Source organism: Nocardia noduli (assembly GCF_019038455.1).
In the GTDB taxonomy this organism is placed as follows: Bacteria; Actinomycetota; Actinomycetes; order Mycobacteriales; family Mycobacteriaceae; genus Nocardia; species Nocardia noduli.
In genome coordinates, this window is record NZ_JAFMPL010000055.1 from 1 (window position 1) to 49,089 (window position 49,089).

The window sequence follows — 49,089 nt, forward strand, 5'->3', positions numbered from 1 at the left end:
GCACAAGCCAGGAACCCCCGGAACCCGCCGCCGCCCGAACCCGGTCCGCGTCCCGCCGATCCGGCCCCGCGCAGCCCCGGCGTGGAGGTAACACCCGTCCGTCGACCGGTTCGGTGGTCGTCGACGACATCGCGGGCAAGAATCCCCCGCCGCGCCCGGCCACCGGAAAGCGCGCGCCGAAGCCGGAATTGGCCGAGGCCGTCACCGATGTGCTCGACCCGGTCACCGACGCACCGGAACCCGCGCGGGCGAGAAAGGTCGCACCGCCGCCCGCCAAACGCGCCACCGACCCGAAACCGGTGGGGAAACCGCCGCTGTCCCGGCTGGCCGCGGGTAAACAGCGGCGCAACAAGCGACTCAAGACGACCGGCCGGATCGCCGCCACCCTGTTCGCGGTACTCGTGCTGTTGATCACCGGCGGTGGCTGGAGCTACCTGCGCGCCACCAACAACTCATTCACCCAGGTGTCCGCACTCGACGACAACTCCGAGAACATCGTCGATTCGGACGCCCAGCTCGGTGACGAGAACTTCCTGATCGTCGGCACCGACACCAGGGCGGGCGCGAACGGCAGTATCGGCGCGGGCACCATCGACGACGCCGAGGGCGCGCGCGCGGACACCGCGATGCTCGTGCACATCCCCAAGAACCGCAAGCGCGTCGTCGTGGTGTCGTTCCCGCGCGACCTCGACGTCACCAGGCCCCAGTGCTCGCGCTGGGACAACGACAAACCCGGCTACACCGACGAGACCTTCCCCTCCGCGATCGGCGACAAACTCAATGCCGTCTACGCGCTCGGCGGGCCCAAATGCCTGGTGAGCACGATCCAGCGACTGACCGGCAGCACCATCAACCATTTCATCGGCATCGACTTCGCCGGATTCGAGGCGATGGTCAACCAGGTCGGCGGCGTCGAGGTCTGTTCGCCCAAACCCGTCGTGGACGAGATCCTGGGCACCGTGCTGGAGAAACCGGGCAAACAGCTCATCAGCGGTGAGACCGCGCTGAGTTATGTGCGCGCCCGGCACGTCTACGGCGAGGAACGCAGCGACTACGACCGGATCAACCGCCAGCAGCGCTTCCTCGCGTCGCTGCTGCGCGGCGCACTGTCGAGCCGGGTGCTGTTCGATCCGGGCAAGCTGAACGGTTTCATCCGGGCGTTCACCGACGCCACGTTCGTGGACAAGGTCGCGCCGAACGATCTGCTGACACTCGGCCGCTCGTTGCAGAAGATGGACGCGGGCACCGTGACCTTCCTGACCATCCCCACCGCGGGCACCACGTCCTACGGCAACGAGATCCCCCGCGAATCCGATATCAAGGCCATCTTCAAGGCCATCAGGGACGATCAGCCGCTGCCCGGTGAGAAGCCGGTCGCGACCGACGCGGGCGCCACGACGACCCAGCCCCCCGCCGAGACGCCGAAGACGATCGCCGTCGACCCGAACAATCTCTCACTGCTGGTGTCGAACGGTTCGGGCGTGGTCGGAGCGGCGAATACCGCGGCCAACAAACTCGGCAACTACGGGTTCAACATCTACAGCACCGGCAACTATTCGCTGGGCAGTTCGGCCACGACCAAAGTCAGGTACGCGCCGGGGCACGAGGCCGACGCCGCGACCGTCGCCAGTTCGATCACGGGCGCGACCCTGGAATCCGACAGCGAACTCGGCAGCATCGTCGAGGTCGTGCTCGGCAAGGACTACACCGGCGCCATCAAGACACCGACCCCGGTGGGCGACGTCATCCCCGATGTGGCCACGGCGCCGTCGACTCCGGCGGTGCTGCCCGCGGACCTCGAGCATATGAACGCGGCCGACGACACCTGCGTGTAACGCCCGTCGACGCCTGGTACCTGCGGGTTCCGGACCGGACGCGCACGCGGGTATCGGTACCGACCATTCACCGGCTGTTGGTGCCTTGGTCAGTGCGGGCAACTAGTCTCTGCTGTCATGCGTGTCATCTACAACGAGCAAATGGCCGATCTCGCCCACCTGTTGGGCGAGATGGCTGGTCTCGCGGGTACGGCCATGGATCGGGCCACTCAATCATTGCTACAAGCCGACCTGGCGCTGGCCGAGTCGGTCATCTCCGAGGACGACCGGATCGCCGAACTGATCGCCCAGGCCGAGGAGAGGGCCTTCGCCCTGCTGGCGTTGCAGGCACCGGTCGCGGGTGATCTGCGCCAGGTGGTCTCCGCGATCCAGATCGTCCAGGACGTGAACCGGATGGGCGCGCTGGCCCTGCACGTGGCCAAGGTGACGCGTCGCCGTCACCCGAATCACGCGCTGCCCGAATCGGTCAACGGCTACTTCGCCGAGATGGGCCGCATCGCGGTGAACATGGGCAAAGGCGCCCAGGAAGTGCTCGATACCCGCGATCCCGAGCGCGCCGCTCAGCTCAATGTCGACGACGAGGCGATGGACGACCTGCATCGCCACCTGTTCACCCTGCTGATGGATCGGGACTGGAAGTACGGTGTGGCCGCGGCCGTCGACGTGACGCTGCTCGGCCGCTACTACGAGCGTTTCGCCGACCACGCGGTCGAGATCGGCCGCCGTGTCATCTTCCTGGTCACCGGCGAACTGCCGCCCGACCCCGACGCCGAGGTCTGACAACCGGCAGATCACCCGCCGCCTCCCAGCACAGGCACGCGTCGCAGCCGCCCCGGATCATCCGGGGCGGCTTTATCGTTCGACGGACACCATGCTCGGAAACAGCAGAACGGCCCGCGCGTTCGCGCGGGCCGTTCTGTGCTGTCGACTCCTAGCCGAAGCGGCCGGAGATGTAATCCTCGGTGGCCTTCTGGCCCGGGTTGGAGAAGATCTTCTCGGTGTCGTCGATCTCGATCAACTTGCCCGGCTTGCCCTGGGCCTCGAGGTTGAAGAAGCCGGTCTTGTCACTCACGCGCGCCGCCTGCTGCATGTTGTGGGTGACGATGACGATGGTGAATTCCTTCTTCAGCTCGGTGATCAGATCCTCGATCGCCAGGGTGGAGATCGGATCCAGCGCCGAACACGGCTCGTCCATCAGCAGGACGTCGGGCGAGACCGCGATGGCCCGCGCGATGCACAGACGCTGCTGCTGACCGCCGGACAGGCCGCCGCCCGGCTTGTCCAGACGGTCCTTGACCTCGTTCCAGAGGTTGGCCCCGCGCAGCGAGCGCTCGGCGGTCTCGTCGAGGTCCTTCTTGTTGCGCATGCCCTGCAATTTGAGCCCGGCCACCACGTTGTCGCGAATCGACATGGTGGGGAACGGGTTCGGACGCTGGAACACCATGCCGATGGTGCGACGCACACCCACCGGGTCGACGGTCGCGCCGTAGATGTCCTCGCCGTCGAGCAGCACCGCGCCCTCGACACGGGCGTTGGGGGTCACCTCGTGCATCCGGTTGAGCGAACGCAACACGGTGGACTTACCGCAACCCGAAGGACCGATGAAGGCGGTGACGCTACGCGGCAGAACCGACAACTTGACATCGGCGACCGCGTGGAATTTGCCGTAGAAGATATTCAGATCTTTGACGTCGATACGCTTGGCCATCGGAATTTCCGTTCGGTTATCGGTTGCGGGTGAGGAATTTGTTTACGACCGCCGCCGCCGCGTAGAGCAGCGCGATCAGCAGGATCAGGGTCAGGGCCGCGCCCCACACGCGTTCACGACCCGCGGCCTCGGGGTTGCCCAGCTCTTGGTAGATCAGCAGCGGCAGCGAGGCCATATTGCCGTCGAAGAGATTCGTGTTGATCGACTTCGAGTAACCGACGAGCACCAGCACCGGCGCGGTCTCACCCATGACGCGGGCCAGCGAGAGCAGGATGCCGCTGATCATGCCGGGCGCGGCGGTCGGGACGACGATCCGCACGATGGTCTTCCATTTCGGCACGCCGAGGGCGTAGGAGGCCTCGCGCAACTCGTCGGGAACGAGTTTGAGCATTTCCTCCGTGCTGCGCACCACGACCGGAAGCATCAGCAGCACCAGGGCCAGCGACACGGCGAACGCGCTCTGCGGTGCGCCGAGGGTGGCGATCCACAGGGCGAAGATGAACAACGCCGCGACGATCGACGGCACACCAGCGAGGATGTCGACCATGAACGTCGTCACCTTGGCGAGCCTGCCCCGGCCGTATTCGACCAGGTAGATGGCGGCCATCACACCGAGCGGCACCGCGATGACCGCGGCGATCGCCGACTGCACGATCGTGCCGTAGATGGCGTGGTACACACCGCCGCCGGTCTCGTCCGGCAGGATGCCCTTCTGCGAGTTCTGCCACCAGTCCAGCGAGAGGATCGCGGACAACCCCTTGCTGATTACCAGCCACAGCACCCAGACCAGCGGCACCATCGCGATGGCGAAACACAGGGCAACGACGCCGGTGGCGGCATGGTTCTTGATGCGGCGGCTGGTGCTCACATCGCGGAAGGTTGGCGCCTTGACCGGCTTGTCGAGCGTCGACGTGGTGGTCATCACTGATTAACCTTTCCGCCTGCCGCGAGCCGAGCCAGCGCGTTGACCACGAAGGTCAGCGCGAACAGCACGAAGCCCGCCGCGATGTAGGCGCCGGTCGGCAACGGCGTACTGAATTCCGATGCCGCCGAGGCGATTTTCGACGCGAAGGTGTAGCCGCCGTCGAACAGCGACCAGCCACCCGGCTGTGTCGAGGTGCGCAGCACGAGCAGGACCGCGATGGTCTCACCGAGCGCGCGGCCGAGGCCGAGCATCGACCCCGCGATCACACCGGAGCGGCCGTAGGGCAGCACCGTCATGCGTACGACTTCCCATTTTGTCGCGCCGAGCGCCTGGGCCGCCTCGATATGGTTCACCGGGGTCAGGTTGAAGACCTCGCGTGATACCGACGTGATGATCGGCAGGATCATCACGGCCAGCACGATGCCCGCCGTGAAGATGGTGCCGCCACCGGACAGCGACACGTTGCCGTTGTCGAAGAGGAAGAACCAGCCGAGGTTCCGATTGAGGAATTCCTGAACCGGCCCCAGCTTGGGAGCAAGGACCAGGAAGCCCCACAGACCGAAGACGATCGACGGCACGGCCGCCAGCAGATCGACCAGCGAGGCGAACGGGCGCGCCATCGCCTTCGGTGCGTAGTGCGTCAGGAACAGTGCGATGCCGACGCCGATCGGCACCGCGATGATGAGCGCGAAGATCGAACTCATCACCGTGACCATGAACAGGTCCTTGATGCCGAAGCGAAGGTTGTTCGCGTCGGAGGTGTTGAATTCGGTACTCGTGAAGAAGTTGACTGTGTCGGCCCGGAGCGAAGGTACCGCGCGAATCAGCAGGAACAGCGCGATGAGCGCGATGGACGCGACGATGATCGCGCCCGCCGCGACGGCGAGAGACCGGAATATGGTCTCCGCTCGCTGACTGTGTGGCTGACGCGCCGCCGAGGTCCCCTTGGTAGGAGGCTCCTTCGTGAGACTCACGTCATCTTTCGGTTCGCTCGACATATGCGCAGTATCTCCAGCCGCCTGCGGACTCGTCGAGTTCGACGAGCCCGCTGCGGTCACCTCAGGGTGCACGGTCATGACTTCGCGATCAGGAGATGGCGTTGATCGCGGTGGTCAGGCGGGTCTTGAACTGCTCGGGGATCGGGATGTACCCGTTGTCCTCGAGACCCTTCTGGCCATTGGTGACGGCGGTGTTCAGGAACGCCTTGACAGCCTTGCCGACCTCGGGATCGCTGTACTTCGAGCACACGATCTCGTAGGTGGCCAGCATGATCGGGTAGGAACCCTCGGCGGTCGGCTTGTAGAACGAGGAGGTGTCGAGGATGAGGTCGTTGCCCTCGCCCTTGATCTTCACGCCGTCGATGGCCTTGCCCGCGGACTCGACGGTCAGCTTCACCGGGGTCTTGCTCGCCGAGGTGACGATCTGCGCGACCGACAGGTTCTGCGACTTGGCGAAGGACCACTCGTTGTAGGTGATCGAGTTCTTGGTGCTCTTGACGGCGGCCGAGGTGCCCTCGTTGCCCTTGGCACCCTCGCCGACGCCACCGTTGAAGGTCTTGCCGCCGCCCTTGCCCCACGCGCCGTCGGAGGCGGCGTCGAGGTAGAGCTGGAAGTTGTCGGTGGTGCCCGACTCGTCGGAGCGGAACAGCACGGCGATCTTGTCCGAGGGCAGCTTGGCGCTCGGGTTGAGCGCCTTGATCTCGGGGGCATCCCAGGTGGCGATGGTGCCGTTGAAGATCTTGGCGGCGGTCGGGCCGTCGAGAACCAGGTCGGTCACACCGTCGATGTTGTAGGTGACCGCGATCGGGCCGAAGACGGCGGGCAGGTTCCACGCGGGGGCGCCGCAGCGTTCCTGGGCCTTGGCGGGCTCTTCCTTCTTCGAGCTGAGCGGCGAGTCGGAGCCACCGAAATCGGTCTGGCCGCCGATGAACTCGTTGACGCCCGCGCCGGAACCGCTCGAGGTGTAGTTCAGGGTGGCGCCGTCGCAATTGGACTCGTAGGCCGCGATGAAACGCTCCATGGCGTTCTTCTGCGAGGACGCGCCGCTGGCCTTGAGGGCCTCTTTGCCGCCGCACGCGACGCTGCTGTTGGCGGCGTTGCTGGTGTCGGCCGAGGTGTTGTCGTCACTGCCACACGCGGCCAGCGGCATGGCGACCGCGGCCAGCACACCGACGAGGGCGCTGCTGCGCTTGAGCTTCACTATTCCTCCGGGAATCACGTCATACGCGCCCGGTCCCTCACCGGCCCGGGCGGCTGTTGTGGTGCCGTTCGCGAGGAACCAGCGCACCGGGCAGCGGCTGTGCTGCCTCCAAGTAACGTAAAGTCGCCCGGTTGACAGTTGGACCAGTCCCGGTGAACGGAAAGTGAACAGGCTGGCGCGAATACTTCCGGCGTATGTGACGTTTGCCCCAGCATTACTCGCGGGGCATCCGATGGCCTTTTTCTATTCGGATTCCGCGTCGGCCGCGGCAGCGTAGGCGACGTCGACGTGAGCGGTCTCGAAGCCGAGCCGGGTGTAGGTGCGCACCGCCGCGGTGTTGTCGGCCTCGGTGTAGAGCAGCACCTCGCCGAGCCCCGCGTCGCGCAGATGACGCAGACCGGCCAGCGTCAGCAGCCGCCCGAGTCCCCTGCCCTGGGCGGCGGGATCGATTCCGACCACGTACACCTCACCGACCGGCGGGTTCTCGTCGTAATGCACCTTGGTCCAATGGAAACCGAGCAGGCGCTCGGGGGCCTGCGCCGCCGTCACGAGGAACAGCCCCTTCGGGTCGAACCACGCCTCACCGCGTCGCACCTCGATATCGACTTCGGACCAACCGCCCTGTTCCGGATGCCAGGAGAAAGCGGCGTTGTTCACGCGCAGCAGTTCCGCGTCGTCGGCGGGCCCCGCGTAGGTGCGCAGCACGAGATCGTCCGGCACCACGAGTTCGGGTAGCTCGGGCTTTGCCAGCGGACGGCGCATCTGCCAGAGTTCGCGCGCGGTCACCAGGGCCAGCCGCGCGGCGACCGCGCCGGCAGCCGGCCGGTTACCGTGCGCCCAGACCCGCGTCCCCGCGCCGCCCGCGGCCAGTGCCGCCGCGACCAACTCCGTGCCGATGCCGTGGCCACGCGCCGCCGGATCGACGGCGACCTCGGCCATCGCCGGATGGTCGGCGTGCGCGTCGACCAGGTTGGCGTAACCGACCACGGAACCGTCGCGTTCGGCCAGCAGATGCCGGGCCGAATCCGGCGAGCCGAGCGAGAGCACCGCCTGCTCGGAAACCGGGGCGACACCGTCGGCCGCGGTGGCACGCGCCAGCATGCCGCGCACCGCTTCCGCGTCCTCGGCGCGCACGCCGGTACCCCATCGCCGTGCCGAATCCGTCATCGAGTCGCCTCTCCCGTCACGGCACGCCGAGCCGCCGCGCACCTCTTACTGCTGCACGACCCCGTTGACCGGGGCCAGCGGAACATCGTCGCCCTCGGCGGCGCCTTCCTCCTGGTAGGCGACGGGTTCGCTCTTGGCCGCCGCCGCGTTACGCGACGGACGGACCGCCTTGTACCCGACATTGCGAACCGTGCCGATCAGCGATTCGTATTCGCTGCCGAGTTTGGCGCGCAACCGCCGCACGTGCACGTCGACCGTTCTCGTGCCACCGAAGAAGTCGTAGCCCCAGACCTCCTGCAACAACTGCGCCCGGGTGAAGACCCGGCCCGCGTGCTGCGCGAGGTACTTGAGGAGTTCGAACTCCTTGTAGGTGAGGTCGAGCGGGCGACCGCGCAGGCGGGCGGTATAGGTGCCTTCGTCGATCACCAGCTCACCGAGGGTGATCTTGCCGGTGTTCTCCGGACTCGCCACACCGCCGTTACGGCCGACGAGCAGACGCAGACGCGCGTCGAGCTCGGCGGGTCCGGTCCCCGGCAGCAGGATGTCGTCCAGTCCCCAATCGGCGTTGACGGCCACCAGACCGCCTTCGGTCAATACCGCCACGACCGGGACCGACGACCCGGTGCTGCCGAGTAACCGGCACAGACCCCTGGCCGCTGCCAGGTCTGTGCGGGCGTCGACAAGTGCCACATCCGCCGTACCCGCTTCGAGCAGCGATGCCACCTCCGTCGGCGCTGGTCGCACATTGTGTGCGAGCAGCGCCAGGGAAGGCAGTACCGACTCGGGATTGGGGTCGGAGGTCAGCAGGAGCAGCTCCACAGCACTCCTCCTATCTAGTAGCTCCGCAGGACACAGCAACACTGCTAAGCCACGTCGCTGATCACAGGTGATTCCGGATGCAAGATTAGCGCGTCGACCGCGATGACCTCGCCGTCCGGGTGACAGAACTATCCATATACGGACCGTCGATACACGAAATGCACCGCCAAGTACTGTTTCTTTCATGCGCAAGCTGATCATCGGGCTGCTGATACTCGCGGGCTTGGCCGTGGTCATCGATTTCGGAGCCGCCGCCTATTCGGAATACCGCGTGTCGCGCGCCCTGCGTGTCGGCGCGGATCTGAGCGCGGACCCCGAGGTGACGATTCACGGATTCCCGTTCTTCGGTCAGGCGCTCGATGGTCGCTACCAGAGCGTCGGGATCCGCGCCCAAGCCGTCCGGCCCGATATTCCGGGCCAGATCTACGTGGAGGCGAATCTCACCGGAGTGCGATTGCCGTTCCGTGATCTGTCCGACGGCAAGGTCCGCCGGGTGCCGGTCGAGAAACTCGACGCGCGCATGGTCATCGAACCCGTCGAACTCGGCCGCTTGTTCAATATCCCGGATCTGCAAGTGCATTCGCGTCCCGCGGACAAATCCGACGGCACCGGCGGATCGGGCGGATCGGGTATGACGACCAACGCCGACGGCCTGATCCTCACCGGAACCCTGCCCGGCACCGGCTCCAGGGAGGGCGGCAACGGCGCGCAACTGGCGGGCGACAAGGTGAGCGTGCAGGCCGAGTTGAAACTGGTCGGCGATCAGGTGGAGATCACCGCGACCGGCTTCTACCGTGGCACCGGTCCCGACCTTCCGACCAGCGTGGAGATCCCCGAGGCCGAGCGCCCCGCGGTGCTCGCCAGATTCTCGCGCACAATCGATACCAAGGAACTTCCCTTCGGGATCACTCCGACCAAGGTGTTCGCACTCGGCGGACAGATCCAGGTGGAGGGCAAAGGGGAGAACGTGACGATCGATCTGGACAGATTGCAGCGACCATGACACAAATCACAATTCTGGTGGTGATACTCCTCGCCGCCACCCTCGTCGGCGTGGCCTTGCGCAGACGCGGCGGCGCGGTCAGGGCGACCGGCAAGACGGTGCCCGAACAATCGACGCGCGGGCAACTGCTGGCGGGAGCCGGGGTGACCGGCGGCGGCCCCGCCGTCCTGCACTTCTCCGCCGACTGGTGCGGTCCGTGCGACGCGGTGCGACGCGTAGTCGCCGGTGTCACCGAGGAATTGGCGGAATCCGCGCTGCCTCCGCTCGACATCGAGATCGATATCGACGCCGATCCCGCCCTGGCCCGCGAACTCAACGTGCTGTCGCTGCCGACCACCTTCGTCTTCGACACCCTCGGTCGCGAACGGTTCCGGATCTCGGGTGTCCCCAAGTCGGGAGATCTGCTGACCGCGCTGGCCCCCTTGACAGTGCCCGACCCGGCCTGACGCCGCCGCATACAGCCCGTTTCGCACCCGCGGTCCAATTCTCCCGCCCAATTGGGTAAACTCGTGCTCGTGCAATCCGACCACGAGCTGATGCTCACCCGACGCCGCACAGTTGATCTGTGTCGCCTCGGCGGTTGTTGCTGCCTGTGCCGCTGACCGGTCGGTCGTTCCGCTTTTCCTGACGCCGACCCACGTTCACCGTGCGAGTGATCCACACGATCCCCCGGCGAACTGGCAAATTTCCGCCAACAGAGTCCCTCAGCGCAGGAGTACCCATGCCCTCCGATACCAACGACAACGTCACGAAGCAACCGGGCGGACCCGATCGTGTCGACGTCAGAGGACCCCGCTTCGCCGCGTGGGTGACCTCGGCCGTCCTGGTCGTGGTCCTGATCGCCTCGACGTTCTCGGCAGCCCTGGCGGCCGTGCTCATCGCCGCGCAGGGCGTCGTCTTCGCGATCGGCGCGGCGCTCGGCCCGCGACGGCACCCCTACGGCCGGATCTTCGCCGCGTTCGTCGCGCCGCGCGTCGGTCCCGTCACCGAAACCGAACCGACGGCTCCGCTACGGTTCGCCCAATTACTCGGCCTGATCTTCAGCGCCGTCAGCCTGCTGGGTTTCCTGGTCGGCTCCACAGTGGTCGGCGGTGTGTTCGCCGGCTTCGCCCTGTTCGCCGCGTTCCTGAACGCGGCGTTCGCGATCTGCCTGGGTTGCCAGCTCTATCCGCTGGTCACCCGCTTCCGCCGGACCACTCCGAGCGGCGTCGTCGGCGAATCCTCCGGGATCACGCGTGACGCCACTTCCGGCCCCGCCGGAACCCCGGCACAGAACTGAACCCTGCAAGTCGAAAATCCCGAAAGGAACAACATGGCTCGCTCCGATGTCCTGGTCTCCGTTGACTGGGCCGAAGAGAACCTCAACGCCCCCGGCGTGGTCTTCGTCGAGGTCGATGAGGACACCTCTGCCTACGACGGTGGACATATCGAGGGTGCCGTCCGGCTCGACTGGAAGAAGGACCTGCAGGATCAGGTTCGTCGCGACTTCGTGAACCAGGAGCAGTTCTCCGATCTGCTCTCGGCCCGCGGCATTTCCAACGACGACGAGGTCGTGCTGTACGGCGGCAACAACAACTGGTTCGCGGCCTACGCGTACTGGTACTTCAAGCTGTACGGCCACAACAACGTCAAGCTGCTCGACGGTGGACGCAAGAAGTGGGAGCTCGACGGCCGTCCGCTCTCGGCCGACGCCGTCACCCGTCCGGGCACCCAGTACAAGGCCGCCGCGCCCGACCTGACCATTCGCGCCTTCCGCGACGAGGTCATCGCCGCCATCGGCACCAAGAACCTGGTCGACGTGCGTTCGCCCGACGAGTTCTCCGGCAAGATCCTGGCTCCCGCGCACCTGCCGCAGGAGCAGAGCCAGCGTCCCGGCCACATCCCGACCGCGATCAGCGTGCCGTGGAGCAAGGCCGCGAACGAGGACGGCACGTTCAAGTCCGACGACGAGCTGACCGAGATCTACAAGGCCGCGGGCCTGGACGGCGAGAAGGACACCATCGCCTACTGCCGGATCGGTGAGCGTTCCTCGCACACCTGGTTCGTGCTGCAGGAACTGCTCGGCCACCAGAATGTCAAGAACTACGACGGCAGCTGGACCGAATACGGTTCGCTCGTCGGCGCTCCGATCGAGTTGGGAGAGTAATTCATATGTGCGCAGCACCTACCCAGGGTCAGGCAATCCCCGCGGGCGTCGATGTGGAGAAGGAGACGGTCATCACCGGCCGCGTCCTGAGCACCGACGGTCAGCCGGTCGGCGGCGCGTTCGTGCGCCTGCTGGACGGCAACGGCGATTTCACCGCCGAGGTCGTCGCCTCCGGCACCGGTGACTTCCGCTTCTTCGCCGCTCCCGGCGCGTGGACCTTGCGCGCGCTGTCCTCGTCGGGCAACGGCTCGGCCGAGGTCCGCCCCGAGGGCGCGGGCATCCACAGCGTGGACGTCGCGGTCGCCAAATAAGGCACCTTCCGACGGCCCCGGCGCTTCCCTGTGAGGGGAAGCACCGGGGCCGTTTGTGTCGGAGCGGGCACTAGTAGTTAGACTCCGAATGTGGTCCTCTTCTTCGAGATTCTGCTGGTGGCCGTAGCCGTCCTCATCGGCTGGTTCGGTCTTTACGTCTTCTACCGGCTGTTCACCGAGTCATGAGCGATCTCGCGAGCGAAGGTTCCAATCCGGCCGAGCGAGCGAGTGATCAGATGAACGGCAACGGGCATTCCGTCCGTCGCAGTGGCGACGAGGCGGTAGCCGAGGCAGCCGAACGCGCGAAGTCGACCGGTGCCCGCAACATCCCGGTCCTGCCCGATCTCCCGCTCCCCGAGGACACCGCCAACCTGCGGCTCGGGCCGGATCTGAGCCCGGCGCTGCTCGCTCTGCTGCCGATGGTCGGCGTGTGGCGCGGCGAAGGCGAAGGCAACTCCCCCGAACGCGGCGACTACCGCTTCGGCCAGCAGATCATCGTCTCCCACGACGGCGGCGACTACCTGGCGTGGAGCTCCCGCTCCTGGATCATCGAGACCGACGGCTCCTACGGCGGCCCCGACCTCCGCGAAAGCGGTTTCTGGCGGGTCGGCACCGACGACAACGACGAAGTCATCGAACTGCTGCTCACGCACAGCACCGGCATCGTCGAACTCTTCTACGGCACCGCCCTGACCCAGTCCTCCTGGGAACTGGCGACCGACGTCGTCATCCGCTCCCAATCCGGCATCGTCGTCGGCGGAGCCAAACGCCTCTACGGCATCATCGAAGGCGGAGACCTCGCCTACGTCGAGGAACGCGTGGTCGCCGACGGCCCCCTCGAACCCCGCCTCTCCGCCCGCCTCCAGCGCTACATCGGCTGACGAGCTTCTCTTCGGCTCACTTCGGTCGATCGCGCGGCGTCGTTCAGCCGCGTCGACCGACCGCCGTCAGATCGATATCGATCTCGAACGGCACGCTGATCTTCAGACGATCATGGAAGATGCCCACCGGCACATACCGATTCGTCGCGGGATCGAGTTCGTAGACGTACACCACGACCCGATCCACGTCGCCACGCTCGACCCGCCAGTAGTGCGGAATTCCCGCGTTGGCGTACTTCAGCGGCTTGGTTTCACGGTCACGTTCCTCGGAACCGGGCGATACCGCCTCCACCGCCAGCACCAGATCCTCGGCGAAGTAGTACGTCGACGGATCCCTCCGGTCGAGCGCATCCGCGGTCACCACCATGACATCGGGCTCGGGCATCTGCCGTTTGCCCAGCTTCACCGCCATCTCACGATCCGCACGCAGATGCGCGGGCGCCTGTAGGTCGAGTTCGCGACGGAGAAGTGAAAGGACCTGCCGGTGCCACTTCTCCTGCGGGCTCACAAAAACCAGACCCCCGTCGATCAGCTCGGTGTGTTTCGGAAGACCACGCAGCTCCAAGAAGTCATCGACTGTGAAGCCACCCGGCGGCGGAATCACCCAGTCGGGCAACGGCTGAATGGTCATTGCCCAAGCCTAGCGTCCGCGGTGCGGGTGTCAGGGGGAATGAGCTGCTCTTAAAACGTCATGGCGCGGACGGGTGGTCTGCGACCGGGACGGGGCGAGGTCCCGTGCGATGAGTCGGTTCCGCTGGCGACGGCACCTTTACGGTGCGAGCGAACAACTCTTGCCGGTCAACTCCGGGGCGCGTCGAAAATGTAATGGCTCCAGATCGAAATCCTCGCCGGGCAAATCGTGGTTGCCGACACATCTCCGGTCGGATCGACCGGCCCGTCCATGCTCGATCGGAAATGCACTCGGTGTCGGAAGCGGCGGGTGATCATCGGATCGGACATGATCGAGTTCTGTCGTTTCTCGATCTCTTCGTCGTTCCATCGACACCGAACGATCACGTCGCGCGGATTCGGCAGGATGTGCGCGTCGCGCGCAATGCCGATATTCGGATTCGGGTCGCCGCGGTAATTCTTTTGCGGCACTTCATGATTCACCCGAAAACGACGATGAAATTCCGGATTCGGCAGCGATGTCGGCGCGTTCACCACCTCGCGTCACATCTTCGGGAATTCGGGCCGGGAAATGGAGCGGCCCCCGAGTCGTATCCGTTCAGGGCGAACCTGTGCGGCCCGGTCGGACAGACCGGGGACTCGGGGGCCGGGTGGCTGCTTTGGATTCGCTGGCGCTGACGCGGCGGATCCACCTGCAGCGGTGGCGCTAGCGGACAGCCACCTCACGCGTCCGTTTGATAACCATTTCTTCGAACCACCTCCTTCCTTGTGTAAGGACGAAGTTAGCGAAGGGTCGGGTGGGCGTGCAACGGATTATTCGAGGAGCGGAATTCGGGGGTGTGGATCGGGGTGACCTCGCCGGAGCCGTCGATGTGAAGAACCAGGTCGGCGTGGTGGTCGGGGGGCAGTTGGTGGGTGACGACCACGACGGTGCGGTCGGGTTCGACCATTCCGCTCGAGATGTCGAGCAGGTCGCGCAGCAGGGCGGCGCCCGCTTCGGCTTCGAGGTGTTCGGTCGGCTCGTCGAGTAGCAGTGTCCGGGCCGGGGAGAGCAGGGCGCGGGCCAGCAGGAGGCGGCGGCGCTGACCGCCGGAAACCGCGGCCGCTCCCCCGACGAGGTCGGTGTGGATGCCGTCGGGCAGGGAGTCGAGCCAGTCGCCGAGGCCGACCCCGTTCAGGGCTTTCTCGGCTTCGGCGGCGGTGACGTCGCCCCTGGCCACGCGCAGATTCTCGAGCACGGAGGTACCGAAGAGGTGGGCGTCCTCGGCGAAGAAGGTGGCGTCGGGGCGCGGGGTGGCGAACAGTCCGGCCCAGAACATGAGCAGAGTGGTTTTGCCCGCGCCGCTCGGGCCGACCACGGCGACGCGGCGGACTTCGGGGAGGTCCGGGAAGCGGAGGAGCAGCGAATCGAGGTCGCGGGGGGCGGAAGTATCCGTGTCGTCGGAAGGTGGACGGTGGTCCCGGCCTGCGGGGGCCTGGTCTCGGGGCAGTGGCCGATCGCTGGCGGGATGATGTCGTCGTAGACCGTCAGCAGGTCCGCCGTCGAAGGCCGAGGCGTCCGGGCGACGTGGTCGCCTCGCCTCGCCGTCGAGTTGCGTCAGGCGATGCAGTGCCGCACGCGAGGTGGTCAATGCCTGGGCGGCGGCGGGTAGCGGGCCTACCGCTTCGAAGGCGGACAGGGGCAGCAGAACGAGGATGGTGAGGGCCATCGGGGTCATCGCGCCGGGCGCGCCGCCGTCGGGGCCGTAGAGGGTGATGCCGATGAGGAGCGCGGCGAGCACGCTGACACCGATCGACAACGGTGTCGCCGCGGCCGCCCACGCGGTGCGGGAGGCCGCCGCGTTCTCCGCGGCCACCGCGCGCTTGCCCGCCGCCTGTGCCGCGTCGAAGGTTTCACCCAGGCGGCCCGCGACACGCAGTTCGGCCGCGTGGTCGAGCACGGTGACGGCGTCGGCGGTGAATTCGGCGCGGTCGGCGCGCACCGCGAGTTCGGCGTCGCGAGCGGCGCGAGCGGAGAGCCACGGTGCGAGGATGCCGGTGATCGCGAGCGCACCGGCCAGGATCGCCGCCGCCGGGACGGAAATGGTGGCGAGCAGGGCCACGGCGGCCAGCGACAGGATCGCGGCGACGGCCACCGGTACGAAGACACGGACCACGACCGCGCCGAGGTCATCGATATCGCTGCCGATGCGGACGAGAAGATCGCCTCTACGCGGCGGCACGTGCGGGCCCGCGATCGGCGGCGTGTTCGAAGATCCGTTGTCCGATAGTGCGTCGGCGGTCGGAACCTGCTGTGGGTCGGAGGTTTCCCTTGCCGAGGTACGCCGCAACCAGATATCCGAGCCCGCGACGGTGCGGTAGACCGTGGTCCGCGCGATCGTCATCGAACGCAACGCGACATCGTGCGTGGCGAGCCGTTCCAGATATCTCGCGAGCCCCCGTGAGATCCCGAGCGCCCGCACCGAAACCACCGCGACGCTCAATGCCAGCACCGGCGGCATCTCCCACGCCCGCGCGATCAACCACGCGGACAGTGCCGCGAGCGCCAGCGCACTCCCCAGCGCCGCGACGCCCCAGGCAACCGCGACCAGAATCCGCCACGGAGACAAGGCGAGCAGGGTCCACATCCGGACCAGATCGCCGCGCAGCGAATCCCCTGTCGGACGGTCTCCTCCCGAAGGGATCGGATCACCACCACCGCCCACCGAACCCCCAGCTGCACCGAGCCGGACCGAAGGCGCCACGAAGTCATCACCGCGACGCAGCGAATCCCGCGTCGCGCTGTGCCGGTCGGAATCGGTCACGGGGTCACCCCCGCGGCGAAATCGAGTGCCGTCGCCTCGACCCGGACGATATGGTCCGCGGCGGCGAGGACGGAAGGACGGTGACCGACCACGATGACCGTCGCGCCCGCGCGTGCCCGGTCGCGCAGTGCGGCGAGAACGGTCGCTTCCGTGTCGGAGTCCAGGTGGGCGGTGGGTTCGTCGAGCAGGAGTACGGCGCGATCGGCGGCGAGTACCCGGGTCAGGGCCAGGCGTTGACGTTGACCGAGGGACAGCCCGACACCCCCGGCTCCGACGACGGTGTCCCATCGGTGCGGCAGTTCATCGAGTACGGCGTCGAATCCGGTGGCGACGCAGGTGGCTTCGAGATCATCGAGAATTCGCGCGGCACCGTGGGCCGAGGAGTCGGTGACACGAGCGCCGAAGAGTTCCAGATTCTCGCGCAGGGTGCCGGGGACGAGCACCGGGCGTTGGGGTAACCACGCGACCCGCGCCCACCAGGTGTCCGGGTCGAGGTCGCGCACATCCACGCCGTCGACGGTGATGTGCCCGCGATCCGGCGCGATCAGTCCCAGAACGGCTTGGAGCGCTGTCGATTTCCCGCTGCCGTTCGGCCCGGCCAGGACCGTGACCGCGCCGGGGCGCAGTAGCGCGGACAGATCGGCGGGTGCGCAACCGTGCCGGGCGCGCACCGACAGGTCGTTGATTTCGATATGCGCGGCTGCGCTCGATCCGATACCGGGGGCGCATTCGGGCATTCGATCCGCACTCGCCGCGATCGGTCGCCCGCCTTCGGTTGGCGGCACCGACAATTCGGCGTCGGACGGTCGCGCGCGTGACTCCCCACCGATGGCGATCGCGCCTTCGGCAGCCGACGCCTCCCGCGCGGGTTCCAGCACCGCGAACGCCCGATCGGCCGCCACCATGCCGTCCTGCGCCGCGTGGAACCGCTCGCCGACCGTGCGCAACGGCAGGTAGACCTCCGGCGCGAGGATCAGCGCGACGAGTCCGGCGTAGAGGCTCATCCCCCCGTAGACCAGCCGCAGACCGATGGAGACGGCGATCAGGGCGACGCTGAGCGTGGCGAGCAACTCCAGCACCATCGATGACAGGAACGCGATGCGCAGCGCGCGCATGGTGCGTAGGCGCAGGGAGTCGCCGAGGGCGTGCACGCGGGGCTCCATGGTCCGGCCGGAGTGGACATTCTCGCCGTCCGATGTCGGCTTTCCGGCGTCGGAACGCGGAGAATGTCCGGTGGAGCCGGGGGCGGTCTCGCGCCCGAGCGCCCGCAGGGTCGGCATCCCGGCGAACAGGTCGAGCAGCTGCTCCGACAGCCGGGTGGTCGCGGTCAGCGTGGCCGCGGCGCGGCCCTGGGTGAGGTAGCCGATGAGGATCATGAAGACCGGGATCAGGGGCAGGGTCACCACGGCTATCGCGCCGGAGATCGGGTCGTGGACGGCGATGACGATCAGCACGATCGGCGGAACCAGGCAGGCGAGCAGCAGGGCGGGCAGGTACCCGGTGAGGTAGGCGCGCAGGCCGCTCAGGCCGGTGCTGACGACCACGGCGAGTTCGCCGCGGCGGGTATCGAGTTCGCGCGGCGGGAGTTCGGCTCCCGCCGCGAGGACGGCGGTCTCGAGTTCGGTCACCACGGTCGCGCCCGCCCGGTGCGCCGAGCGCGACTGCCACCAGGTGGCGAGCACCCGCACGGCGATCGCGGCGGCGATGACGACGAATTCGACGCTCCACTCGCCGAGCGAACGCCGCCCCGGATCGGTGATCACTCCGGCGAGTACCCGCGCGAGGGTGACGGCGGTGACGACGATGCAGCCCGTGATCACCACCGACAACCCGACGCTCAGCGCCAGATACGGGCGCGCCGAGCGGGCGTACTTCCACAGGCGGGGATCGACGGGTGGGCGCGCCATGGCCTAACCGTCCGCGCCCCGCCCCAGCGGCAGGCCGATGGGAGCCGGGATCTGTTCGACGGTGATGCGTTTGCGGAACACCCAGTACGTCCAGCCCTGATAGCCCAGCACCACCGGGGTGACGATGACCGCCGCCCAGCTCATCACCTTCAGGGTGTAGGGCGTCGACGAGGCGTTGTCGACGGTGAGGCTGAAGGCGTCGCTGATGGTGGAGGGCAGCACGTTCGGGAACAGCGAGCCGAACAGCAGGACGGTGGCGGCGGCGATCGTGCCGGTGGTGCCGGTGAAGGCCCAGCCGTCGCGTCCGGCGAGCACCGAGGCCGCGGCGATGACGAGCCCGATGACGGCCGCCGCCAACGGAATCCAGGTCCAGCCGGTGCCGTGCGCGAGTTGGGTCCAGATGCCGAAGGCGGCGACGACCACCGCGGTCGGCACCAGCAGCAGACGCGCGATCCGCAGCGAATCGGCGCGCACCTCGCCGCCGGTCTTGAGGTTGATGAAGATCGCCCCGTGCAGCGCGAACAGCAGTCCGGTGGTCAGGCCGCCGAGCAGCGCGTAGGGACCGAACAGGTCACCGACCGATCCCCCGATGTTCTTGTCCGCTTCCAGCGGCACCCCGTGCACCACATTGCCGAAGACCCAGCCCCACGCCAATGCCGGTACCCAGGAACCGATTCCGATGCCGGCGTCGCACCAGCCGCGCCAGCGCGGGTCGTCGATCTTGCTGCGGTATTCGATGGCGCAGACCCGCACGATCAGGGCGACGAGCACGAGTAGCAGTGCGAGGTAGAAGCCGGAGAACAGGCTCGCGTACCACTCGGGGAAGGCCGCGAACATCGCTCCGCCCGCGGTGAGCAACCACACTTCGTTGCCGTCCCACACCGGTCCGATGGTGTTGAGGACCACGCGCCGCCTGGCGTCGCTGCCCTTCCCGAGGACGGGCATGAGCATGCCGACGCCGAAGTCGAAACCCTCCAGCACGAAGTAGCCGGTGAACAGCACGCCGATCAGCAGAAACCAGAACTCTTGCAGATTCATCATCGACTCCTAGGACGATGGCCGGGGGTCGGCATCAGTAGGCGAACGAAAGCTGTTCGACGGCAGGTTCTTCCGCGCGATGTCTGCCGGGGGTGTCGTCGGGGTCATCGGGGCCGCCGGGTGGGGCGGCACTCGGCGCTTCTTCCGGACCCGCGATCACATAGCGGCGCATGAGGTAGAACCACACCACCGCGAGCGCGCCGTAGAGCAGCGTCAAAACCACCAGCGAGGTGATGACGGTGCCCGACGCGTGATCGGAGACGCCGTCCTGCACCATCAGCCGCAGATTCTGGTCGCCGGTCGGATTCGGGACGACCACCCAGGGCTGACGGCCCATCTCGGTGAAGACCCAGCCCGCGCTGTTGGCCAGGAACGGCGTCGGGATGGCGATCAGGCACAGCCACGAGTACCAGCGTTTATCGGTGATCCGCCCGCCTCTCGTCAGCCACATGCCGACCAGCCACAGCAGGATCGCGCCCGCGGACAGCCCGATCATGGCGCGGAACGACCAGTAGGTGACGAACAGATTCGGCCGATAGTCGCCGGGCCCGAATTTCTCGACGTAGGCCTGTTGGAGATCCTGGACACCCTCGAGGGTGACGCCGCTGAATTTCCCTTCGGCGAGATAGGGCAGCACGTACGGGACTTCGATGACGTGGGTGACGCTGTCGCAGTTGTTGTGCGTGCCCACCGTCAGTACAGAGAAATCCGGATCGGTCGCGGTGTGGCACAACGATTCCGCCGACGCCATCTTCATCGGCTGCTGTTCGAACATCAGCTTGCCCTGGATATCGCCGGTGAAGAACAGCGCGACACCCGACACCACGATCACCCACATACCGACGCGCCCGCCCGAACGCCACATCGTGCGCGCCTCGGCGATACGCGTCTCGTCGCCGCTGCGCGCGTTGCGCACCATCCACCACCCGGCGATGCCCGCGACGAAGGTGCCCGCGGTGAGGAACGCGCCCGCGACGACGTGGGGGAACGCCGCGAGGGTGGTGTTGTTGGTGAGAACTTCCCAGATGCTGGTGAGTTCGGCGCGTCCGCGTTCCGGGTTGTACCGCGCGCCGACCGGATGCTGCATGAACGAGTTGGCGGCGACGATGAAATAGGCCGAGGCGTTCACGCCGATCGCGACCATCCAGATGGCTGCCAGGTGCAGCAGTTTCGGCAGTCGGGTCCACCCGAATATCCACAGGCCGAGGAAGGTCGATTCGAGGAAGAAGGCGACGAGGGCCTCCAGCGCCAGCGGTGCGCCGAAGACGTCGCCGACGAAGCGGGAGTATTCGCTCCAGTTCATCCCGAACTGGAATTCCTGCACGATGCCCGTCGCGACGCCGAGGGCGAAATTGATCAGGAAGAGTTTGCCGAAGAATTTGGTCAGCCGGTACCAGTGGTCCTTGCCGGTGACGACCCACGCGGTCTGCATGGCCGCGACCAACGGCGCGAGCCCGATGGTGAGGGGAACCAGGATGAAGTGATAGACGGTGGTGATGCCGAATTGCCACCGCGAGAGGTCGAGGACGCTCATGCGCCTGCCTCGCCGTCACTCGGATCGAGCACAGGCGTCGGACGTGGGCACATTCGCTGATTGCGTTCGCTCATACGACCCTCCTGGCGATCTACGACATGACGTAGTAATCATAGGCCGGAGGGATGACGCCGCAACGTGGTTCAACTCACGACACGCCACCGATCGACCGTGTCGCCGCCCACACCGTGCGTAAGCCCCGTTCCAGGTGCCGAACCGGGGCTCGCCCGCACCCCGGGTTCACCAGTCGCCGATGGCGCCCGCGCGCTCGACCGACCTGTCGACCAGTTCGATGATCTCCTGCGCGTTGTCCGGCGCCATCATTCGCAGCCCGTCGAGCGAATTGACCCGCGCCGCCAGGGTGATACTCGACAGCATCCAGATGCTGTCGCAGGTGAGCAGATCGGCGGTGAACAACTGGCTGTATTTGCATTCCCACCCCGCCCGCTCCGCTTCGATGTACAGCGCGCGCTGGGTGACGCCCGGCAGCACACCGTTCTTGGCGGGCGGGGTGATCAGGGTCTTGTCCCGCGCGATCACCACCGTCGAGCGCGGACCTTCGAGCACCCGGTTCTCGGTGCTGGTGAAGATCACGTCGTCGGCGCCCATGCGGTGCGCGAAACGCAGCGCGGCCATATTCGTCGCGTAGGACAGGGTTTTCGCGCCGAGCAACTGCCACGGCGCGGCCTGGGCGAGATCGATCGAGATGCCGCGCGACAGGCTGACGACCTTGATCCCATCGGTCCTGGCCTGCTCCACCCGTTCCGGTACCGGAAGGACGAGCACGTAGGAGGTGGGGACGGGCACCGCGGCGGCGAGATCCCCGGAGGTGACGCTGGAGCGCCCGCCGGAGAATTCGGTGTCACGACCGCGGGTGAGCACCAGCCGCATCATGCCCTCGCGATCGGAGCCCCACTCCTTGGCCGCGATCTCCACCGCCTCGCGCCAACGGCCGAGTTCGGGTTCGGGTAGGTCCAGTGCCTGGACCGAACGGCGCAGTCTTCCGAGGTGGAATTCGATCGCGCAGGCGGACCCGCCGCGCACCAGCACCGTCTCGAAAACGCCATCGCCGCGCAGCACCCCGATGTCGTCGGCAAACAGTAACGGCGCGTCCGCATCTCGGACCACGCCGTCGAGTGTTACAAGAACCCGATCTACCATGCGATGAGCGTAGGCCAGTGAGGCTCCCCACGTCTTCAAGCGGGACGCAGTCATCCGGTTATTCGCCCGGTGCGCGGCGTTTCGATCCCCAGATGTCCCTGGCGTCACCTTGATCACACGAAATCCACGGGCGGCGTGGCTGATACGCGCCGAGCGTCACGGAGACCACGCGACACGCGCGATATCCCGAATACCCCGGTGAGCCGCCGCCGTGCCATTTGCTGACCGGATGCGGGAGGGTCTTCTCAGCGGACCGACCCGCGGACGCCTACAGTGGTTGATGTGTCGGTGGATGTCGTGCCCAGCCCCATCCTTTCCGTCTCGGGCGCTGTCCCGGGTACGCCCGGTTCGCCCGATGCCGCGGTCGCGTGGCATTACGGTGATCCGTTCGGGGAGCAGAAGGCCGCCGCCGAGCGGGTCGCGATCGTGGATCGGTCGCACCGCTTCGTCCTGAACATCACCGGCGCCGAACGGCTCAGCTGGTTGCACACCATCACCAGCCAGCACGTCGCGAATCTCGGCGACCGGCACTCCGCGGAGAATCTCGATCTCGATCTCAACGGCCGGGTACTGCACCATTTCGTCCTCACCGATCTCGACGCGACGGTGTGGATCGACACGGAGGCCGACCGCGGCCCCGAACTGCTGTCCTTCCTGAGCAAGATGGTCTTCTGGGCCGACGCGAAACCGGCCGAGGCGAGCGATCACGCGGTGCTGAGCCTGCTCGGCCCCCGGGTGACGGCGCTGACCGAAACGCTCGGCCTGGACGAACTGCCCGGCGTCTACGAGGCCGTGCCGCTCGAGGGCGGCGGTTTCCTGCGCCGGATGCCGTGGCCGAGCGCCGACTCCTTCGATCTGATCGTCCCGCGCGAACGGCTCGCTGCCTGGTGGTCGCGGCTGACCGACGCGGGCGCCGAACCGGCGGGCATGTGGGCCTTCGAAGCGCTGCGCGTCGCGGCCGTTCGGCCCAGGATCGGCCTCGACACCGACGAACGCACCATTCCCCACGAAGCGCGCTGGATCGGCGGCGTCACCGAATTCGGCGCGGTCCACTTGGACAAGGGCTGTTATCGAGGCCAGGAGACGGTGGCCCGGGTGCACAACCTCGGCAAACCACCGCGCAACCTCGTACTCCTGCACCTGGACGGCTCGGCGGACGAGCGCCCGGCTGTCGGCGACGACGTCACCGCTGGCGGCAGGACCATCGGCCGGGTCGGCACCGTCATCGACCACTACGAATTCGGTCCGATCGCCTTGGCCCTGGTCAAGCGGAGCATTCCCGCCGACACCCCGCTCACGGCGGGTTCGGCGGCCGCGGCCATCGATCCGGATTCGGTACCCGACGACGACGCCCCGCAGGCGGGCAGACTCGCCATCGACCGGCTACGTGGGCGATGAACCCCCCGGTGCGCCGCGACAGTGGCGCTGAGGGGGCCCGGCGTCCCCTTCAGCGATCGTGTGACGAGAGGGTCCGGGCCGATGTCCGATGAAATCCCCCGCGTGCTGGCGGTGTGCACCGTGCACGCCGAACTCGAGATGCCGACCAGGATCGGCCGGACCGCGATCGACAAACGCCCGCGACCGGGCCGGGTCGAGGTGCGCGCGCTCGGGCTCGAAGGCGATCACGTCTGCGATACCGAACATCACGGCGGCCTGAACCAGGCGGTGTACGCCTACGCCGAACAGGACGCGCGACGCTGGGGCGAGGAACTCGGACGTGAACTGCCCGCGGGCTGGTTCGGCGAGAACCTGCGCATCGACGGGCTCGCGGTCAGCGACGCGGTACTCGGCGCGCGCTGGGCGATCGGCGAAACCCTGCTCGAGGTCAGCGCGCCGCGCGTTCCGTGCGCCACCTTCGGGCACTGGTCCGGCGAGGAGCACTGGGTCAAACGGTTCACCCTGCGCAGCGACACCGGGGCCTACCTCCGGGTTTTGCGCAAGGGGACGATCGCCGCCGACGATCCGGTGGTCGTCGTCCACACCCCGCGACACGGCATCACCGTCCGCGACCTGTTCAACGGCACGGATATGGACCTGCTCGCCACCCTGTCCGCCGAGGAGCCGACGATCTCCGACGACGTGCGGATGCAGATCGAACGCCACGCCCGCCGGCACGCGAACGCCGAACGCGCGCGTGCCCAGCGCGCCGAGCAGGAGCACGCCGGGCACGCCACGACGGGAGCGAGCTGATGGGCGTCGAACTCGTCGAGGTGGTCCGCTCCGGATTCCGGGAATGCGTGCACAGCGGTTCGGTGATCGTCCTCGACGCCGAGGGCGAGCCGACGCACGCGCTCGGCGAGGTGCACGTGCCGATCTTCCCCCGCTCGACCAATAAACCGATGCAGGCGGTCGCGCTGTTGCGCAACGGTTTCGACCCGGTCGACGACGCGGAGCTGGCGATCGCGACGGCCTCGCATTTCGGCGAGACCGACCATATCGCCCTGGTGCGGCGACTGCTCGACCGGTTCGGATTCGACGAGTCGGCCCTGGAATGCCCGCCCGACTATCCGTTCGAGGAGCGGGCCCGCGCCGAGGCCATGGCCGGACCACCGCGACCGATTTTCATGAACTGCTCGGGCAAACACGCCGCCATGCTCGCCACCTGCGCCATCAACGGCTGGCCCACCACCGGCTACCTCGAAGAGAAACATCCGCTCCAGCAGGCGGTGATCGCCACCGTCATCGACCTGACCGGCGAACCCGAGACCGATCTCGGCATCGACGGGTGCGGGCTTCCGATCATCCCGGTATCCCTGGTGAACCTGGCCCGCGCCTTCGCCGCGATGGCCACCGCCGACCCCGGATCGCCGCAACACCGCGTCGCCGAGGCGATCCGGGCGAATCCCCGAGTGATTTCGGGCACCAACGGACCGGATTTGCTGGCCATGCGCGCGACCCCGGAACTGTTCTGCAAGATCGGCGCGGACGGCGTGCACGCGGGCGCGCTCCCGGACGGAAGGGCCTTCGCGTACAAGATCGATGACGGTCACGATCGGGCCCGAATGCCCCTGACGCTGGCGATTCTGCATCGGATGGGAATCGAGTGGACCGATGAGCACGCCGTTCTGGCGGCCACCGCGGTACTCGGCGGCGGGGCGAGAGTCGGTGTGATCCGGGCCATTCCCGGCGTCATCGAGTAGCGCGCGCAACGGCGACAACCTGGCAAACGACAGCCGTTCCGGAGCTCTTCGCCCACTCCTGGAAGCGCGACCGCCTGACACACGCTAAAGTGTCTGTCAGGAAGAGTATTAATTCGAACGGGGCCGCCAACAAACCCCAGGCCGCCCCGCAGTGACGCGAGGGGGTCAGCCATGGGCCGTGGCCGGGCTAAGGCAAAGCAGACCAAGGTCGCACGCGAGCTGAAGTACAGCTCTGCGCCGACCGACTTCCAGAGCCTTCAGCGCGAGCTTTCGGGTAGCCCCACCTCCCCGTTGAGTGGTGGTCGGGTCCTGTCCGATGAGCACGATGCTGACGCGTCCTCCTCCCGTTGGGAAGAGGACGACGATCACGACGACTGGCGCCGCTGACTCGGATTCACGTCTGAAGGGGGAGGCCGACGGGCCTCCCCCTTCAGACGTTGACACCGTTCAGGCGGACGATCGTCGATAGGCTTGCTGTAACGACATCGGTGTCCCGCGCAGTGCGGGACGCGGATGCCGATATTGCCGTCTCCATATGGGGGACAACGGATTCTGGCCGGTCCGAGCAACGTAGAGAACCCCGTGGGTAGCACCCACGGGGTTCTTTCGCGCTCTGTGTGCCCCGCCGCGCGGACGGGGACTCCGCTCAGAAGCGGGGGTGCTCACCCACCAGGACGGCGCGCGCGGCGTCGGCTTCCTTGGCCTTCTTGACCGAGCCGAGGGTCCAGCATTCGATATGTCGCGCGGTCAGTACCGCGAGGGCGCGGTCCACGTCCTCGGGTGCGACGACGGCGACCATGCCGACGCCCATGTTGAAGGTCTTCTCCATCTCGCTGCGGTCCACCCGGCCGCGCTGGGCGATCATCTTGAAGACCGGAGCCGGATTCCAGGTGCCGCGATCCAGTTCGGCGAACAGACCCACGGGCAGGACCCGGCTCAGGTTCGCCGCCAGGCCGCCACCGGTGACGTGGGAGAAGGTGCGCACATCGGTCTCGGCGATCAGCGCAAGGCAGTCCTTGGCGTAGATTCGCGTCGGCTCGAGCAGTTCCTCACCGAGGGTGCGGCCGAATTCCTCGACGTGCCCGGTCAGCGACATCCGGTCGATGTCGAGCAGTACCTTGCGCGCCAGGCTGTAGCCGTTGGAGTGCAGACCCGATGACCCCATGGCGATGACGACGTCGCCGGGGCGCACGCGGTCCGGGCCGAGGACCGAATCGGCCTCGACCACGCCGACGCCGGTCGCGGACAGGTCGTAGTCGTCGGGGTCCATCAGGCCGGGATGTTCGGCGGTCTCGCCGCCGAGCAGGGCGCAACCGGCCTTGACACAACCCTCGGCGATGCCCGACACCAGTTCGGCGACCTTCTCCGGAACGACCTTGCCGATGGCGATGTAGTCCTGGAGGAACAGCGGTTCGGCGCCGCAGACGACCAGATCGTCGACGACCATGGCGACCAGATCGAGCCCGACCGTGTCGTGCTTGTCCATCGCCTGCGCGACGGCGATCTTGGTGCCGACACCGTCGGTGGAGGCGGCGAGCAGCGGCTCGCGGTAACCGCCCTTGAGGGCGAACAATCCGGCGAATCCGCCAAGCCCGCCCTGCACCTCGGGACGGGTGGCCTTCTTCGCCAATGGTCCGAACAACTCGACTGCGCGGTCACCGGCCTCGATGTCCACGCCTGCCGCGGCGTAGGAGGCGCCGCTTGGTGTCTGTTCAGTCATTTTCGGGGAAAGCTCCAAACCGAATCGGCGGATAGATGCCTGCTCACGCTACCGGAGCCGGATAACGGCTCCCCCGCCTCCCCGCGAGCGAGGATCCTGCGTGAGAGCCGCGCCACGGTGTGCGCGACCAGGAAATCATTGTGCCAGCCCGGCACCGAACCATGGGCCGGTCCGGCCACGCGGGCCGGTTCCGAGTTACCCCCGTTCAGGGGCGGTTCGGTGCGGGGACGGCTCGACTCAGGGGCGGCTCAGCGCACTCGCGTTCGCGTTCTCGCTCAGCAGCATGGCTTCGGACTGCCCGGTGAGCACACCTTCGAGCACATTCTTTCCGATGGCGGCCTCGGCGGGCAACGCGATCGGGTAGTCACCGTCGAAACACGCGCAGCACAGACGCGAGCGCGGCTGTTCGGTCGCGGCGATCATGCCCTCGGTGGAGATGTAGCCGAGGGTGTCGGCGCCGATGGAGCGACGGACACCTTCGATCATGTCGTCGTAGCTGTCGTGCGTACCCGCGCCGTTGGCGATCAGTTCCGCCCGCGAGGCGAAGTCGATGCCGTAGAAACACGGCCACTTGACCGGCGGTGAGGCGATGCGCACGTGGATCTCCAGCGCCCCCGATTCCCGCAGCATCCTGATGAGCGCGCGCTGAGTGTTGCCGCGAACGATGGAATCGTCGACGACGATGAGGCGCTTGCCTCGGATCACCTCGCGCAGCGGATTGAGCTTGAGCCGGATACCGAGCTGACGGATGGTCTGACTCGGCTGGATGAAGGTGCGCCCGACGTAGGCGTTCTTCATCAGCCCCTGCCCGTACGGCACGCCGGAACCCTGCGCGTAACCGACCGCGGCCGGGGTGCCGGATTCCGGAACCGGGATCACCAGGTCGGCTTCCACCGGATGTTCCTTGGCGAGGCGACGGCCGATCTCCACGCGGGTGGAATGCACCGAACGGCCCGCGATCGTGGTGTCGGGCCTGGCCAGGTAGACGTATTCGAAGACGCAGCCCTTGGGTTCGGGATTGGCGAAACGCATGGACCGCACACCCTCGGCGTCGATCGCCAGGAGTTCGCCCGGTTCGATCTCACGGACGAAGGCGGCGCCGACGATATCGAGGGCCGCGGTCTCGCTGGCAACGACCCAGCCACGGTCCAGGCGGCCCAGACACAGCGGTCGCACACCGTGCGGATCGCGCGCGGCGTAGAGGGTGTGCTCGTCCATGAAGGTCAGGCAGAAGGCGCCCTTCAGCGTCGGCAGCAGTTCCATGGCGGCCTGCTCGATGCTGGAATCGGCCGCGGCGTGCGCGAGCAGCGCCGTCACCACATCGGAGTCGGAGGTGGCGGCGGCGGGCTGCGCACGGCCGCCCTTGACGGCCTGACCGAGTCCGAGTTCCCGTGCGCGACCTGCCAATTCGGCGGTGTTCACGAGATTTCCGTTGTGGCCCAGCGCCAGTCCGGAACCGACGGCGGTGGTGCGGAAGATCGGCTGCGCGTTCTCCCAGGTCACCCCACCGGTGGTGGAGTAGCGGCAGTGGCCGACGGCGATATGACCCGGCATCGCGGCCAGCGTCTGCTCATCGAAAACCTGGCTGACCAGGCCCAAATCCTTGAAGACGAGAATCTGCGAACCGTCGGAGACAGCGATCCCCGCCGCCTCCTGTCCGCGGTGTTGCAGCGCATAGAGGCCGTAGTAGGTGAGCTTGGCCACATCCTCGCTGGGCGCCCACACTCCGAAGACGCCACACTCCTCGCGTGGCTCGTTCTCATCGATATCCACCGGCGAGGAATTCACTGGCGTAGCGGAAATCGGAGGGGTTGAGGTTGGACACTCGCTGTCGACCGGCATGTCGGCGTTGGTCACCGTTTGCTCCCTGTTCGGGCGGGCTGGGGGCAATTGTCATTCTACGGGTGAAAGTGAATCGGCGATGACCGCCGTCTACTTCGGGTAGCAATCGACCGGCGACGCTGCCCCGATCCCACCCCCTCGACTGTTACCGTCCGAGACCGTGACTACTACCGGGAGTGGCAGCACTACGGGGGGCGCGGCGACGAGATCGGGGCCGCGGTTCTGGCTCCGGATGACCCTTGCTCCGGTGATAGTTCTCACCCTGCTGACGACGCTGCTCGGCACCATGTACCTGGCCTACGTCGTCGACCCCGAAGAGAATCTGCACGATTTCCCCATCGCGCTGGTGAACCAGGACGTCGGCGACACCCTCGGTGCCCCGGGCCAGGAACAGCGCGTCGATTTCGGCAAACAGGTGGCCGACGGGATCGAGCGGTCCGTCCCGAAGGACGAGATCGACCTGCGTGTGCTCGGCATCAGCGAAGCCGAACGGCAGATGCAGTCCGGCAAGGTGTACGGCGCGATCATCATCCCGAGCGATTTCTCCAAGCGGCTCGGCATCCTCGGCGTCGCCAGCGTGGTGCCAGGCGATATCGAACGCCCGATCATCACGTTGCAGACCAATCCGAGGACCGGCGCCTTCGCCACCTCGATCGTCGGCCGGGTCGGGGCGCAGGTGTTCCCGCAGGTGAACGACGAGGTCGGCAAACAGTTGACCGATCAGGTCAGGGCCCAACTGCGCGCCCAGCCCGGTGGCTCGACCACGGAACCGACCGGTGCGACCGTGCTGACGTTGCGGAGCCCGATACAACTCGTCGTCGAGGAGTACCGGCCGCTGCCGAGCGGCACCGGCGAGGGCTTGACGGCCTTCTTCTACGCGCTGTTGCTGCTCCTGGTCGGCGTGATCGGTTCGATGACCATCCACACCATGGTCGACGCCGCGCTCGGCTTCGTGCCGACCGAATACGGCCCGTGGTTCGTGCACTATCCGCCGACGCCGATCTCCCGGTTCACCACCCTGCTCGTCAAGTGGGGTGTGCTCGTCGTGGTGGCGAATATCGTCTCGGGGATCTTCATGCTCATCGCGCATCTGCTCGGCATGCCGATCGAGAATCCGCTCGCGCTGTTCCTCTACGGGGCGTTCGCCATCATCGCGGTCGGGATCACCGGATTGTCGATCCTCGCCGCGATCGGGTCGGCGGGCCTGCTGGTGAACCTGATCCTGTTCGTCATCCTCGGCCTGCCCTCTTCCGGCGGCACCGTCCCGATCGAGGCGACCCCGAAGTATTTCGGCTGGCTGGCCAATTTCGAACCGATGCACCAGGTGTTCCTCGGCATCCGCGCCATTTTCTATTTCGACGCCGATTTCGAGGCCGGGCTCGGCCGCGCGGTGACGATGACCGGACTCGGCCTCGCCGTCGGTCTGGTACTCGGCGCGACGATCTCGCGTTACTACGATGCCAAAGGCCTACAGCGCGGCTCCACCGTGCACGCCTGACCCGCGTATCAGGATCGGCCCGGCCGGTCCGGAACCCAGGAGTGAGTTGTGAATTCGTGGATCGAACGCGCGCGGCAACTATCGGACGAGGTGCTGGCGCCGCAGGCCGACACCGTCGACGCCACCGGTGCGATCCCGCCGAGTCATTTCGATCTGCTCGCCGCCAACGGCTTCTACGGCGTCACGCTCTCCGACGATCTGGACCTCGCCACGTTCACCGAGGTCGGTGAGACCCTGGTCGCCGCCTGCCTGGCGACGACTTTCGTGTGGGCGCAGCATCTCGGCGCCGCGCGGCGCATCGCCACCTCCCCGAATCACGGTCTGCGGGACCGGCTCACCGAGGATCTGCGGCGCGGTCGGGTGCGCTGCGGTGTCAGTTACGCGGGCGCCGACGACCGGGCCGACCTCTCGGCGCGCAGGGTGGACGGCGGTTTCGTGCTCGACGGTGTCGCGCCGTTCGTCACCGGCTGGGGACTCGTGGATGTGCTCGCCGTCATGGCGAGGGACGAGGCGGACCCGCACGCGCTGATCAGCGTGCTGGTCCCCGCGCAGGAGAGTTCGGCGCTGGCCGCGACACCGATGATCCTGTCCGCGGTCGACGCGAGCCGGACCGCGACCCTGCGTTTCGACGGCCTGTTCGTGCCGGATTCCGATGTGGACAACCGCCTCTCGCTGCGCGGTTTCCACGCCTCGTCCATTCTGGCGATCTGGCGCAACGGGTCGATGGCGCTCGGTCTGGTACGACGCTGCCGCGCCGAACTCGACGCTCGCGGCATCGACGCGAGCGCGCTCGTCCACGAATCCGGCCTCATCCGTACCGAACTCGACGACGCGCTCAGCGGCCAGTCCGATATCGCGCACGCCCGTGCCCGCGCTTCCGAACTCGCGGTGCTCGCCGCCTCCGGTCTGGTCACCGCGGTCGGCAGCGCGGCAGCACAGCGCGGCGGCATCGCCGATCGCACGGTCCGCGAGGCGGCCTTCACCCTGGTCTTCGGGTCACGTCCGCCGATCCGCGCCGCCCTGCTCGATCGGCTCGTCGGTCCGGGCGAAACGCGGTGAACCTCCCCTCGGTCTGCACGATGCGGTGCGTCGTGACCGCGATGGCGCTACCGGTCTCGGCGGACAGGCCGAAGGCATAGTCTTCCGGGCCTTCCGGCAATCCCGCCGTGCGCGCCCGACCATCCTTGAGATCACGCTGCGCTGAAGGGTTCGCACGCTTCGCTTCGCTCCGTACCGTGGCGTGGCGGCGGCGGTGAAGAGGTGACGGCGATGGTCGACAGCAGCGCGGGGGCGATACTTCGGACGGTGCTCGAATCGGGGCCGGTGCCGCGCAGTGTGATCGCGACGCGTGCGGGACTCTCCCCCGCGACGGTCACCTGGCAGACGCGCGCGCTGGTGGAGGCGGGTCTGCTCACCGAACTGCCCGAGACGACCCGCAGCCAGGGAATCGGCAGGCCGTATTCACCGCTCGCGCTCGACGCGGGCAATGTGGTGCTCGCGGTGCATATCGCCGCGGCAAGAACCACCGTCGCGGTGGTCGACATCACGGGCGAACTGCGGTCCACCGTCAAGGTGCCGCACCGGACCAGCGCGCCCTACGACATCCTCGACGACGCCGCCGCCGAGATCGCCCGCGTGCGCACCGAGACCGACGGGCGGGTGCTCGGCCTCGGTGTGGCGATCGGCGGCCGGGTCGATCGGAGCGGCGGCGCGGTGATCGACCATTCGTCGCTGCGCTGGCAGAACGTGCCGGTACGCCGCTACCTGGCCGCCCGCACCGGTCTGCCGACCGAATTGGACAGCCACACCAGGGCATTGATGCACGCCGAGCAGTTGTACGGGCGATTGCGCGGCACCGAGAGTTCGGTGGTGCTGTTCGTCGGCAATGTCGTGGACACGGCGTTCGCGGTCGGCGGTCAGGTGCACTACGGACCGAATTCGGCGGCCGGATCCATCACCCGCATGCTCGGCATCGACGGCACGCGCCCCCGCGAGAACGGCGAGACCGCGACGGTCGAGCGCTATTCCGATCACGGTCTGCTCCGGCGCGCGCTCGCGTGTCTGCCCGCCGCCGAAACCACCGCCGCCGAGACCATTCCGGGCCTCATCGAGGCCGCGCGCCGCCCCGGCGTCGCACGCGATCTCTTCCTGGAGCGGGCCGCCGCGATGGGCCGGGTCGCCGCGACACTGATCGACCTGCTCGACCCCGAGGCGGTCGTGATCGTGGACCGCGGTTACGGCCGGGTCGACGGCGTCGAGGCGACCTATCTGCGCACGGTCGGCGAGTATTCGGCGCTGTGTCCTGATCCGGCAGGCGTGGTCGGCTGCTCGTCGTTCATGGGCCGGGTGCTGGAGATGGCGGGAGCCGCCGTCGCGTTGCACGGCGTCTTCCGGACGCCGCTGTCGGTCCACGAGCGGAAGGCCGTTTGATTCAGGGTTATTTTAATACGAACGAATATTGACCGGCATCGTGCGCTCCGGCACAGTTCTTCTATGGCGGAAATGCACGTATCGGGCGGCCGTATCGAATTCTCGGGTCATTGTTGTCGGGAAGCCGGACCACACCGACACCATTATTTCGAGACCGGAAGAAAACGTGCGAAACATTCATCGGCAATTAGGTCTGCTCGCCGCGGCGACGACATTACTGGCAACGACATTATTGAGCGCGGGCTGTGCGAGCGATTCGGGCGGCGATGCCGAACTGTCGGCCCCGCTCCCGGCCACGGTGCCGCCGGGCACCTCCCTCGACATTTCGGTCAATACCGCCCGGGTCGCGCTGGAAGCCTCCGGTGAACTGAGCAAACTGCCGTTCACCGTGTCCTCCTGGCCCGCCGTGCAGGCGGGCCCCGACGTCATCCAGGCGTTCCGCGGCGGTTCGGTCGACGTGGCGTCCAACGCGGGAATCCCTCCGATCCACGCCCATGCCACCGGACTCGACGCGAAGATCGTCGGGGTCAAGGTGCGCAGAACCCCGAACTACCAGCTCGCGACCGCACCCGGCAGTTCGATAAAGACGGTCCAAGACCTGCGCGGCAAGAAGATCGGCTTCTCCCCCGGCCAGGCCCAGGGAGTGGTGGTGCTGCGCACGCTGCGCGCGGCGGGTATCGATCTCGACGACGTGCAACTGGTCGAACTCAACAGCCCCCAGTTCCTGACCGCGCTCCAGGCCAGGCAGATCGATGTGGCCCCCCTCGGCGAGCCGACACTGACCAAATACCTGGAGAAGTATTCCGCCCAGGGCGCGGGCGCGGTGCGCACCGAGGCCGTGGACGCGCTGAGCGTGCTGTGGGCCCCGACCGCCGTGCTGCGCGATTCGGCGAAACTCGCCGCGGTCACCGAATTCGTCCGTTTCTGGGCCCGCGGCGAAGTATGGGCGTGGGAACATCCGGAGGAATGGATTCAGGCCTATTACGTGCGCGATCAGCAGGTGAGTGCCGACGACGGCCGTCGTATTCGCGAGACAACGGACCGCCCCTATTTCCCGGACGACTGGAACGCCGCCATCACCTGGGAACAGGAAACGGTCGACCTGGTGACCGAATCCGGATATTTCGGAAATTCCTTCGACGCCGATGAATTGTTCGACCGACGCTTCGAGAAAGTCGCCGCGGAATCGGTGACCGCTCCGTATCGGACCCAGGAGGCGCAATGACCATCACCCTGACCCGCCCCGCCGTCACCGTGCCCGCCGTCGCCGACGGCTTCGTCGAACGCCGACCGCTGCGCAGACTCGGACTGCGTAAACCGGTGCCGTTCGCCCGCTTGCTCGGCGTCGCGGTGATCCTCGGCGCCTGGGTGGCCGGCACGCATTTCGGCCTGATCGATGAACGCAAACTGTCCGCACCGTGGGATGTCGTCGCCACCGGCTGGGATCTGCTTGTCAACGGCGCGCTGCTGGAGAATATCGCCGCCTCGCTGCAACGGGCGGGCATCGGCCTCGGCATCGGTATCGCCGTCGGCACCGGACTCGCGCTCGTCGCCGGACTCTCACGGACGGGCGAGGCCCTCGTCGACGGACCGGTACAGGTCAAACGCGCCATTCCGACCCTCGGCCTGATTCCGCTGATGATCCTGTGGCTCGGCATCGGCGAATCGTTCAAGATCGTGCTCATCACCCTGGGCGTCATCGTGACGATGTACATCCAGACCCACGCCTCGCTCACCACCATCGACCAGCGTTTCGTGGAACTGTCCGAGGTGCAGGGAGTGTCGCGCGGCACCTTCGTACGACGTGTCGTCATCCCCGGATCACTGCCCGGATTCTTTCTCGGACTTCGCCTTTCGGTGACCGGGGCGTGGCTGGCGCTGATCGTGGTCGAATCGGTGAACGCCATCGACGGCCTCGGCAAGATGATGAGCAACGCCCAGAACTACGGGCAGGCCGATGTCATCCTGGTCGGCCTGGCCGTCTACGGCACCTTCGGATTGCTGTCGGACGCGGGGATCCGCCTGCTCGAGCGGAAGGTGCTGTCGTGGCGACGGACCATCGCGGGGTGAGCGCGGAGCCCGGGTTCGGCGTGCGGGTGCGGAGCCTGAACCGTGGCTTCGGCGACCGCACCGTACTCGAGGACCTGACCTTGCAGATCCCGGCCGGACAGTTCGTCGCCCTGCTCGGACGCAGCGGTTCCGGTAAGAGCACACTGCTGCGCGCGCTGGCCGGACTCGACTACGACGTGCAGGGTTCCGGACAGCTGAGCGTTCCGGCGAAAACCGCCGTGGTGTTCCAGGATTCGCGTCTGCTGCCCTGGCAGCGCGTGCTGGCGAACGTGCTCTACGGTCAGCCGCGCTCCCAGCGCGCAGCCGCGGTGCGCACGCTCACCGAAGTGGGGCTCGCCGGACGAGAACGGGCGTGGCCCAACGAACTCTCCGGCGGTGAGCAGCAACGGGTCTCGCTGGCCCGCGCACTGGTCGGCGAACCGGATCTGCTGCTCGCCGACGAACCCTTCGGCGCGCTGGACGCCCTCACCCGCATCAAGATGCACGAACTGCTGCGCGAACTCGTCCGGCGGCACACGCCGACGGTGTTGCTGGTCACCCACGACGTCGACGAGGCGATCACGCTGGCCGAACGGGTGCTCGTCCTGGACGAGGGCCGCATCTCGGTCGACCTCCCGGTCGACCTGTCCGGCAGACGCGATCCGAGCCTGCCGGAATTCCAGCGCATTCGCCGCACTCTGCTCACTTCGCTGGGCGTCGCCCCGGCAGCCGTGTGAAAGGAACCGAAATATGTCCCGCCAGAACGGCAGACAACTCCACCTCAACGCCTTCCTGATGTCGGTGGGCCATCACGAGGCGGCCTGGCGGTTGCCGGAGAGCGACCCGCACGCCCACGTCGATATCGACTACTTCGTCGAATTGGCGCGCACCGCCGAACGCGGCAAACTCGATTCGATCTTCTTCGCCGACTCCCCGGTGCTGATGGGCGATCCGGGTCGCAGGCCGGGCGGCAAATTGGAGCCGACGGTCATCCTGACCGCGGTCGCCGTGCAGACCAGCCGCATCGGGCTGATCGCCACCGCCTCAACCAGCTACAACGATCCCTACAATCTCGCGCGCCGATTCGCGTCGGTGGACTGGGTGAGCAAGGGCCGCGCGGGCTGGAATATCGTCACCACCGCCGGGGCGGACGCGGCACGCAATTTCGGACTCGACGACACCCCCGATCATCGGCTGCGCTACGAGAAGGCCGCCGAATTCGTCGACGTCTCCACGAAATTGTGGGACAGCTGGTCCGACGACGCGGTCATCGGCGACAAAGCACTGGGGATTCACGCCGACGCGGAGAAGGTCCGCAAGATCGATCACCACGGCGAATTCTTCAAGATCGACGGTCCGCTGAACGTGCCGCGCTCACCGCAGGGCTATCCGCTGCTGGTCCAGGCGGGTTCCTCGGAGGACGGCAAGGATTTCGCCGCCCGCTACGCCGAGGCGGTGTTCACCGCTCAGCAGACGCTGGAGGACGCCCTGGCCTTCTACACCGACCTCAAGGAGCGCACCCGCGCGGTCGGCAGGGATCCAGACAGCGTCAAGATCCTGCCGGGTATCGTGCCTGTCATAGGTGATACCGAGCAGGAGGCCCGCGCATTGGATGCTGAACTGGCGCGGCTGATCTCACCGGAATACGCGCACCGCCAGCTGGCCGAACGCTTCGACCTCCCGCTGGAGGCACTCGACCTGGACAGCGAACTGCCCGCCGACCTGCCCTCCGAGGACGAGATCGAAGGCGCCAAGAGCCGCTTCACCCTGATCGTGAACCTGGCCAGGCGCGAACGGCTGACCGTGCGTCAGCTGATCGCGCGGCTGGGCGGCGGACGCGGGCACCGCACCTTCGCGGGCACCCCCGTCCAGGTCGCCGACACCATCGAGGACTGGTTCGCGCGCGGCGCGGCCGACGGATTCAACATCATGCCCGCGGTCCTGCCCTCGGGCCTGGAGCGCTTCGTCGACCAGGTGGTGCCGATCCTGCAGGAGCGCGGCCTGTTCCGCACCGAATACACCGAGACCACCCTGCGCGGCCACTACGGCCTGGCACGGCCGGTCAACCAGTTCGACGCGGCGGGCACGCTCGTGACCGCCCGATGAGCACCGCAACCGACACGTCGACCGACACCGGTTGGCTGCGCTACCTCGCCCGCCGCTGCCTGGCGCATCCGCGCCTGGTGGCGGCGGCGGTGGCCGGTGCGCTCGGCGCGGCGCTGCTCACCGCGTCGCTGCCGCTCATCGTCCGCCACGTGGTCGACACCCTGACCACCACCGCGGCCTCGGTTCTGCCGTGGTCGCTGCTGCTGCTCTGTATCGGGCTGGTGCGCTTCGGCGCATCGTTCCTCCGCCGCGTGAGCTCCTCGCAGCTCTCGCTCGGGGTCCAGCACGACCTGCGCCGCGACGTGTTCGCGGCGTTGCTGCGTCTGGACGGACGCGCGCAGGCCGAACTGCGGACCGGACAGGTGGTCAGTCGCGCCATCACCGACGTGACGCTGATCCAGATGTTCCTGCAACTGATTCCGATCGTCTTCGGCAATGTCGCGCTGCTCATCGCGGCGCTCGTGCTGATGGCGGTGATGTCACCGCCGCTCACCGTGATCGCGCTACTCGTCGTCCCGGCGCTGTGGATCATCACCAGACGCAGTCAGCGCGAACTGTTCCCGGCCAACTGGGACACCCAGGCCGAGGCCGCCGAAGTCGCCATGCGCGTCGAAGCGGCCGTCGCGGGCGTGCGCGTGGTGAAGGGATTCGGCCAGGAACAGCACGAACTCGCCGGACTCACCGCCGCGGCGCGCGACCTGTACCGATCCAGGATGCGCGTCACCCGGATCACCAGCCGATTCACCCCGGCCATGCAGACCGTGCCCGCGATCGGGCAGGCGCTGATCCTGGTCGCGGGCGGACTGCTCGCGCTGAACCAGTCGGTCTCGCTCGGCACCTTCCTCGCCTTCATGACCTACCTCGGCACCTTCGTCAGCCCGATTCGGCAGTTCTCCATGCTGCTCAGCGTGAGCCAGCAGGGCCGGGCCTCGCTGGATCGGGTGCGCGAGGTGATCGAGGCCCCGTTGCCGCCACTGGAGCCGCAGGCCGCGACCGCGCCGAACACCACGCCGCCCGCGATCGAATTCCGTGGCGTGCGCTTCGCTTTCGGCACCACGACCGTCCTGGACGGGCTCGACCTGTCGATCGAATCCGGCAGCACCGTCGCGCTCGCGGGCGGGGCCGGCAGCGGAAAATCCACCCTGGTGCACCTGGTGCCGCGACTGTTCACACCGGACGAGGGCACCGTCCTGTTCGACGGCGCCGACATCGAGCAACTGCCGGATGTGCGCTCCCGGGTCGCCATGGTGTTCGAGGACACCCATCTGATGGCCGACAGCGTGCGCGCCAATGTCGCCTACGGTGATCCCGACGCCGACGACGAGCGCGTCTGGCACGCCCTGTATCTCGCCGCCGCCGACGAATTCGTCCGCAATCTGCCCGAGGGTCTCGACACCAGGATCGGCGAACGCGGCCAGCGGCTGTCCGGCGGACAACGTCAGCGCATCGCCCTGGCGCGCGCGCTGCTCACCGACGCGCCCGTACTCGTCCTCGACGACGCCACCTCGGCCATCGACGCCAGGGTCGAGGAACAAATCTTCGCCAGGATCGCCGCCGAGGTACGCCGCCGGACCACGATCGTCGTCGCGCACCGCATCTCGACGCTGGCCCTGGCCGACCGGGTCGCGGTACTCGACGGCGGACGCATCGCCGAATCCGGCACCCTCGAACAGCTGCGCGGCTCCGGCGAACTCTTCCACGCGCTGTTCACCCCGCCCGAGGTGACCGGAATCGGCGTCGACCACGGCACCGACACCCGGCAGCCGACCGCGGTGCTGTGGGTGGAACCCACCCAGTCCGACGACGATTCGGCCACCCGCGCGCTCGAACAGGCGGCCACGGCCTTCGCCCAGCGCGCCGCGGGCGCACCGGCCGGAATCGGCAGGGCGGGCGCGGGCAGCGGCATGATGGCCGCCGCGCCGCCGAGCGGCGACGTGCAGGCGCAGATCGACCGACTGCCACCGCTGCGCGGCGAACCCGACGTCCCCGAATCCTTCTCCCACACACCCGATCCCCAGTTCTCACTGGCCAGACTGCTTCGCCCGTTCCGCTGGCCGCTGCTGGCCGGGCTAGGACTCGTCGCGCTGGACGCGGTGGCGCAGATCCTGATCCCGTTCCTGGTCCGCTACGGCATCGACCACGGTGTCCTGGTCGGGGCCAGGAACGTGTTGATCACGGCCGCCGCGCTGGCCCTGCTCGTCACGGCGGTGGACTGGCTGCTCACCATCGCCCAGGTGCGCGTCGCGGGCCGCGCGGGTGAACGGCTGCTGTTCGGACTGCGCGTCAAAACCTTCGCCCACCTGCAACGACTCGGCCTGCGCTATTACGAGCGCGAACTCGGCGGCCGGATCATGACCAGGATGACGACCGACGTCGACGGACTGTCCGCCTTCCTGCAAACCGGTCTGGCGACGGCGCTCACCAGCAGTCTCACCATCGGCGGTGTCGTCGTCGCGCTGCTTGTCGTCGACGCGGGCCTCGCTCCCGTGGTGCTCGCGCTGCTGCCGCTGCTCGCGGTGGCGACGGTGCTGTTCCGTCGCGCCTCCATCCCCGCCTACAACCTGGCGCGCGAACGGGTCAGCGCGGTCAACGCCTACCTCCAGGAGAACGTCGACAACATCGAGGTCACCCAGGCCTACCGGCGCGAGGCGCGCAACCAGACCGAATTCGAGGACCGTTCCTGGGCCTACCGCACCGCCCGGCTGCGCAGTCAGGTGTTGATGGCGGTGTTCTTCCCGCTCATCGAAATGATGTCGGTCTGCGCCACCGCCGCGGTGCTCGCCGTCGGCGTGCACCAGGTCCGCGACGAGGTGATCACCGTGGGCACCCTGATCGCCTTCCTGCTCTACATCGACCTGCTGTTCGCGCCGATCCAGCAGCTGTCGCAGGTCTTCGACAGCTACCAGCAGGCCGTGGTCGGCGTCGACCGGCTCGGCGAACTGTTCCGCACCGTGGAGACGACGCCCGACGAAGAGGCGGCGCTCACCGTCACCGAACTCGAGGGCGAGATCGAATTGCGCGGCGTCGGTTTCGCCTACGAGCCGGGTTCGGCCGAGGTGCTCACCGGCGTCGACCTGCACATCCCGGCCGGGCACACGGTCGCGCTCGTCGGCGAGACCGGCGCGGGCAAATCGACCCTCGTCAAACTGATCGCGCGTTTCTACGATCCCACTGCGGGCTCGGTGCTGGTGGACGGAATCGACCTGCGGCGCTACCGATTACGCGATTTCCGCAAGCGACTCGGCGTCGTCCCGCAGGAACCGTTCCTGTTCGGCGACACCGTGCGCACCGCCATCGCCTACGGCAAACCCGACGCCACACCGGCCGATATCGAATGGGCCGCACGGGCAGTCGGCGCGCACGAGATGATCGCGGCCCTCGAACACGGGTACTACCAGCCGATCGGCGAACACGGACGCAGCCTGTCGGCCGGTCAACGCCAACTGCTCGCACTCGCCCGCGCCCAACTCGTCGAACCCGACATCCTGATCCTGGACGAGGCGACCGCCTCCCTCGATCTGGCAACCGAGGCGAAGGTCCGCGCCGCCGTCGACGTGCTCACGGCGGGCCGCACCACCATCGTCGTCGCCCACCGACTGGCCACCGCAGCCAACGCCGACCTCGTCGCCGTGGTCGGCGCGGGCGGACTGCTCCAGGTCGGCACCCACACCGCCCTCCTCGCCGAGGAAGGCCCCTACCGGGATCTGTGGGCCGCCTACGTCGGAGACGAACCCGAACCCGCCCCGGCCGAACGTGAGGCACAGAACGCGAGGTGAACGATTCGGGGCCGGTCGGCGGTGGTCGGCCCGAGTAACGGTACGGCGGTCGCGGGCGGGGTGTGGACGCACGCCACCGCCTCCGGCGGCTTACCGCATCGTGGACCGTGCGATCCACGATCGGGCACACGAGCTACGGTGCTCCCCCGGTCGTAGGAGCGACCACGGGCAGCCACCGCGCGACCTCACCCGCCCGACTACCCGACGACGACACCACACCGTCACGCAAAGCGTCATCGAATTCCAGCAACCCCGTGGCCAGCAACAACCAGGTCCTGGCATCGGTCTCCACCACATTCGGCGGCGTCCCCCTGGTGTGCCGAGGCCCTTCGATGCACTGCACCGCCACGAACGGCGGCACCCGCACCTCCACCGTGTGCCCCGGCGCGGTCGTCGCCAACGTCCGCGCCGTGGCCCGCACCGCGGCCCGCAACTCGACCGGATCCACTCGTCGCACCACGAATTCGACAGTAACGGAGCCACCCGAGCTGCGACGATCACCCCGTGCGGGTCCTGGACGCGGTGCGGAAAGGCGTGGCGCAACGCCTGCGTCCACAGAACGCGACGTGCCCGATAGTTGGTGTCCTTCAAGTTCCGCGAAGGCAGAAGCTTGGTCCACACCCCGAACGTGATCTGCGCGAGCAGGTCATCGTGGGTGATCTCAGCACCCTTCCGCGGGTGGCCTGCTTCACGACTACCGTCGGCCTCACCAGCGTGCTTTCTCGCCGTGCTCCGAGAGTCCTTGGTCATCGCGTTCAGTCGTGGCGCGTTTTGGCATACATCGACTCCCCCGCTAGAATGGCTGTCAGATACGAGGACAAGGTCCCTCGTGAATACATGGAGTTCCCCCCACGGCAGCTAGGTCGTGGGGGTTCTTCGTTTCCGAGGACAGTAGACACCACTGCCTCATTCTCACGAAATTCCGTATCCAGCAGTCTGTTTCACCTCACGGTGGCGGCACTCCCGCCGACAAGACCGGCCAGACCGCCCCGAAGGCGGAGGCGCGCGATCTTCGCCACGGCCCGGACCTGTTCAGGTGCCTGCTATTCGCGCCGTTCCGCGACCAGGGGCGCGATGACGCCGCCCGCGTTGAGGGCGAAATGCAGGAGTGCGGGGGCGGTGACGCTGTTCGCGTGGCGGGACAGCAGGCCGAAGAGCAGGCCGCCGAGGGTGGTGAGTGCGATGGTCGCGGGGACGTTGTCGCCCGCGACGCGCGCGGGGTGGATGTGCCAGAGGCCGAAGACGGCGGCGGAGGCCAGTGGACCGATGCGGGCTCCGAAAGTGTTGTCCAGCAGGGGGTCCAAGGTGGCGCGGAAGATCAGTTCCTCGCTGTAGACGGTGCCGATCGGGATGTGGACGGTGACTCGTTCGATCGGGTCGACGACCTCGCTCTCGGCGTCTACCTGGACGGCGGCACCGGTGGAAGACTCGGCGAGAACCGCGTCGTCGAGTGCGACGACGGGATCTCCGACGGTCCGACTGCGGTCCGCGAATACCGCCAACAGGTCGCGCACCGCCGGAACCGTCAGCGCGACAACGTATCCGGTACTCACCACGGCCGAAGCGGCGAGACCGTAGCGCGCGCCCCGGGCCGAAACCCAGCGCGGACGACCACCGAGCGCCAGCGAATACCCCGTCGCGAAGGCGGCGTGCGCGACGGTTCGTCCACGCAGCCCCCACCGCAGCCGAGGCAGCAGGATATTGTTCCATGCCAGCGGAACCATTACGGCGGCAACTACTTTCGCGGAGATCACTTCGTTTCCCGCTCGAAGTCCTCCGCCGAGTCCAATTGGAACTTCACCTTCTCCGCCAGTTCCGGCGTCCAGCCCGGAGGTTGGGCGACCGCCGCCCAGCCGTCGACGACCAGGGTTCCGTAGCGGTGCCCGTGGCCGTCGGTGACACCCTGCGCGTTGGTGAGGTCGGCGGTGACCTGCCAGAACGTGACGAACGGCCACCAGCGCATCTGGGTGGAGACGTCCGAGCCGCGCGGTTCGGACAGCCAGTCCGGTTGGGAGAAGATCAGGTCGGAGGACCACCAGACGATGGGGTCCGACGCGTGTTGCAGGTAGGCGATGCGGGGTGCGCGCCATTCGGTGTCGGGCCGGGACAGGTCGTCGGTGTCGGCGGCGAAGCGGACGACGAGGCCGTCGGCGTAGACCGGTTCGACCTCGGGCGAGCCGGGATCGCGGCGCGAGATGAACTGCTCCCACAGCCGATTCGAATTCGGCGGCCCGACCCACAGCGCGCCGTCCACCTTCGCCCGCAGATCGGCCAGGCCGTCGAAGGCGGCCTCGGAACCCTGGGATCCGAGACTCTCGCCGTAGACGAACAGTTTCGGGCGCTGCCCTTCCGGCCGCTGCGACCACCGCTGATAGACGGCGTCGAACAGATCGCGGCCCGCCGCGGCGGCCTTGCCCCGGTCGGCGAGGAACGACAGCACACTGGGCAGGTAGGAATACTGCGAGGCGACCACGGCGGAATCGCCGCCGTACATGTATTCGATCGCGCCCGCCGCCATCGAATTGACCCAGCCGGTGCCGGTCGTGGTGACCACCACGATCACCTTCCGATCGAACGCGCCCGTGCGTTCGAGTTCGTCGACGGCGAGCGCGACCTGGTCACGTTCCTCGGTCGCCGACTCGAGTCCGACGTAGGCGCGGATGGGCTCGCGCGCGGGCTTGCCGGTCACGGCCGCGATCCTGGACGCGCTGGGGCCGTGCGAGACGAACCAGCGGCCCTCGAAGCCGAGCGTCTCCCATTTCGCCAGCGATTCGGGACTGCCGGAACGTTCCGGCTGCTGCGGCTGCACGGCATTGGGCGAGTTGTGGTCGTTGCGGACGCTGAACGCCGAATTGGCGACCGCGAAGAACGCCCGCGAGGCGACGCCGTTGAACAGGGTCACCGCGAGAACCACGAGCAGCAGCAGGCCGACGGTCGGCGCCAACTCACCGGGAATCCTCACCCACCGATTGAGCTGGCGGGACAGATACAGCACGGTCTCGCGCACCGTCCGGTAGACCGCGACGACGGCGACGCCGACCGCGAGACTCAACAGTCCGGTGCGCAGGTAGGCGGCGGTATCGGTGCCGGCCATCCCCATCAGCGCGGTGATCTCACGCTGCCACCGCGCCGATTGCACCAGCATCAGTCCCGCGCTCAGCGCGCAGACGAACAGCACCGCGGATTTCGCCGCGTACCCCACCCAGGTGGGCGCGGGGCCGAGGTGCGCGACCCGCAGCCACAACCGGAGCCTCGGCACGATCCACCGGCGGATCCACGGCCGCATCCACACCCGGTAGAGCCATTCGAGCAGACAGCCGAGGCCGTAACCGAGGGCCGCGTTGATACCGCTGATCAGCCCCTGGAACATCCAGTCCCTCGGTACCAGCGACGGCGTCACCGACAGCGCGAAGAACAGGGTGGCGACCACGAGGCCGACGTAGTTCAGATCGACGATGTCCTCGACGCGCCGGACCACGACGACGCCGCGCGCACGCAGCTTCGCGAGTGTGGTGGCGGTCCGGAGCACTCGAACAGTATGGCGGGCGGTCACAGACATCGGTCGCCCCGCCCGGACCGCCACGCGGTAGTCGGGGCAAGATCACACCCGGCCCGTGGGCTCGGGCACCGCCGAGGATTACCCACCCGGCTCGAGTAATTCCACGCGGTCGAGGGGACCGCCGGATCGTCACACTCGATAGGCATGAGCACTCCAAGCGCACAGCCGACGACCACATCGGCCTACATCGCGCAGGCTGCGATCGCGTTCGGCGTCAGCTTGTTCGGGGCGGGCGTCGGCATCTTCTATCTCCCGCTGGACTCCTGGCAGCGCGGCTTCCTCGGAATGACCGTGCTGTTCCTGGTGACCAGCACCTTCACCCTGGCCAAGGTGGTCCGCGACCGGCACGAATCCGCTTCGCTGACCGGCCGCATCGATCAGGCCAGGATGGAAAAGCTGATGGCCGAACACGATCCGTTCAAGAATCCCTGACCGGCACGAACAGACGCGAACCCGGACGGGCCCGGCACGAGGGGTGCGGGCCGGTCCGGGTTCGGTGTCTAGAGTGCGCCCGCGCCGAACAGCGCGGGCAGCGTGCCCTCGTACGCGGTGCGCAACTCGGCCAGCGCAACCGAGAACTGCCCCTGCACCTCGACCGAATCCGAGCCCTGATCCACGACGCCGATCCGCGCCCACGGCAGGCCGCGGGCATCGCACATCTTGGTGAAACGGGTCTCCTCGGTGCGCGGGACCGCGACCAGCACCCGGCCCGTCGATTCGGAGAACAGGGTGACGAACGGATCGGCGCCCTCGGGAAGGATGAGACGGCAACCGGTCTCGCCCGCCAGCGCGGCCTCGATCACGGTCTGGACCAGTCCGCCCTCGGACAGGTCGTGCGCGGCGCTGATCATGCCGTCGCGCGAACCCGCGAGGAGGATTTCGGCCAGCAGTTGTTCGCGGGCGAAGTCGACCTTGGGCGGCACGCCGCCGAGATGGTCGTGCACGACCTGCGACCAGATGGATCCGCCGAACTCGTCGTGGGTCTCACCGAGCAGGATGAGCGTCTCACCCGGTTCGAGGCCGAGTCCGGTCGGGATGCGCCGGTGCACGTCGTCGATGACGCCGAGCACACCGACGACCGGCGTCGGCAGGATCGCGTCCCTGCCGGTCTGGTTGTAGAAGCTGACGTTGCCGCCGGTGACCGGAATACCCAGTGCCACACAACCATCGGCGAGACCGCGCACGGCCTGCTGGAACTGCCACATCACACCCGGATCCTCGGGGGAGCCGAAGTTGAGGCAGTTGGTGACGGCCTTGGGGGTGGCGCCGGTGGTCGCGACATTGCGGAACGCCTCGGCCAGCGCCAGCTGCGCGCCGGTGTACGGATCGAGTTTGGTGTAGCGGCCCGACGCGTCGGTCGCCAGCGCGATACCGCGGCCGGTCTCCTCGTCGATCCTGATGACACCGGCGTCGGCGTGTTCGGCGAGCACGGTGTTACCGCGCACGTAGCGGTCGTACTGTTCGGTGATCCACTTGCGGCTGCACAGCTGCGGGCTGGAGATCATCCGCAGCAGGGTCTCGCGCAGTTCGTCACCGGTCGCGGGTCGGGTCAACCGATCGGGGGTGTCCGCGATGAGCGCGTCCTGCTCGTCGGGACGCCGCACCGGGCGCTCGTAGACCGGGCCCTCGTGGGCGACGGTGCGCGGCGGCACATCCACGACGGTCTCGCCGTGCCAGCTGACGATCAGACGCTCACCGTCGGTGACCTCGCCGATCACCGTGGCAAGCACATCCCACTTCTTGCAGACCGCCATGAAGGCGTCCACGTTCGCGGGGGTGACGACCGCGCACATCCGCTCCTGCGACTCACTCGACAGGATCTCGGCCGGGGTCATATCGGCCGCGCGCAGCGGGACCTTGGTGAGGTCGATATGCATGCCGCCGTCACCGGCCGCCGCGAGTTCGGAAGTGGCGCACGACAATCCGGCGCCGCCGAGGTCTTGGATGCCGACGACCAGTTCGGCCGCGTACAGCTCGAGACAGCACTCGATGAGCACCTTCTCGGTGAACGGGTCGCCGACCTGCACGCTCGGCAGCTTCTTGCGGCCGCCGGAGGATTCGTCGCCGGAGAAGGTGTCCGAGGCCAGTACCGAGACGCCGCCGATACCGTCGAGGCCGGTCCGCGCGCCGAACAGGATGATCTTGTTACCGGCTCCCGAGGCGAACGCCAGGTGCAGGTCCTCGACCCGCATCACACCGGCGCACAGCGCGTTCACGAGCGGATTGCCCTGGTAGGAGGCATCGAAGACGGTCTCGCCGCCGATATTCGGCAGGCCGAGCGAATTGCCGTATCCGCCGACACCGCGCACCACACCGTCGACCACGCGCCGAGTATCGGGCGCGTCGGCCGCGCCGAAACGCAGCTGATCCATCACCGCGACGGGCCGCGCGCCCATGGCCATGATGTCGCGCACGATGCCGCCGACCCCGGTCGCCGCACCCTGGTAGGGCTCGACGTAGGACGGGTGATTGTGGCTCTCCACCTTGAAGGTGACCGCCCAGCCGTCACCGACGTCGACCACACCCGCGTTCTCACCGATGCCCGCGAGCATGGAAGCCCGCATCTCGTCGGTGGTGGTCTCGCCGAAGTAGCGCAGATGCACCTTCGAGGACTTGTAGGAGCAGTGCTCGCTCCACATCACCGAATACATGGCGAGTTCGGCATCCGTCGGCCTGCGACCGAGGATTTCCTTGATGCGGGCGTATTCGTCGTCCTTGAGACCCAGCTCTTTGTACGGCTGGGGCGTATCGGGGGTTGCTGCGGCTGCGCTGACGGTGTCGACCTGCGGAGTCACGGAGTACCTGGGTCCTTTCGGCCGGGCAGGGGGTCGGCAAGCCGGAGCGACGAGCCTTGTCACTGGATGCGGCGAATGCCTCGGCCTCAGTCTAGAGGGAGCCCGCCCCCCACCCGCACCTGAGTGCCACCGACCGGCCCATCGGCAACCCCGTTACGCTGTGCGACGTGACGGAACGCGCGGGGGTGGTGAATTCGGCCGACCAGCCGACAGCGACGGAGAAACGTCACGGCCCCGAGGCCGAACACCCGTCAGCGCTGTCCCCGCACCAGACCCGCTGGCTGATCGCCGCCATCGGACTCTTCGCGATATCGGTGCTCGTCTCGCTGCTCATCCACTGGTGGAACGGCTACATCGACCTACAGGTCTACCGCAACGGCGCGCGCGTCTGGCTCGACGGCGGCGAGCTCTACGGCCCGATGCCACCGGTAGAGGGCATCGGCCTACCCTTCACCTATCCCCCGCTCGCCGCACTGTTCTTCGCGCCGCTGGCACTCATACCGCTACAGGCGGCAGAGGTACTGGTGGTCCTCACCAACATCCTCAGCCTGAGCATCACCCTCTGGCTGGTGCTGTCCCGGATCCGCCCCGGCCTGGACCGCACGAGCACGCTCACCCTCGTCATCGCGGCCGTCGGATTCGCCAATTTCCTCGAACCGGTGCGCCAGACCTTCGGCTTCGGGCAGATCAACCTGGTGCTGATGGCGGCGATCTCGCTGGACTGCCTGGTACGCAAACCGTTCTGGCCGCGCGGCATGCTGATCGGTATCGCGGTCTCGGTGAAACTGATCCCCGCCGGATACCTCCTCTACTTCCTGCTGCGCCGCGACTGGAAAGCCGCGGGCACACTGGTCGTCTCCGCGATCGCCGCCGTCGGAGTCGGCTTCCTGCTCTTCCCCGACGATTCGGTCGAATACTGGTTCGACACACTCGCCGACACCGGCCGCATCGGCCCGCCGTATTTCGCGGGCAACCAGTCCATCAAAGGCATGGCCTTCCGGCTCGGGGTCTCCGATTCGCTGGCCACCCTGATCTGGATCGCACTCTCGCTGGTGGCCGTCGCCCTCGCCGCCATCTGGATGCGCCGACTGATCCGAGCCGACGCGACCGTCGCCGCACTACTGGTCAACGCCGCGGCGATACTTCTCGTCTCGCCCGTGTCCTGGTCACACCACTGGGTCTGGGTCGCGCCCGCGCTGGTCCTCGCCGCCGACAGCATCGCGCGCGGCAGACGCGAACGGTGGTACATCGGCACGGTCGCGGCGTTGACGGTGCTGTTCCTGATCGGCCCGCAATGGCTGCTGCCGCATTCGAAGGATCTGGAACTCGAATGGGCATGGTGGCAGCAGATCATCGGCAGCAGCTACGTGATCGCGACGATGGTGATTTTGGCGGCCGGGGCCGCGGGTTCGCTGGGTCTTCGGCGGCCCGGGGGCCGCGGGTTCGCGGCCCCTTGATGTCTCGCGTCCGAGCGGTCGAGACTCGCGCCTTCGGCGCATGCGCTTCGACCGCTCGGACGCGAGACGGGCCGCGAACGGGCGCTCGTAAGGCTCGCGCCGTGGGGGGTTGGGGGTGTCATCTCGCTTGGCTTGGCGTGGGTTGGGGGTCGTATCGCGCGGTCACGAGTGGCTGGAGGATGCGACGCGGCCCCGAGCCGGGCGTCACGCCGTGCGGCCCAGAGTGGGCTGGGCTACCGCACGGGCCGGAGTGAGCCGAGGGTGTCATGCCGTATCCGAAGCAGGCCGAGGGGTCATGCCGCGCCCGGAACAGGCAACGATGTCACGCGGTGCCGAGAGCGGGACGAGGGTGTCATATCGCACGACGCCGAGTGGGCAGGGAGTCACACAGCGACCGGGGCGGGCCAAGTAGGTGTTGCACCGTGGAACGGGATCGGTCGAGATGGGATGTCCTACCTGTGCTCTGGAGTCGCGCGGAGATGGGTGTCGTACCCGTGTCCTAGAGTCGGCGCGTGACTGATCGTGAGACCTTCGCTCCGCTGGTGTTCTTCGAGTACGACCACAAGCCGGGTAATTACTGCCTGATGCTCAGTGACAATCACATGCTCGCCACGCAGGGGGTTTTCGCCGCGGCGGGGTACGAGGGGGG

General features: G+C 67.5%; 41 protein-coding genes. 22 read left to right on the forward strand and 19 right to left on the reverse strand.

Going from position 1 to position 49,089, the window contains the following annotated elements:
- The coding region (locus tag JZ792_RS24915) for an LCP family protein (protein WP_216913957.1) at window positions 1–1,835 on the forward strand (1,835 nt) is incomplete at its 5' end.
- 117 nt (window positions 1,836–1,952) lie between these two features.
- Window positions 1,953–2,615, forward strand: a complete 663-nt coding sequence (gene phoU / locus JZ792_RS24920) for a phosphate signaling complex protein PhoU (RefSeq protein WP_216913959.1) — start codon at window positions 1,953–1,955, stop codon at window positions 2,613–2,615.
- A gap of 151 nt (window positions 2,616–2,766) precedes the next feature.
- Here the strand turns inward: phoU and pstB are convergent, their stop codons facing one another.
- The 6 genes from pstB to JZ792_RS24950 all read right to left on the reverse strand — a co-directional run bounded on the left by pstB (window position 2,767) and on the right by JZ792_RS24950 (window position 8,653).
- The gene (gene pstB, locus JZ792_RS24925; protein WP_216913961.1) at window positions 2,767–3,543 is read right to left on the reverse strand and encodes a phosphate ABC transporter ATP-binding protein PstB; all 777 of its coding nucleotides are present in this window, start codon (window positions 3,541–3,543) and stop codon (window positions 2,767–2,769) included.
- A 16-nt stretch (window positions 3,544–3,559) separates the two neighbouring features.
- Window positions 3,560–4,465: a phosphate ABC transporter permease PstA gene (gene pstA, locus JZ792_RS24930; RefSeq protein ID WP_216913963.1), complete on the reverse strand. Its 906-nt coding sequence runs from the start codon at window positions 4,463–4,465 to the stop codon at window positions 3,560–3,562.
- Entirely contained in the window at window positions 4,465–5,466 is a 1,002-nt protein-coding gene (gene pstC / locus JZ792_RS24935) for a phosphate ABC transporter permease subunit PstC (protein WP_438804377.1), read from the reverse strand. Before pstC ends, pstA begins: the two co-directional genes overlap by 1 nt.
- An 88-nt stretch (window positions 5,467–5,554) precedes the next feature.
- The gene (pstS, locus tag JZ792_RS24940) at window positions 5,555–6,667 is read right to left on the reverse strand and encodes a phosphate ABC transporter substrate-binding protein PstS (RefSeq protein WP_216913969.1); all 1,113 of its coding nucleotides are present in this window, start codon (window positions 6,665–6,667) and stop codon (window positions 5,555–5,557) included.
- Window positions 6,668–6,910: 243 nt separating this feature from the next.
- The gene (gene mshD / locus JZ792_RS24945; RefSeq protein ID WP_216913971.1) at window positions 6,911–7,834 is read right to left on the reverse strand and encodes a mycothiol synthase; all 924 of its coding nucleotides are present in this window, start codon (window positions 7,832–7,834) and stop codon (window positions 6,911–6,913) included.
- Between the two features lie 45 nt (window positions 7,835–7,879).
- Window positions 7,880–8,653 (reverse strand): winged helix-turn-helix transcriptional regulator, encoded by a 774-nt coding sequence (locus JZ792_RS24950; RefSeq protein ID WP_216913973.1) that lies wholly within the window; start codon window positions 8,651–8,653, stop codon window positions 7,880–7,882.
- A 184-nt stretch (window positions 8,654–8,837) separates the two neighbouring features.
- On the opposite strand from JZ792_RS24950, the gene JZ792_RS24955 reads away from it, so the two are divergent.
- From JZ792_RS24955 to JZ792_RS24980, 6 genes are all read left to right on the forward strand, one after another.
- Window positions 8,838–9,656, forward strand: a complete 819-nt coding sequence (locus JZ792_RS24955) for an LmeA family phospholipid-binding protein (RefSeq protein ID WP_216913975.1) — start codon at window positions 8,838–8,840, stop codon at window positions 9,654–9,656.
- Window positions 9,653–10,102 carry a thioredoxin family protein gene (locus JZ792_RS24960; protein ID WP_216913977.1) on the forward strand — a complete coding sequence of 150 codons (450 nt, stop codon included), beginning with the start codon at window positions 9,653–9,655 and terminating at the stop codon, window positions 10,100–10,102. Before JZ792_RS24955 ends, JZ792_RS24960 begins: the two co-directional genes overlap by 4 nt.
- Window positions 10,103–10,377: 275 nt before the next feature.
- Window positions 10,378–10,935, forward strand: coding sequence for a DUF4395 domain-containing protein (locus JZ792_RS24965; RefSeq protein ID WP_216913979.1), 558 nt, complete (start codon window positions 10,378–10,380; stop codon window positions 10,933–10,935).
- Between the two features lie 33 nt (window positions 10,936–10,968).
- Complete coding sequence (locus tag JZ792_RS24970) at window positions 10,969–11,802, forward strand: sulfurtransferase (protein ID WP_216913981.1); 834 nt, start codon at window positions 10,969–10,971, stop codon at window positions 11,800–11,802.
- 5 nt (window positions 11,803–11,807) lie between these two features.
- Window positions 11,808–12,113 carry a DUF1416 domain-containing protein gene (locus JZ792_RS24975; protein ID WP_109525241.1) on the forward strand — a complete coding sequence of 102 codons (306 nt, stop codon included), beginning with the start codon at window positions 11,808–11,810 and terminating at the stop codon, window positions 12,111–12,113.
- Window positions 12,114–12,295: 182 nt separating this feature from the next.
- On the forward strand, window positions 12,296–12,994 hold the full coding sequence (locus tag JZ792_RS24980) for a heme-binding beta-barrel domain-containing protein (RefSeq protein WP_216913983.1): 699 nt from the start codon (window positions 12,296–12,298) through the stop codon (window positions 12,992–12,994).
- 43 nt (window positions 12,995–13,037) lie between these two features.
- Here JZ792_RS24980 and JZ792_RS24985 read toward each other — a convergent pair whose 3' ends face one another.
- The 7 genes from JZ792_RS24985 to JZ792_RS25015 form a co-directional block, all read right to left on the reverse strand.
- Window positions 13,038–13,625: a Uma2 family endonuclease gene (locus JZ792_RS24985; RefSeq protein WP_216913985.1), complete on the reverse strand. Its 588-nt coding sequence runs from the start codon at window positions 13,623–13,625 to the stop codon at window positions 13,038–13,040.
- A gap of 167 nt (window positions 13,626–13,792) precedes the next feature.
- Window positions 13,793–14,158: a hypothetical protein gene (locus tag JZ792_RS24990; protein ID WP_216913987.1), complete on the reverse strand. Its 366-nt coding sequence runs from the start codon at window positions 14,156–14,158 to the stop codon at window positions 13,793–13,795.
- Between the two features lie 248 nt (window positions 14,159–14,406).
- Complete coding sequence (gene cydC / locus JZ792_RS24995) at window positions 14,407–16,251, reverse strand: thiol reductant ABC exporter subunit CydC (protein ID WP_216914024.1); 1,845 nt, start codon at window positions 16,249–16,251, stop codon at window positions 14,407–14,409.
- A gap of 173 nt (window positions 16,252–16,424) precedes the next feature.
- Complete coding sequence (locus tag JZ792_RS25000) at window positions 16,425–18,335, reverse strand: ABC transporter ATP-binding protein/permease (protein WP_216913989.1); 1,911 nt, start codon at window positions 18,333–18,335, stop codon at window positions 16,425–16,427.
- A gap of 3 nt (window positions 18,336–18,338) precedes the next feature.
- Window positions 18,339–19,373, reverse strand: a complete 1,035-nt coding sequence (gene cydB / locus JZ792_RS25005) for a cytochrome d ubiquinol oxidase subunit II (RefSeq protein ID WP_216913991.1) — start codon at window positions 19,371–19,373, stop codon at window positions 18,339–18,341.
- Window positions 19,374–19,407: 34 nt separating this feature from the next.
- Window positions 19,408–20,907 carry a cytochrome ubiquinol oxidase subunit I gene (locus JZ792_RS25010; protein WP_216913993.1) on the reverse strand — a complete coding sequence of 500 codons (1,500 nt, stop codon included), beginning with the start codon at window positions 20,905–20,907 and terminating at the stop codon, window positions 19,408–19,410.
- A gap of 240 nt (window positions 20,908–21,147) precedes the next feature.
- Window positions 21,148–22,068 carry an aminodeoxychorismate lyase gene (locus JZ792_RS25015; protein WP_216913995.1) on the reverse strand — a complete coding sequence of 307 codons (921 nt, stop codon included), beginning with the start codon at window positions 22,066–22,068 and terminating at the stop codon, window positions 21,148–21,150.
- Between the two features lie 282 nt (window positions 22,069–22,350).
- On the opposite strand from JZ792_RS25015, the gene ygfZ reads away from it, so the two are divergent.
- The 4 genes from ygfZ (at window position 22,351) to JZ792_RS25035 (ending at window position 25,595) form a co-directional block, all read left to right on the forward strand.
- The gene (gene ygfZ, locus JZ792_RS25020) at window positions 22,351–23,466 is read left to right on the forward strand and encodes a CAF17-like 4Fe-4S cluster assembly/insertion protein YgfZ (RefSeq protein WP_438804378.1); all 1,116 of its coding nucleotides are present in this window, start codon (window positions 22,351–22,353) and stop codon (window positions 23,464–23,466) included.
- 81 nt (window positions 23,467–23,547) lie between these two features.
- Entirely contained in the window at window positions 23,548–24,258 is a 711-nt protein-coding gene (locus JZ792_RS25025; protein WP_216913999.1) for an MOSC domain-containing protein, read from the forward strand.
- Complete coding sequence (locus tag JZ792_RS25030) at window positions 24,258–25,208, forward strand: asparaginase (protein ID WP_216914000.1); 951 nt, start codon at window positions 24,258–24,260, stop codon at window positions 25,206–25,208. Before JZ792_RS25025 ends, JZ792_RS25030 begins: the two co-directional genes overlap by 1 nt.
- Window positions 25,209–25,379: 171 nt before the next feature.
- The gene (locus JZ792_RS25035; RefSeq protein ID WP_109525231.1) at window positions 25,380–25,595 is read left to right on the forward strand and encodes a DUF3073 domain-containing protein; all 216 of its coding nucleotides are present in this window, start codon (window positions 25,380–25,382) and stop codon (window positions 25,593–25,595) included.
- A 259-nt stretch (window positions 25,596–25,854) separates the two neighbouring features.
- Here the strand turns inward: JZ792_RS25035 and purM are convergent, their stop codons facing one another.
- Entirely contained in the window at window positions 25,855–26,928 is a 1,074-nt protein-coding gene (gene purM, locus JZ792_RS25040) for a phosphoribosylformylglycinamidine cyclo-ligase (RefSeq protein ID WP_216914002.1), read from the reverse strand.
- Between the two features lie 237 nt (window positions 26,929–27,165).
- On the reverse strand, window positions 27,166–28,785 hold the full coding sequence (gene purF / locus JZ792_RS25045) for an amidophosphoribosyltransferase (protein ID WP_405179444.1): 1,620 nt from the start codon (window positions 28,783–28,785) through the stop codon (window positions 27,166–27,168).
- 217 nt (window positions 28,786–29,002) lie between these two features.
- On the opposite strand from purF, the gene JZ792_RS25050 reads away from it, so the two are divergent.
- From JZ792_RS25050 to JZ792_RS25085, 8 genes are all read left to right on the forward strand, one after another.
- Window positions 29,003–30,268 (forward strand): ABC transporter permease, encoded by a 1,266-nt coding sequence (locus JZ792_RS25050; RefSeq protein ID WP_216914004.1) that lies wholly within the window; start codon window positions 29,003–29,005, stop codon window positions 30,266–30,268.
- Window positions 30,269–30,316: 48 nt separating this feature from the next.
- On the forward strand, window positions 30,317–31,327 hold the full coding sequence (locus tag JZ792_RS25055; RefSeq protein ID WP_216914006.1) for an acyl-CoA dehydrogenase family protein: 1,011 nt from the start codon (window positions 30,317–30,319) through the stop codon (window positions 31,325–31,327).
- 210 nt (window positions 31,328–31,537) lie between these two features.
- Complete coding sequence (locus JZ792_RS25060) at window positions 31,538–32,698, forward strand: ROK family transcriptional regulator (protein WP_216914008.1); 1,161 nt, start codon at window positions 31,538–31,540, stop codon at window positions 32,696–32,698.
- Between the two features lie 166 nt (window positions 32,699–32,864).
- Window positions 32,865–33,923 carry an ABC transporter substrate-binding protein gene (locus JZ792_RS25065; protein WP_216914010.1) on the forward strand — a complete coding sequence of 353 codons (1,059 nt, stop codon included), beginning with the start codon at window positions 32,865–32,867 and terminating at the stop codon, window positions 33,921–33,923.
- On the forward strand, window positions 33,920–34,768 hold the full coding sequence (locus tag JZ792_RS25070; protein ID WP_216914012.1) for an ABC transporter permease: 849 nt from the start codon (window positions 33,920–33,922) through the stop codon (window positions 34,766–34,768). The genes JZ792_RS25065 and JZ792_RS25070 overlap by 4 nt, the downstream gene beginning before the upstream one ends.
- A complete protein-coding gene (locus JZ792_RS25075; protein ID WP_438804379.1) occupies window positions 34,744–35,484 on the forward strand; it encodes an ABC transporter ATP-binding protein in 741 nt (246 codons plus the stop codon). The genes JZ792_RS25070 and JZ792_RS25075 overlap by 25 nt, the downstream gene beginning before the upstream one ends.
- Window positions 35,485–35,497: 13 nt before the next feature.
- Complete coding sequence (locus tag JZ792_RS25080; RefSeq protein WP_216914014.1) at window positions 35,498–36,853, forward strand: LLM class flavin-dependent oxidoreductase; 1,356 nt, start codon at window positions 35,498–35,500, stop codon at window positions 36,851–36,853.
- Entirely contained in the window at window positions 36,850–40,629 is a 3,780-nt protein-coding gene (locus tag JZ792_RS25085; protein ID WP_216914016.1) for an ABC transporter ATP-binding protein, read from the forward strand. Before JZ792_RS25080 ends, JZ792_RS25085 begins: the two co-directional genes overlap by 4 nt.
- 133 nt (window positions 40,630–40,762) lie before the next feature.
- On the opposite strand, the gene JZ792_RS25090 is transcribed toward JZ792_RS25085, so the two are convergent.
- From JZ792_RS25090 to JZ792_RS25100, 3 genes are all read right to left on the reverse strand, one after another.
- Window positions 40,763–41,089: a sterol carrier family protein gene (locus JZ792_RS25090; protein ID WP_216914018.1), complete on the reverse strand. Its 327-nt coding sequence runs from the start codon at window positions 41,087–41,089 to the stop codon at window positions 40,763–40,765.
- Between the two features lie 583 nt (window positions 41,090–41,672).
- The gene (locus JZ792_RS25095) at window positions 41,673–42,353 is read right to left on the reverse strand and encodes a CPBP family intramembrane glutamic endopeptidase (RefSeq protein ID WP_254190308.1); all 681 of its coding nucleotides are present in this window, start codon (window positions 42,351–42,353) and stop codon (window positions 41,673–41,675) included.
- A gap of 26 nt (window positions 42,354–42,379) precedes the next feature.
- The gene (locus tag JZ792_RS25100; RefSeq protein ID WP_438804380.1) at window positions 42,380–44,158 is read right to left on the reverse strand and encodes an alpha/beta hydrolase; all 1,779 of its coding nucleotides are present in this window, start codon (window positions 44,156–44,158) and stop codon (window positions 42,380–42,382) included.
- A 174-nt stretch (window positions 44,159–44,332) separates the two neighbouring features.
- Between JZ792_RS25100 and JZ792_RS25105 the strand changes: the two genes are divergently transcribed.
- Window positions 44,333–44,620, forward strand: a complete 288-nt coding sequence (locus tag JZ792_RS25105) for a YiaA/YiaB family inner membrane protein (RefSeq protein ID WP_109525219.1) — start codon at window positions 44,333–44,335, stop codon at window positions 44,618–44,620.
- Between the two features lie 68 nt (window positions 44,621–44,688).
- Here JZ792_RS25105 and purL read toward each other — a convergent pair whose 3' ends face one another.
- Complete coding sequence (gene purL / locus JZ792_RS25110) at window positions 44,689–46,983, reverse strand: phosphoribosylformylglycinamidine synthase subunit PurL (protein ID WP_216914022.1); 2,295 nt, start codon at window positions 46,981–46,983, stop codon at window positions 44,689–44,691.
- A 167-nt stretch (window positions 46,984–47,150) separates the two neighbouring features.
- Here purL and JZ792_RS25115 point away from each other — a divergent pair, with 167 nt between their 5' ends.
- On the forward strand, window positions 47,151–48,440 hold the full coding sequence (locus tag JZ792_RS25115) for a glycosyltransferase 87 family protein (protein WP_308165447.1): 1,290 nt from the start codon (window positions 47,151–47,153) through the stop codon (window positions 48,438–48,440).
- Window positions 48,441–49,089 lie beyond the last annotated feature (649 nt).

Excerpts from the sequence above, each read along its gene's own strand:
- phoU (WP_216913959.1), top strand. The coding sequence starts at position 1,953 with ATGCGTGTCATCTACAACGAGCAAATGGCCGATCTCGCCCACCTGTTG.
- pstB (WP_216913961.1), bottom strand. The coding sequence starts at position 3,543 with ATGGCCAAGCGTATCGACGTCAAAGATCTGAATATCTTCTACGGCAAA.
- pstA (WP_216913963.1), bottom strand. The coding sequence starts at position 4,465 with ATGACCACCACGTCGACGCTCGACAAGCCGGTCAAGGCGCCAACCTTC.
- pstC (WP_438804377.1), bottom strand. The coding sequence starts at position 5,466 with ATGTCGAGCGAACCGAAAGATGACGTGAGTCTCACGAAGGAGCCTCCT.
- mshD (WP_216913971.1), bottom strand. The coding sequence starts at position 7,834 with ATGACGGATTCGGCACGGCGATGGGGTACCGGCGTGCGCGCCGAGGAC.
- JZ792_RS24955 (WP_216913975.1), top strand. The coding sequence starts at position 8,838 with ATGCGCAAGCTGATCATCGGGCTGCTGATACTCGCGGGCTTGGCCGTG.
- JZ792_RS24960 (WP_216913977.1), top strand. The coding sequence starts at position 9,653 with ATGACACAAATCACAATTCTGGTGGTGATACTCCTCGCCGCCACCCTC.
- JZ792_RS24965 (WP_216913979.1), top strand. The coding sequence starts at position 10,378 with ATGCCCTCCGATACCAACGACAACGTCACGAAGCAACCGGGCGGACCC.
- JZ792_RS24970 (WP_216913981.1), top strand. The coding sequence starts at position 10,969 with ATGGCTCGCTCCGATGTCCTGGTCTCCGTTGACTGGGCCGAAGAGAAC.
- JZ792_RS24975 (WP_109525241.1), top strand. The coding sequence starts at position 11,808 with ATGTGCGCAGCACCTACCCAGGGTCAGGCAATCCCCGCGGGCGTCGAT.
- JZ792_RS24980 (WP_216913983.1), top strand. The coding sequence starts at position 12,296 with ATGAGCGATCTCGCGAGCGAAGGTTCCAATCCGGCCGAGCGAGCGAGT.
- JZ792_RS24985 (WP_216913985.1), bottom strand. The coding sequence starts at position 13,625 with ATGACCATTCAGCCGTTGCCCGACTGGGTGATTCCGCCGCCGGGTGGC.
- cydC (WP_216914024.1), bottom strand. The coding sequence starts at position 16,251 with ATGTGGACCCTGCTCGCCTTGTCTCCGTGGCGGATTCTGGTCGCGGTT.
- JZ792_RS25000 (WP_216913989.1), bottom strand. The coding sequence starts at position 18,335 with ATGGCGCGCCCACCCGTCGATCCCCGCCTGTGGAAGTACGCCCGCTCG.
- cydB (WP_216913991.1), bottom strand. The coding sequence starts at position 19,373 with ATGAATCTGCAAGAGTTCTGGTTTCTGCTGATCGGCGTGCTGTTCACC.
- JZ792_RS25010 (WP_216913993.1), bottom strand. The coding sequence starts at position 20,907 with ATGAGCGTCCTCGACCTCTCGCGGTGGCAATTCGGCATCACCACCGTC.
- JZ792_RS25015 (WP_216913995.1), bottom strand. The coding sequence starts at position 22,068 with ATGGTAGATCGGGTTCTTGTAACACTCGACGGCGTGGTCCGAGATGCG.
- JZ792_RS25025 (WP_216913999.1), top strand. The coding sequence starts at position 23,548 with ATGTCCGATGAAATCCCCCGCGTGCTGGCGGTGTGCACCGTGCACGCC.
- JZ792_RS25030 (WP_216914000.1), top strand. The coding sequence starts at position 24,258 with ATGGGCGTCGAACTCGTCGAGGTGGTCCGCTCCGGATTCCGGGAATGC.
- JZ792_RS25035 (WP_109525231.1), top strand. The coding sequence starts at position 25,380 with ATGGGCCGTGGCCGGGCTAAGGCAAAGCAGACCAAGGTCGCACGCGAG.
- purM (WP_216914002.1), bottom strand. The coding sequence starts at position 26,928 with ATGACTGAACAGACACCAAGCGGCGCCTCCTACGCCGCGGCAGGCGTG.
- JZ792_RS25050 (WP_216914004.1), top strand. The coding sequence starts at position 29,003 with ATGACCCTTGCTCCGGTGATAGTTCTCACCCTGCTGACGACGCTGCTC.
- JZ792_RS25060 (WP_216914008.1), top strand. The coding sequence starts at position 31,538 with ATGGTCGACAGCAGCGCGGGGGCGATACTTCGGACGGTGCTCGAATCG.
- JZ792_RS25070 (WP_216914012.1), top strand. The coding sequence starts at position 33,920 with ATGACCATCACCCTGACCCGCCCCGCCGTCACCGTGCCCGCCGTCGCC.
- JZ792_RS25080 (WP_216914014.1), top strand. The coding sequence starts at position 35,498 with ATGTCCCGCCAGAACGGCAGACAACTCCACCTCAACGCCTTCCTGATG.
- JZ792_RS25085 (WP_216914016.1), top strand. The coding sequence starts at position 36,850 with ATGAGCACCGCAACCGACACGTCGACCGACACCGGTTGGCTGCGCTAC.
- JZ792_RS25095 (WP_254190308.1), bottom strand. The coding sequence starts at position 42,353 with ATGGTTCCGCTGGCATGGAACAATATCCTGCTGCCTCGGCTGCGGTGG.
- JZ792_RS25105 (WP_109525219.1), top strand. The coding sequence starts at position 44,333 with ATGAGCACTCCAAGCGCACAGCCGACGACCACATCGGCCTACATCGCG.